Consider the following 55851-nt stretch of genomic DNA (forward strand, 5'->3'; position numbering starts at 1 on the left):
GTCGCGGTGTCGGGCACGCCGGCGGCGGGCGACACGTTCACGGTGACGCCCGCGCCGCAGGCGGGCACCGACGTGTTCGCGACGCTCGACACGGTGATTGCCGCGCTGAAGACGCCCGTCGGCAACAGTTCGACCGCGTCGACCGCGCTGACGAACACGATGGCCACCGCGTCGACGAAGCTGATGAACACGATGACGAACGTGCTGACCGTGCAGGCATCGGTCGGCGGCCGCCTGCAGGAAGTGAAGGCGATGCAGTCGGTGACGACGACGAATTCGCTTCAGACGGCGAACAGCCTGTCGAACCTGACCGATACGAACCTGCCGGCCGCGATCAGCCAGTTCCTGCAACTGCAGAATTCGCTGAGCGCCGCGCAAAAGGCGTTCGTGCAGATGCAGAATCTGTCGCTGTTCCAGTATCTGAATCCGTAAGCATCGCGGCCTGCGCTCGCGATTCGGCGGTGATGTCCAGGCGAATCGCATCGCGCTCGGCGGCGGCTGCGCCGTCCGCGGCGAGCCTTGTGCGGTGAAGCGGGCGGCGCGGGCCGCCCGTTTTGCTTTCGGGCGCGGCTTCGTTGCAGTCGAGTTTGCGGGCGCGGGCGCCATGCCGGATGCGTCGGGACGGCAAGTCGCCGAATGGCCTTGTCGCCGCGACCGTGCGGACCGCATCGGCTGCATGAGCCGCATGACCGCTTCGGACGCGACTGCGCCGGCTCGCGTATCCTCGGCGCACGTCGGCGCCGGCCGCGCGCCCGATGCATCCGCCTCTTTGCCCGCGTCCCGCCTGCTGCCTTCGACGCGGGCCGCCTTCGCCGCATCCGCGCGCGTTGCCTTTCCCGTTCCTTGCGTTTCCTGTCCGCGCGCATGCCGCGCGGCGGCCGTTTTTGCGCGCCGCTTGTCAGCGCGATTCCCGCTTCGTACACTCGCGCCTGATTTTGCCTCGACGCGCCGTCGCGCGCGCCTCAATCCAGACTACAAGGAGAATCCCGCGATGGCCGATTCCTATTTCCCGCGGTGGCGCGCGCAGCCGCGCGACGACGCGGCCCGCGTCGTCGCCCCCGACGAGCGCCTGCCGTGGCCGCAGACGTTTGCGATGGGCGTGCAGCACGTCGTCGCGATGTTCGGCTCGACCGTGCTCGCGCCGCTCCTGATGGGCTTCGATCCGAACCTCTGCATCCTGATGTCCGGGATCGGCACGTTGCTCTTCTTCGTGCTCGTCGGCGGCCGCGTGCCGAGCTATCTCGGCTCGAGCTTCGCGTTCATCGGCCTCGTGATCGCGGTGACGGGCTACGGCGGCGGCGGCGCGAACCCGAACGTGCCCGTTGCGCTCGGCGGGATCGTCGCGTGCGGCGTCGTCTATGCGCTGATCGGCGTCGTCGTGTCGGCGATCGGCACCCGCTGGATCGAGGCGCTGATGCCGCCCGTCGTCACGGGATCGATCGTCGCGGTGATCGGGCTCAACCTCGCGCCGATCGCGGTGAAGAGCGTCTCCGCGTCGACGTTCGATTCGACGCTCGCGCTCGTGACCGTGCTCTGCGTCGGCGGCGTCGCGGTGTTCGCGCGCGCAATGCTGCAGCGGCTTCTGATTCTCGTCGGCGTGCTGATCGCCTATGCGATCTACGCGGCGCTCACGAACGGCATGGGGCTCGGCAAGCCGATCGATTTCGCGAGCGTCGCGAACGCCGCGTGGTTCGGCGTGCCGACGTTCCATCGGCCGGTGTTCGATCCGCACGCGATGCTGCTGATCGCGCCCGTGGCGGTGATCCTCGTCGCCGAGAATCTCGGCCACATCAAGGCGGTGAGCGCGATGACGGGCCGCAATCTCAATCGCTACGTCGGCCGCGCGTTCGTCGGCGACGGGCTCGCGACGATCGTGTCGGGCAGCATGGGCGGCACGGGCGTGACGACGTATGCGGAGAACATCGGCGTGATGGCGGTCACGCGGATCTACTCGACGCTCGTGTTCGTCGCGGCCGCGCTGATCGCGATCGTGCTCGGCTTTTCGCCGAAGTTCGGCGCGGTGATCCAAACGATTCCGGGGCCGGTGCTGGGCGGCGTGTCGATCGTCGTGTTCGGCCTCATTGCGGTGACGGGCGCGCGGATCTGGGTCGTGAACCGCGTCGACTTCTCGGACAACCGGAATCTGATCGTCGCGGCCGTCACGCTCGTGCTCGGCGCGGGCGACTTCTCGCTGAAGTTCGGCGGCTTCGCGCTCGGCGGGATCGGCACCGCGACGTTCGGCGCGATCCTGCTCTATGCACTGCTGCGCAAGGAGAAGGAGCCGGGGCCGATGGTGTGAGCGACGGCGGCTCGGAGGCGAGGCGTGGCGGGAGTTGATCGAGGCGCGGCGGTCGGCGTGCGGGGGCGGAGTACAGAGGTCGAGGCGCGGGGCGGTCGAGGCGCGGCGGTCGGCGTGCGGCGGTCGAAGTGCGGCGGTCAAAGTGCGGCGGTCAAAGTGCGGCGGTCAAAGTGCGGCGGTCAAAGTGCGGCGGTCAAAGTGCGGCGGTCAAAGTGCGGCGGGTGGTGCGATCGCACGGCGTTCGTTGCGCGCTCGATCGGCGCGGCGCGTCGCGTAGCAACCGGTCGTCCGGTCGACCCTCTCGACCCGACGCCCGCCCGGATATTCAGCCGCCGTGAGCCTGCGCTTCGAGCCACGCACAGAACCGGCCGACGAGCGCCTCGCCCGCCGTCTCGCGCGGCGCGATCCACCAGTAGCTGCGCGTCGCGATTCGCGGGCCCGGCAGCGGCGTCACGAGCCGGCCGCTCGCGAGTTCGTCGGCGATGAGCGGCAGCGGCCCGAGCGCGACGCCGAGGCCGTCCACTGCCGCCTGCAGCGCGAGATAGAAGTGGTCGAACGACTGCTTCTTGCGGCCCTTCATCGGCGTGCCCGCCGCGGCGAACCACTCGCGCCACGCGTCGGGGCGCGTATCCGAATGCAGCAGCACGTGGCGCGCGAGATCGTCCGCGCTCGCGATCGGCGCGCGCTTCAGGAGCGCCGGACTGCACACGGGAATCATGCTTTCGTCGAGGAACCGGCCGCTCGCGCAGTTCGGCCAGCGGCCGGGGCCGCGCCGGATCGCAACGTCGAAGCCGTCGAGCGAGCCGAGCGGCGCATTCGACGTCGACAGCTTCAGCTCGACGTTCGGCGCCTCGCGCTGGAACCGCGACAGGCGCGGCAGCAGCCATTTCATTGCGAATGTCGGCAGCGCGTTGATGCGCAGCACGCGCGCGGCGCCCGTCTCGCGCAACTGCTCGGTCGCGTGCGCGATGCTGTCGAACGCCGCCTCGACGGTCGCGAGATAGCGGCGGCCTTCGTCGGTGAGCTTCACCCGCTTGCCGTGCCGGTGGAACACCGGCTTGCCGAGCCACGCCTCGAACGCGGCGATCTGCCGGCTGATGGCACCGTGGGTCACATGCAGCTCCTCGCCCGCGGCGCTGAAGCTTTCGTGTCTTGCGGCTGCCTCGAAGGCCTTCAGTGCAGGAAATGGTGGGAGATCGCGTGCCATGCTTGTGATTCTAGATCACAAAGCTGCGCCGATAAAATCGTTTGGAGCCCACGGCGAACGGGCGTAATCTCGGCTCGTGAAAATTGCGAGGACTCCCATGCAATCTTGTTCCGAACCCGCCGGCGGCGAACACGCGGTCGACGTCCGCATCGTCGATCTGTTCGTCGGTTTCCTCGGTCTCGGGCTGATGTCGTTCGGCGGCGCGCTGCCGTTTGCGCGCCGCGCGCTCGTCGAGGAGCGCCGCTGGCTGACCGCCGACGCGTTCACCGATCTGCTCGGCCTCTGCCAGTTTTTGCCGGGCGGCAACGTGATCAACCTGTCGGTCGCGGTCGGCATGAAGTTTCGCGGCGTGCCGGGCGCGATCGCGGGCCTGCTCGGCCTCGTCGCGGGGCCGACGCTCGTCGTCATCGGGCTTGGCGTGCTGTATGCGAAGACGCAGCAGAATCCGAGTGTCCATCATCTGTTCGGCGGCCTCGCGGCGGCCGCGGCGGGCCTCCTCGTCGCGATGGCGGTGAAGGTCGCGAAGCCGCTGCGACACACGCGCATGGCCGCGTGTGTCGCGGCGCTCGCGTTCGTCGCGATCGCGGTGCTGCGCGCGCCGCTGTTGCCGACGATGCTCGTGCTGACGCCGGTGAGCATCTGGCTCGCATCGCGCGCGCCGCGCGGGGCGAACACGAGCGCGCGGGGCGTGCGGCGATGAGCGACACACTTGCCGCGCTCGCGGTGATCTTCGGCCAGCTATCGCTGCTCGCGTTCGGCGGCGGCAACACGATCCTGCCCGAGATGCAGCGCCAGGTCGTCGATGTCCATCACTGGATGAGCGCGCAGGCGTTCACCGCGCTCTTCGCGCTCGCGCAGGCGGCGCCGGGGCCGAACATGATGATCGTGCCGCTCGTCGGCTGGCACGTCGCGAGCTGGCCCGGCCTGCTCGTGTCGTCGCTCGCGAAGTTCGGGCCGTCGTCGATCGTGACGATGCTCGCGCTGCACGCGTGGGAGCGCTTCAAGGACAAGCCGTGGCGGCGCTACGTGCAGCAGGGGATGATGCCCGTCACCGCGGGCCTCGTCGTCGCGAGCGCGGTGCTGATCTCCGAGGCGTCGAACCGGTCGGCGCTGCAATGGGGAATCACGGCGGCGGTCGCGGTGCTCGCGTATCGCACCCGCGTGCATCCGCTGTGGCTGCTCGCGGGCGGCGCGCTCGCCGGGCTCGTCGGCGGTCACTTCGCGTAGGCGGGCCGCGGCGGCGCGCGGCGCGCATCGCGCGGCAAGACGGGCGCGAATGCTTGCGCGTCGACGCCGGGGCCGCGTGAGCGCCGCCGCTGAGTCTGCCGCTGAGTCTGCCGCTGAGTCTGCCGCTGAGTCCGCCGCCGCTCGTGCGCGCCGAGCACGTGCCCGATTGCCGGGCGAACGTCAGTCGGCCGCGTGCGCGTTGTTCTTCACGAGACCGAGCAGCTTGCCCCGCTCGGTGTTCAGATCGGTGCCTGTCGACGACCAGTCGAGCAAGTAGCCGTGGTTGAGCGAATCGCGCACGATCGACGAGTAATCGGACTTCGCAAGCTTGCCGTCGCGCATCGCGCGGTTCACTTCGTCCTGGAGATCCGGCGTGAAGCCGGGATAGGCGGCGACGAGCGCCGCGTACTGGCGCGCATCGATTTCGTCCGATTCGCGGTTGAACGCCCACACAACGACGAGCACGATCGCGACGAACGGCACGGCGGTGTAGCGCAGGAAGAATTTGGCGGCTGTCATGGCAAGGCGGATGCAGTGAATCGTGAGACGGATCGCCGGGTGTGGGCGGCGTGTACAAGCGGGCGAGTATACTTTCACGCATTCGATCAACTGCAAACAAGGCTGCAACACCATGTCGACGCTTCCCGCCTGCCCACAATGCGCAATGGAAAACACGTATCCGGACGGCGAACATTATATTTGCGCGGACTGCGGGCACGAATGGCCGATCGCGGGCGAGGCGGGCGCCGCCGATGACGACGCGTCCGCCGTCGTGAAGGACGCGAACGGCAACGTGCTCGCCGACGGCGATGCGGTCGTGCTGATCAAGGACCTGAAAGTGAAGGGTTCGTCGATCACGCTGAAGATGGGCACGAAGGTGAAGAGCATCCGGCTCGTCGGCGGCGATCACGAAGTCGACTGCAAGATGGACGCCGGCAACTTCATGCTGAAGGCGTGCTATCTGAAGAAGGTCTGAGCGGCGCGCGACGGACGATGAATCTCGACGCCGCAAGCCGCAACCTGACGGTTGCGTCGCTGCTCACGCTGTCGGGCGGCTATCTCGACGCGTACACGTACGTCGGCCACGGCCACGTATTCGCGAACACGATGACGGGCAACGTCGCGCTGCTCGGGATCAACCTGTCGGCAGGCGACTGGGCGCAGGCGCTGCACCACGTGCCGCCGCTCGTCGGGTTCGTGATCGCGGTGTTCGTCGCGCATACGCTCGGCCTCGCCGCGCAGAAGGGCTGGATTCGGCACACCGCGTTCATCAGCCTGATCGTCGAGATCGTTTTTCTCGCGTTCGCGTCGAGCGGCTGGCCCGCGATGTCGAGTGCGTGGCTGATTCCGGGCATCTCGTTCGCCGCGACGCTGCAGACGCTGTCGTTCACGCATCTCGAGGATCTGTCGTACACGTCGGTGATGACGACGGGCAACCTGCGGCGTGCCGCGCAACTGCTGTTCGCCGGCCTGATCCCGCGCTACGACGCGCTCGCGCTGCACGACTCGGGCCTTCTCGCGGTGATCAGTTTCTGCTTTCTCGCGGGCGCGGTGCTGGGCGGCTTCGTCACGCGCACGATCGGCGACGGCGCGTTGTGGGGAGCGGTGCTGCTGCTCGTCGCGGCGTTCGCTGAAATCGTCCGGCGCGCGCGCTACGATGCGGGTGTCGCCGTGCAACGCGATTGACGCCGCCGCGCGGGATGCTCGGCGTGGCGAATCCATCGAATGCATTGAACGCATCGAATGCATCGAACAACAACGATAGCGAGGGCGCATCCATGCAGTTTTCTTCCGCGATTCCGGTGCTGCGCATCTTCTCCGAGCAGAAGGCAAGGGAGTTCTACGTCGATTTCCTGGGCTTCGCGGTCGCATGGGAGCATCGCTTCGAGCCCGGCCTGCCGCTTTACGCCGAAGTGCGGCGCGGCGATCTGATCCTGCATCTGAGCGAGCATCACGGCGACGCGACGCCGGGCTCGACCGTCTTCGTGCCGCTCGAAGGCATCGACGCGCTCTCCGCCGAGCTGAACGCCAAGCGCTATCCGTATGCGCGCCCGGGGATCGAGCGATACGACTGGGGGCGGGTGATGCAGATCGCCGATCCGTTCGGCAACCGCTTGCGCTTTTGCGAGCGCGACGCGCAGGGCGCCTGAGCACCCGAACGCCGTTGGCCGGCGCGCACCGTTGCGCCACGACTACAACGCCGCGATTCTCGCGGCGTTTATTTTTTTACAGAGCTTACATCGTCATATGATTCGTGGGCTCGCCGCACGCGGCACGTATGCGCGGCGGAGTCGGCCGCGGCCGTGGCCGGAGAAGAGATGGAGACAATTCATAAAGGAAAGCTCATGAAGCAAACCACCAAGATTGCGGGACTGGTAGGAGGGATGACGCTGGCGATCGCAAGCCAGCAGGCGACGGCGCAGAGTTCGGTGACGCTCTGGGGTGTCGCGGATGTGAGCCTGCGCTATCTGAGCAACTCGAACGCGCAGAACGACGGGCGCTTTTTCATGACGAACGGCGCGATCACCAACAGCCGCATCGGCCTGCACGGCAGCGAAGACCTGGGCGGAGGCCTGAAGGCGATCTTCAACCTCGAAAGCGGCGTCAATTTGCAGGACGGCTCGTTCTCGGACAGCAAGCGCATCTTCAATCGCGCCGCATACGTCGGCCTGTCGAGCCAGTACGGAACCGTGACGCTCGGCCGCCAGAAGACGGTGCTGTTCGATCTGCTGAGCGACACGTACGATCCGCTGACGGTCGGCAACTATCTGGAGAACGCGTGGCTGCCGGTTGCGCTCGGCGCGGGCCTGTACACGGACAACTCGGTCAAGTACCGCGGCACGTTCGGCGGCCTGACGATCGGCGCGATGTACTCGTTCGGCACCGACTCGACATCGTCGACGGGCGCGGGCGGCTTCTCCGGCCAGATCCCCGGCCACACGGGCGCGGGCAACATGTACGGCTTCTCGCTGTCGTATGTCGCCGGGCCCGTCAGCGTCGCGGCGGGCGTCCAGCAGAACAGCGACAACTCGAATCGCAAGCAGACGATCTATCACGCGAACGTCGTCTATGCGTTCAGCAAGGCGAAGATCTATGCGGGCTATCTGCATTCGAAGGACGACACGGGCTTCGTCGACTCGCTGCTCGCGCAGCAGCCGGGCCTCTTCACGAACGGCGCGCCGAAGCGCACGGGCCGGATCGACGACGGTCCGTTTGCCGGCGCGAGCTGGCAGGCGACGCCCGCGCTCACGCTCACGGGCGCGTTCTACTATGATCGGATGCGCAACGCGACGGTCGCGAACGGCCAGCTCGACAGCGGCAACCGCTACACGGTCGTCGGCCTCGTCGAGTACGCGCTGTCGAAGCGCACCGAGATCTACGGCACCGTCGACTTCAACAAGGTGAACGGCGCGGCGACGGTCGAACTGCCGGGCCGCAGCAACCAGACGGGCGTCGCGATCGGCTTGCGCAACATCTTCTGAGCGGCCCGACGTCGCGCAGATCCAGTGAAAAGGCCCGCGCGAGCGGGCCTTGTCGTTGACGTGTCCCGGCGTTTCGCGCTTCGGCATCGATGCGCGGCGTCCGCATCACGCGTATGCCCGAGGCAGCGCACGCATCGCCGCGCGCGCCGTCACGCCGTGCCGGCTCAACGCGCGGCGCTCACCGCGCTGCCCGCCTGCTGCGACACCTGTGTGAGGATCTGCTTGGCCGCCGTGAACGATTGATTCATGTAGATCTTCGTGAACGAATGGCCGAGCGGATCGGTGCCCAGATGCATGCCGAGCGAAAAATTCGACGGCAACACCGTCTGCACGAGGCCGAGGCTGCCGATCACCGTGTCCGACGACGACGTCAGATAGCTCGAGCCCGGCAGCAGATAGCGCGCCGCATTGCCGACGTTCACCGAGCTGATCTTGCCTTGCGCGCGCTCCGGTCCCGTGATCAGCAGGTTCGTCTCGAAATTTGCGTACAGCGTGCCCTGCGAGTGGCCGACGAGCACGACCTTGCGGTTCTGCTGCAGATACGTGCGGTACCGGTTCAGATGATCCGGCAGCTCGGGAATCTCGCTTTTCGTCAGGATGTCGATGTATTTCTGTTGCAGCGCCGTGTCCATGCCGCCCGCCGGAATCGTGCCGCCGTCGATCGCACGCCAGAAATCCGCCGGGCTCGCGCCTTCGACCGATTTCTGCTTGAATACCTGCCACAAGTCGTTGAACATGCCTTGCGTCGCGTTGTACGCGTTGCCGTACACGTACGCATTGCTCGTGTCCCGCGCGTTCAGCTCGTTCTTCAGCACCTGCAGGCTCGCGATCGCATCGTCGAACGTGTTGTTGATGCCGTTGACGAACACGATCGCGGAACCGGGCGCGGCAGTCGCGGCGGCCGTCGTCTGCGCGGCGCTCGGGCTCGTCGAGTAGGGCAACGCGACCAGCGCGCCGGCAATCATCAGTGTCACTGACTTTTTCATCGATGGTTCCCTCCGGTGGTGGTTGAAGCGCTACAGCGTCGGTAAGCTCAATTCGGCATGGACGTCGGATTGAAGCCGCACGATGCGGGGCCGGGATCGTCGTAGAACTGGCCGCCCGCAAGCGACTGGAAGCGGATGTACGCGAGCGTGTCGGCTTCGGTGTCGAGCATGATCGCGCGCGTGATCTTGATCCGGTCGAGCATCGTCTGCTGGTCGACGCCCGCTTTCACGAGCACGCGTGCGCTCAGCGCGCACGCGATGCCTTTCGCGATCGCGTCGCCTGCCAACTTTGCGTCGCCCGGATCATGGACGTCGTTGACGGCTTCGCTCCAGCCGTATGCGATCTGCGTGAGCGCCTCGCGCGTGACGGCCGAATCCGCGTATTCGTGCGCGATGTACTCGGTGACGCGAGGGGGAAGCGGCGGCGGCGCGGGGCGTGGCGTCGCCGATGACGCGATGGTGAATGCGTTCGCCTGCGCGGCGGGAGTGGTCGATGCCGTTTGCTCAGCCGGCGCGGCGGCGGGCGCCGCATCGGTCGACACGATCCGCGCGCAGGCCCACACGAATGCGGCGATCGCGAGCGCGGCCGCGGTTGGGTATTGCCATCGCATGCCCTCTCCTTTTTGTTGTGAAATCTTGTAGTGGTTGTGGAGCGTGATCGATTGTCCGTCACGATCCGGCGGTCCTCGATTCCGCCAACGGCTCGCAAACGTTACTCGAATTCGGCGCAGCGGGAAAGCGTCGCCCCGTCGACAGCGTGGGCTCCGCTTCGCCGTGATTCGCGCACGGCTTCAATCAGTGCGATTGTTGAGGCGTGCGATGTGATGCGTCGGTGCGCGAACCTGCATTGGGCAGCGTGCACGGTCGCGCTCGCCGACGCGAGATGCGAGATGCGAGATGCGAGATGCGAGACGGCCGCCCCCGATCATGCACGCGGAGATTGAAGGTGGCGTGACGGCGATCGCGCGTTGCGCGACGAATCGCGTCGATCGCCTACGAGGTGCTCGACGCGACCGACGCTTCCGCGAACTGCCAGGCGAACAGGCCCGGCACGAAGATCAGCAGATCGCGGATGCGCCGCGCGCCGGCGAGTCCGAGCGACGTCGCCGGATCGAGTCCGAGCGCGCCGCCGATCAGCACGAAGCCGCCTTCCTGCACGCCGAGCCCGCCCGGCACGAAGAACGCGGCGCTGCTGAGCGCCTGGATCAGCGCCTCGATCGCGAGCGCGTCGACGAGCGACACGGGCGTGCCGAGAAAATGCAGCGCGAGCCAGATCTCGAGCGACGTCGCGAGATGCTGCAGCGGCTGCCAGAAGAACAGATAGCGCACGACGGTGCCGCGCCGACGCCAGACCGCCTTCAGCGCATCGTCGATCTGCGCGGAGCGTTCGACGAGCGACGCGAGCTGGCCGCCCGCGACGCGATTGAGCGCGTGCATCGCGCGCTCGAACGGCTTCGCGTGCTGAATGAGCGCGAACAGGATCAGGAGCGGCACGAGCGCGGCGAGCCCCCACGCGAACATGCCGGCGACGCGCAGCGTGTCCGATGTCGCGCGCGTGAGCAGATAGCCGACGCCCGCGAGCGCGAACAGCGCCTGGCTGATCAGCGTCAGCTGCATGTCGGACACGAGGCTCGCGCTTGCCGCGGGCGCCGTCAGGCCGTGCGCGCGCAGCAGGCGGAACGATACGAGCTCGCCGCCGATGCGCGCGACGGGCAGCAGGCCGTTTACCGACTCGCGAATCCACACGAGCCGCAGCATCGCGCGCAGGCTCGGCTGGTCCGGCCGCGCGATCAGCGTTTGCCAGTCCTTCGCGTTCGCGAGCATCGGCAGCAGATGCGAAGCGGCCGCGACGACGAGCCCGATGCCGGCCGCGCGCATCAGGTCGAGCACCGCGTGGGGATTGTCGCGCGCGACGAGCCAGAGCGAGATCGCGAGGCCCGCGAGCGCCGCGACGCGCCCCGCGTGTTTTATCAGTCGTCGGTTGAGCGTCGCGTGAGGGGCGGTTCGTGGTCGGGTCGGTTCGTTTTGCATGACGAAGAAGAGTATTGCGGGCGCGCGGCGCCGATCAGGCGTTCGGGCTTTTTTCGGGCGCGGGGCACAGGCGGCCGTCGCGGTCGACGTCGAAGCTGAAGCCGCGCCAGATCACGCGCGACGACGAGAAGCTCGCGACGAAGATGCCGAATGCGATCAGATCCGCGAGCGGCAGCAGCAATAGATCGCGCACCGGCCGCTTCGTCGCGCGATCGACGATGCATTTCGCGGTGATGCGCACGGCGAGCGTGACGGGCACGAGCGGCCACGCCCACGCGGCGCCGTGCGACAGCACGACGCCCAGCAGCGCGAGCGCAAGCGGGTGCGTGAGCAGCGAGCCGAGATGCCCGCCCGGGTCGACCGCGCGGATCGTGCGGCTCCAGCGCAATTCGTGTGCGGCGAGTTGTGCGACGCGCGTCTCGACGCAGCCGTGCTCGACCGCGAACGGTGGCACGGCGACCCGCTCACCGCGCGCGCGCACGGCTTCGCCGATCGCGTGATCCTCGGCGAGATGGTGTGCGAACTGCGTGAGGCCGCCGATCGCGTCGAGCGTCGCGCGGCGCATCGCGATCGTCTGGCCGAAGCAGGGCCGCGCGAGCTTGAGCGCGAGGCCCGCGACGACGCCGGGCAGGAACTGATGATTGGTGACGAGCGCCTCGACGCGCGGCCAGAAGCCCGGATCGGGGCGGCCGCGATAGACGCAGGTGACGAGCCCGACGCCCGGCTCGTCGAGCTCGCCGACGATATGGCGCACGTAGTCGGGGCCGACGCTCACGTCGCTGTCCGCGAAGATCAGCACGTCGTGCGTGGCGGCGGGCAGCATGTTGACGAGATTCGCGATTTTGCGGTTCGGGCCGTACAGGCGCGCGTCGGCGACGATCGTCACGTGCGCGTCGGGAAACGCGCGGCGCAGTGCATCGACGGCATGCAGCGCGGGATCGTCGCGATCGTGCACGCCGAACAGGAACTGGATCGGACCGTCGTAGCGCTGCTCGCAAAAGCTCGAGAGGTTCGCGAACAACGCCTGCTCGGTTCCGTGCAGCGGCTTGACGATCGTCACGGGCGGGCAGTGTCGCGGCTCGTGCGGCGCGCGTGCGAAAAAGCGTTGCGTGAGCATGCCCGCGAACAGCGTGTACGCGCAGCCGAACACGGCGGCAAGCACGCACGGCGCGGCGAGCGATACGGCGAGCAGCGCGACGAAATGTCCGGCGTCGCCGAACGAGATCAGCTCGGCCGCGAGCAGCGCGGCGACGGTGCCGGCGAGCCACGCCAGCGTCTTCATCGTGCGGTCTCGCGAATGCGACGACGCGTGCGAACGGCTGCCGCGCGATCGTTCGAGCGATCGTGGCGGCGAGCGGCGAGATCGAGACAGGACAAGCTGATAGCTCCGCGTGAATGCGACTCTCGTCGGGAGGCGCCAGGCCGGGCGTTCGTGTGGGGCGGACGTCCGGCTCAGCATGCCGTATCCGGCCGCACTCCGCAATCGCTCGGTTACGTGGAGCACCGCTTGCGCGCGGCCGGAGGAGTCACAATAAGGTGCGGAACCGACTTTCTGATGGCATTCCGGTGACAAATCGGTTTAAGCAATTTGACAGCGTGCGAGTGACGGGCGAATGCGCGCCGCGGCGAACGGCACGCGCGCGCAAAGCCCGAAAGGCGTGCAAGGTGAGGGGGGCGAAACGAATCAGAAGATGATCGTCGTGCGCACGCCGACGATCGCTTCGTTGCCGATCCGCGAGCCGGGCTCGTTCGGATTCGGAATTCCGCCGCCCGGCCGGAACGCGTACTGGAAGTCGGCCTGCAGTTGCCACCACGGCGTCACCTGATATTGATACGTCGCTTCGACGAGCGTTTCCGCGCGGCGCACCGGATAGCCCGGCGTCGTGAACACGCCGGTGTCGCCGTCGATCCCGCGCGCATGCGAGCCGACTTTCGCGTAGCTGACGGCGAGCCCCGCGGTGTCGTTGTCGCGCCCCGCGAACGGTGCCTTCAGCGTGACGCCCGCGTTCAGCGCGAAGTCGACCGCGTTGCGATCGCCGGGCGCGCCCATCACGCGCGCGAACACGTTGAGCGAGCGCGGGCTGTCCGCGCTCGGGCGCCACACCATCTGGTCGGCGACCGCATAGAAGCCGTAGTTGCCGCGATGCGTCGCGGCGATGCCGTTGCTCGCCGGATCGGCGAGCGACACGCCGTTCGTGTCGTAGCGCGGATCGTCGAAGCGCTCGGAGTTGTACCAGACGCCGAGCTTGTACGTGCCGGGCAGGCCGGCGGGCTGCGGCGCCTTCGGATCGGCTGGCGGCACGTTGAGCGCGTACTGCAGTTCGCCGATGAAGAGCGCGCCGTTGTGCACGTTGAAGTTCGTGCCGTGGCGATTGAGTTGCTGCGCATCGCCGATGCCGCCCGCCGGATTGCCGTCGAACACGCCCGCCATCACCGTCCACGCGTCGGACGGCTTGTATCGCAGCCTGACGCCGAGCGACGACAGCGGATACGCGGGGCCGCCCGCCGGCATGTCGACGGCGGGCAGCACGGGCCAGCCGAACGTTGCGTTGATGAACGTGCCCGCGTACTGGCTCACCATGAATTCCTGATCGAGGCTCTGCTGGCCGATCTTCACGTCGGCGCGGCCGCCCGCGAACGACTGCTGATACCAGAGTTCCCAGAGGCGCGTCGCGCCTTCGGCCTCGATGCCGCTCGCCGTCTGCAGCAACTGCAGGTTGCGCGACGTGAGGCTCGTGCCGTGAATCTGCAGACCCGACACGTTGAACGTACCGCCGGGCAGCCCGATCGCCTTTTCGGTGTCGACGCTGAAGCCGAATTGCGTGAGGCCGTCGTACGCGCCGCCGCGGCGCGTGCCGCCCGACAGGTTGCGCAGGTATTCGCTCGTCTCCTGCAGGTTCAGCGTGATCCCGTGATCGCCGAGCTTGCTGCGCAGGCCGCCCATGTCGCCGAACAGGTTCGAGCGTTCCCAGAAGCCGGTCGGTGCGGGGGGCGCCTCGGCAGTTTGTGCGGCTGGCGCGGCGGGTGTGCTTTCCGCGGCGGTCGCCGCCGGTGCGGCGTTTTCGGCCGGCGCCGACGCGGCATTGGCCGCTTGCGCGAGCGCGGGCTGCGCGACGCCGAGCGACAGCAGCAACGGCAGGCCGGAAACGACGCCGGATTTGACGAGCATGTGATGAATGGTTTTCTTCATGACGAATCGTTGCTTGGTTGAATGCGGCCGAGGATACCGTCCGCTTGCCGCTTGAGGTTGCCCGCCGGGCACGGCGAACCGGCGAGCTCGCCGGTGCTTACGAGAACCACCAGCTGACGCGCATGGCCTGATTCAGGCCGGTGCGCTCGCCCGAGGCGGACAGCAGCGCGACGAGCGCAACGGCGCCCGCGATGGCGCCGACGATCGCGCAGTTGACCGGCCGCACGAGAAGCCCCGCGCCCGGCAGCGTGCCGTTGCTCGATGCGTCTGCCGCATGCGCGAGCGGCGAGATCGACGCGACGACGATCCGGTGGCTCGCGAGATGGGCGTAGCGCTCGAGCTTAGCCTTGAAAAATTGAACAAGCATGACTTCGCTCCCGTCTGCTCCGGCATGCGCCGGACAACGTAAGACGTCGCTTGGCGCGCCCGCAGGCGGCTTGCGACGAGAACCAAACAGAGGAAGCGTGCTGCGCACGGACGGACGGACGCCGCCGGCGATGAAGCGCGCTAACTCGACCCATGCGAGCTAGCGGCGAAGGAGACCCAGGCGGCTATCTCGCGATTGCGTTGCCGGTTTCGACCGGCGTCGGACTGCTACTACTGGGGGACGTGTCCACGAGGGACCCTCCTTCTGTGACGAATTGGGGCGGATTGTATGCGTGCCGTGCATGGGCGCGCAAGTAAAAACCGGATAAAAATACCGAATCGGTCAGCATGCGCCACATTCGGCGATGTGCGCGGCAAACGCCGTGCGACGTGACGTTCGGACTTTCGGCTCGGTTTCCGTTCATGGGCGACTGAAAGCAAAGGGCACGGTTTCATTGGGTAAAAACTTACAGCACCGCCAGCGCAAGGATTTTTTTTCGCGATGCCGACGATCGTCATTGACTTTCGGCGCGCAACATCCATAGAATCCGCCCATCTCCACAAAAGGGGCATACGCCTTGGACACTTGCAGTAGTCGACCTTCGAGCAGTTTTTTCGCCTGAACGACAAGACGTCCGCGCCTTTTTCATTGCCGCCGTCGAGCCGATCAGGCAGACGGTGCGCGTCGCAGTTCGCAGTACCACTCCCCGTGCACCCTTGATTTGCGCCGCATGAGCGCTGCGTTTTCGCACGCCCGTTCGGCATTTGCCGCGAACCCGGTTCGCGGCGCGCGTTCGCTTGGCGTCGCCGCGTGACGGCAGCGCCGAGCGCGCATGCACGCGTGCGTATTCGTCGCACGCGTGTGCGCGTCGCGACCCTATCTTCGACAAGGAGCCGACATGCCGGACAGTGACAGTTACCCCATATGCCGCACCCTGGATCTTCTCGATTTCGATCATCAAGGGAAGCGCGTAGGGCTCGATCGATAAGCGCATTGCGCGCATGAACTTCGAGCACGCGGCTTCCCGCCCATGCGCGAGAACCCGCGCCCGGAGAATCATCATGCAATTCGGTCTGCTTCTGTCGCAACTGCCGCACGTCGATGAGTCGCGCGTCCAATACGACGCGATGCTGTCGCTCGAATCCGCCGGCAAGGCGGCCTCCGCTTCGATCTGGCAGCGTCTGAAAAAACTGATTTTCTGACATCGGCAGCGCGCTTCGGCATACGCAAGCGATGCCGAAGCGCGGCGGCGCTTGCGTTTGCGCATGCCGGCGAAGCGCTTCGACGATCACCACACGCACCCGGAGAAACAACATGTCAACGCCAACCGACGTCTCGCCGCCCATCGCGCTCCAGCGCGGCGCCGTGCTGGATCAAGCGCACGTAGGCGACATCAAGGGCGCGTTCGGCACGATCGCGCATCACGACACGGCGCCGCGCAGCGGCTGGTGGGCGCGCGTGCGCACGCTGCTCGCGATCCTCGGGCCGGGCCTCATCGTGATGGTCGGCGACAACGACGCCGGCGCGTTCGGCACCTACACGCAGGCGGGTCAGAACTACGGCACGTCGCTGTTGTGGACGCTGCTGCTGCTCGTGCCCGTGCTGTTCGTGAACCAGGAGATGGTGCTGCGTCTCGGCGCCGTCACGGGCGTCGGCCACGCGCGCCTCATCTTCGAGCGCTTCGGCAAGTTCTGGGGCGCGTTCAGCGTGGTCGATCTCTTCATCCTGAACGCGCTGACAATCGTCACCGAGTTCATCGGCATCACGTTCGTGCTCGATTTCTTCGGCGTGCCGAAAGTCGCGGGCGTGTGCATTGCTGCTGCGTTGACGATGGCGGCCGTCAGCACGGGCGACTTTCGCCGGTTCGAGCGCTTTGCGGTCGTGCTCTGCATGTTGAGCCTGTTGCTCGTGCCGGTGCTCGTGTCGATCCATCCGCCCGTGCATCAGATGACGCGCGACCTGTTCGTGCCGACCTGGCCCGCGCACGCGAAGCTCTCCGACGTGATGCTGCTCGTGATCGGCATCGTCGGCACGACGGTTGCGCCATGGCAACTGTTCTTTCAGCAGAGCTACGTGATCGACAAGCGGATCACGCCACGCTTCATGAAGTACGAGAAGGCGGATCTCTGGATCGGCATCGTGTTCGTGATGATCGGCGCGATCGCGATGATCTCGTTCTGCGCGGCGCTTTACGACGGTCGTCCGGAAGCCGGCAACTTCACCGACGCGGGCGGCGTGATCGCCGGCCTCGCGAAGTACGCCGGTCACACGAGCGCGACGCTCTTCGCAATCGCGCTGCTCGACGCGTGCATCATCGGCGCGGCGGCCGTGTCGCTCGCGACCGCGTACGCGATCGGCGACGTGTTCAAGATCCGCCACTCGCTGCATCGCGGCGTGTCGGATGCGAAGGGCTTCTATCTCGTCTACTTCGGCATCGTCGCCGCGGCGGCCGCGCTCGTGCTGATGCCGGGCAGTCCGCTCGGCCTGCTGACGGAAGCGGTGCAGACGCTCGCGGGCGTGCTGCTGCCGAGCGCGACGGTGTTTCTGCTCCTGCTGTGCAACGACCGCGCTGTACTCGGCCCCTGGGTCAACTCGACAAAATTGAATCTGTTTACAGGCGCGGTGATCTGGGTGCTCGTGATGTTGTCGATTATCCTGACGGCGTCCGTGATGTATCCGGACATGAGCGGCGAGACGATGCTCGAGGTGCTTGCGGGCGGCACGCTGCTCGCAGTGGTGGGGCTCGTGGCGACGCTCGTGGTGCGCAAGCGCGCCGGCGGCGCGAATGAGACGGCCGACGCCGGCCTCGACCGCAGCCTGCGCGACATGTGGCGGATGCCGCCGCTCGACGCGCTGCCGGCGCCGCGGATCACGCTGTCGACGCGCATTTGGATGGGCGTGCTGCGCGGCTATCTCGTGCTCGCGGTCGGGCTCGTGATCGTGAAGGTCGTGCAGATGGCGTTTTTCAGGTAGCCGGCGCATGCAGCCGTTCGTGGCGCGCGGCCGGCCGTTTTCCGACGATTCGATTTCATACGGGAGCGACAGGATGAAGCGTTACGCGTGGGCTGCATCGATGATGGCCGTATTGCTGGTTGCCGCATGCACGAGGACGGACGACGACGAGGTGAGCAGCAAGACCAACGATGCGGCCGCCGCGGCGACGGCTGCGTCCGGTGTGTCGGCAAGCACCGCAGACGCGGCCGCCGCGCCCGCATCCGGTGCGAGCGAATGAACGGAAACGCGCGCGCGATGAACGTCGCGCGCTGCGGCGCGGGCAAGAAAAGTAGAGGATTCCTGCGAATGAAAGCCAGCCGAAATCCTTCCGACATAGTTTGACAGTTGCGCAGGCGCGAGTGAGCTAAGCTGCTTGCGCGCGGCGTCGCGATCGATTTCGGTCGCGCGCCGCACGTGCGTTCCTCGTTCGGTGGAACGTGCGCATTCGCCGGCGTCATCCGCGTCGGTTCTCGCGAGCGGTCGTGCCGACGTAACGGGCGCTACCGAATGTTACAAACGCGGCGCTGCATGAATGTCCATGCAATCATGCTCGCTCACGTTCAACCTAAACGGTGATTGCGATGGGAATCTTGAATACGGTAGGTGAGATTGCAGGCGCGGTGGCGGCCGTCGAGACGGCCGAGAAGGTCGATCCGGATGCCGGTCTGCTGACGAAGGCCGCGGCCGCGGTCGCCGGCTTCAAGGGCGCCGAGGCGCTCGAGAATCTCGTCGAAAAGAAGAAGGACGACAACGAAGCGGCGGAAGGCGGCGACAGCACGGCCGCGCCGGACAGCGACGCGTCGCAGGCGTAACGCGTCGGCGCGAAGGCTTCGCGCGACACGAAGCGGAAGGCATTGCCTTCCGTTTTTTTTTGCATCGGAGAATCCGCAGGTGATTGCGGTGCATGACAGTACGCGCGCGCGGCGCCGCAAGAAAGGCGAAATCTTGCTATCGTCGCCTGATCGAGGCTTCGATCAGGCGACGCAATGGAATTCGATTACGATCTCTTTGTCATCGGCGCGGGCTCGGGCGGCGTGCGCTTGGGCCGAATCGCGGCATCCTACGGCGCGCGCGTCGGCATCGCGGAAGAAGAGCAGATCGGCGGCACCTGCGTGCTGCGCGGCTGCATTCCGAAAAAGCTGCTCGTCTACGCATCGCATTACAGCCATGACGTCGAGGACGCGGCGGGCTTCGGCTGGACCTTCGACATCGGCCTGTTCTCGTGGCCGACGCTCATCGAAGCGAAGGACCGCGAGATCGGGCGCCTGAGCGGCATCTACGCCAGTCTGCTGAACCAATCCGGCGTCGAGATCCATGCGGGGCGCGCGACGCTCGTCGACGCGCACACGGTCGACGTCGCGGGGCGTCGCGTCACCGCGCGGCACATCGGCATCGCGACCGGCTCGCGGCCGGTGATGCCGCCGATTCCCGGCATCGAGCATGCGATCACGTCGCGCGAGGCGCTCAGCCTGCCCGAATTGCCCGAGCGGATCGCGATCGTCGGCGGCGGCTATATCGCGGTCGAATTCGCGGGTATCTTCAACGGGCTCGGCGTCGACGTCGACCAGTTCTATCGCGGCGAGCAGATCCTGCGCGGCTTCGACGACGACGTGCGGCGCGTGTTGCACGACGAGATGACGAAGCAGGGCATTGCGATCCATACCCGCGCGAACGTCGAGGCGATCGTGCGCGGCGCCGACGGCGCGCTGACGCTCGAGCGCGCGACGGGCGAGCATGGCCCTTACGACGCGGTGCTGTACGCGACGGGACGCGTCGCGAATTGCGACGGACTCGGGCTCGAAGCGGTCGGCGTCGCGCGCGATGCGGACGGTGCGATCGAAGTCGACGCGTATTCGACGACGACGGTGCCGTCGATCCACGCGATCGGCGACGTCACCGCGCGCCCGCAGTTGACGCCCGTCGCGACGCGCGACGGCATGCTGCTCGCGGCGAACCTGTTCGGCGGCAAGCGGATCGCGGCGGATCATCGCTACATTCCTTCCGCGGTGTTCAGCCAGCCGGAGGTCGCGACGGTCGGGCTCACCGAAGCGAATGCACGCGCCGAGTTCGGCGCTATCGATATCTACAAGACGTCGTTCAGGGCGTTGCGGCACACGCTGTCCGGCCGCGACGAAAAGACGTTCATGAAGCTCGTCGTCGCGCGCGATAGTCAGCGCGTCGTCGGCGCGCACATGGTGGGGCGCGACGCGGCGGAGATCATCCAGGGCATCGCGGTCGCGATCCGCGCGGGCGCGACGAAGGCGCAGTTCGACGAGACGGTCGGCATTCATCCGACCGCTGCCGAGGAATTCGTCACGCTGCGGCAGAAGGAGCCGGACGACGCGTGACGCGCGATCGGGCCGGCGCGTCGCGCCGGTCCGACAACGGCGACGGACGTCCGTCGAGCGATGCGCAGGGCGCAGGGCGCAGGGCGCAGGGCGCAGGGCGCAGGGCGCAGGGCGCAGGGCGCAGGGCGCAGGGCGCAGGGCGCAGGGCGCGGCTTCGACATCCGGCCCGATTTCAGGTTCGCGACTTTGGGTGACTGGCGTGGCGGTTTCGCCGCCGCGGTTAGGCCGGGCGTTGGCCATTCGGCTCCATCCCATCGCGTTTCATGTCCGCTCCGATCCATCGCCAAACACTCGCCAAGCCCGCACCCAGCCCTCGGCCTCCGCGCCAAGCCCGCCAGCCGGGCTCCCCCCGCGCCGACAGCTCCCGCCTCCCGGCCCGACCCGGCCAATCTCCGGCCCACACGAGGCGCGCGCGAGACTTGCCTCATAATCAGGCACAGCCGATACTCTCGGATTCCGCGAAATTCCCCCTTCCAACTGATTGAACGGTTTTCGTCATGACCACGATTCTTGAAAATCTCCCGGCCGGCCAGAAAGTCGGCATCGCGTTCTCCGGCGGCCTCGACACGAGCGCCGCGCTGCACTGGATGCGCATCAAGGGGGCCGTTCCTTACGCCTACACGGCCAACCTCGGCCAGCCCGACGAAGACGACTACGACGCGATCCCGAAGCGCGCGATCCAGTACGGCGCCGAAGGCGCGCGCCTGATCGACTGCCGCGCGCAGCTCGTCGCCGAAGGGATCGCTGCGCTCCAATGCGGTGCATTCCACATCTCGACGGCCGGTGTCACGTATTTCAATACGACCCCGATTGGCCGCGCCGTGACGGGCACGATGCTCGTCGCCGCGATGAAGGAAGACGGCGTCAACATCTGGGGCGATGGCAGCACGTACAAGGGCAACGACATCGAGCGCTTCTACCGCTACGGCCTGCTCGTGAATCCGGACCTGAAAATCTACAAGCCCTGGCTCGACCAGCAGTTCATCGACGAACTCGGCGGCCGCACGGAAATGTCCGAGTTCATGCGTCAGGCGGGCTTCGCGTACAAGATGTCGGCGGAGAAGGCGTATTCGACCGACTCGAACCTGCTCGGCGCGACGCACGAGGCGAAGGATCTCGAGAGCCTCGAGAGCGGCATCAAGATCGTCAATCCGATCATGGGCGTCGCGTTCTGGCGCGACGACGTGAAGATCGACAAGGAAGAAGTGACGATCCGCTTCGAAGAGGGCCGCCCGGTCGCGCTGAACGGCGTCGAATTCAAGGATGCGGTCGAGCTGCTGCTCGAAGCGAACCGGATCGGCGGCCGCCACGGCCTCGGAATGAGCGACCAGATCGAGAACCGGATCATCGAGGCGAAGAGCCGCGGCATCTATGAAGCCCCGGGGCTCGCGCTGCTGTACATCGCGTACGAGCGCCTCGTCACCGGCATCCACAACGAGGACACGATCGAGCAGTATCGCGAGAACGGCCGCCGTCTCGGCCGCCTGCTGTATCAGGGCCGCTGGTTCGATCCGCAGGCGATCATGCTGCGCGAGACCGCGCAGCACTGGGTCGCGCGCGCGGTCACGGGCGAGGTGACGGTCGAGCTGCGTCGCGGCAACGACTACTCGATCCTCGGCACGCGCTCGCCGAACCTGACGTACCAGCCGGAACGCCTGTCGATGGAGAAGGTTCAGTCGATGTTCTCGCCGCGCGACCGGATCGGCCAACTGACGATGCGCAACCTCGACATCACCGACACGCGCGAGAAACTGCGCATCTACGCGCAGGTCGGCCTGCTGGCGGCGGGCGAATCGTCGGCGCTGCCGCAACTGAAGGAAGACCAGGGCGGCAACTGACGCACGCGCCGCGCGCGGCCGGCAGCGAACCGATATGTTCGCCTCCGGCCGCGGGAAAGCGGTGCGGCCGATTCGAACGAAAACGCCCGCGCGGCGATCGCGCGGGCCGCGCGCAGCCAAGCGCGAAACGGCGGGCAGCTCGCATGCCCGCGCCGCAGGGCCGGGAATGAAGCCTCCGGCCCGTCGATACGCATCAACCATGGGACGCCGCCGCATTCGCGCGTTCGCAGAATAGATAACAAGAATGGAGGTTGATATGTTCCAGATGCTTCCGTCGATGACGTTCGGCCGACGCTTGTCGGTGTGGTGGTCCTGCATGTGGCGTCAGATGGTCGCGAACTTGCCGGTGTGGATCGTCGGCGCCGCGGTCGTCGGTTTTTGGGCGTGGCAAACCCGTTCCGTGTCCGGTCATCGGCCGCCGTCCGCTTTGCTCGTCGAGGTCGGCATCGCGGCTGTCGTCGTCTGCTTCCTGGTTTGCGTGCCGATTACCGGATACATGGTGCGCAGGGGCTTCGCGGTGCACGAGTTGAGCGCGCCCGACCGGCTGACGGTCCAGCAAGCGGCGCTGGTCGGCTTGACGACGGTGGGCTGGAGCGTGCTCGTGTCGCTGCCGATCGATGCGCTGACGTGGCCGCTGCGCCGTGACGGCCATCAGTTGCTCGGTCAGGCGATCCGGCTGGTGTGGTATTTCGCAGGCGGATTGTACGTCGTGCTGCCGCGGCAGGCGCGGCGGCTGCGGCTGCTTGCGGGCGATTCGGCGTAATGCCGCGCGCGTTGCGATCGGCGATGCGACCGGTTGCGGCGAGCGCGCATTGCGCCGCATAGCGATCGTGGCGAACGCGCGTTGCCTGGGGCAAGGCGGCGTACGGATCGCCCGTTGCGACCGCAATGACTGCCACGGCCGCGACGATCGCATCGCGCGATCTCGCGGCGCTCGCGTTCGAATCTGCGTTCGACATGCGGCTCCGCTCGCTCGCCGCTCGCCTGATCGCCGACGCTTGACCCTCCCACAGTGGGAAGATTCATTCTTTGGTCACCTCACATCTCTCGGAGAAGCAACATGAAGCTCGAAGTGAAAGACATGTCGTGCGGCGGCTGTGCGAACGCGATCACGCAGGCGATCACGGCCGTCGATCCGTCGGCGTCCGTTTCGGTCGACGTCGCGTCGAAGGTCGTCAAAGTCGGCTCGACGCTCGGCGCCGAGCGTGTGGCGGCCATCATCGAAGCCGCGGGCTTTCATCCGGCCGTTGTGACGGCGTGAGATCGCGAGGCCGGCGCCATCCCGCGTGGCACGTCACCACGTGCGGGATGGCGCGCGAAGCCCGCTGCGCGCCGCGCGGGCTTCGTCAGGTTTTCACGGTACGCAGCCGCAGCGCGTTGCCGATGACCGAAACCGAGCTCGCCGCCATCGCGGCGCTCGCGATGATCGGACTCAGCGTGATGCCGAACCACGGATACAGCACGCCCGCGGCGACCGGAATGCCAACCGCGTTGTAGACGAACGCGAAGAACAGGTTCTGGCGGATGTTCTTCATCGTCGCGACGCTGAGCGCGCGCGCCCGCGCGATGCCGCGCAAGTCTCCCTTCACGAGCACGATCCGCGCGCTGTTCATCGCGACGTCGGTGCCCGTGCCCATCGCAATGCCGACGTTCGCCTGCGCGAGCGCCGGCGCATCGTTGACGCCGTCGCCCGCCATGGCGACGACGCGTCCCTGCTGCTGCAGCGCCTGCACGTGCCGGTACTTTTCCTCGGGCAGCACGCCCGCCTTGACGCCGTCGAGCGACAGCGCCTTCGCGACCGCGTTCGCGGTGACCGGGTTGTCGCCCGTCAGCATCACGATGCTCGCGCCCGACGCCTTGAGTAGCTGCACGGCGTCCGGCGTCGTCTCCTTGATCGGGTCCGCGACGCCGACGTAGCCCGCGAGCCGCCCGTCGATCGCGACGTACATCACTGTCTGGCCGGCTTCGCGCAGGCGGTCCGCTTCCGCTTCGACGGACGCGCAGTCGACTACGAGATCCGCCATCAGGCGCGCATTGCCGAGCGCGACTGCGTGTTCGTCGATCACGCCTTTCACGCCTTTCCCGGGCACGGAATCGAACGATTCGACCGGCGTGCGCGCGGCGCCCGCCTGCTTCGCCTGTTCGATGATCGCCTGCGCGAGCGGATGTTCGCTCGCGCCTTCGAGGCTCGCCGCATAGCCGAGCAAGACGCGCTCGTCGCGCGCATCGAGCGCGACGAGCGCGTGCACGCGCGGCCTGCCCTCCGTCAGCGTGCCCGTCTTGTCGACGACGACCGTGTCGACCTTTTCCATCAGCTCCAATGCGTCGGCATCCTTGATGAGCACGCCTTCGCGCGCGCCGCGGCCGACGCCGACGATGATCGACACGGGCGTCGCGAGGCCGAGCGCGCACGGGCACGCGATGATGAGCACGCTGATCGCGATGACGAGCGCGTTCGCGAGCGCGGGCGCCGGCCCGAACGTCGCCCACGCGACGAACGCGGCCGCGGCGAGCGCGATGACGGCGAGCACGAACCAGCCGGATACCTGATCGGCGAGCGTCTGGATCGGTGCGCGCGAGCGACCCGCCTCGGCGACCATCTGCACGATCCGCGCGAGCAGCGTGTCGGTGCCGACTTTCTCCGCGCGCATCACGAACGTGCCCGTCTGGTTGACGGTCGCGCCCGTCACCTTGCTGCCTTCCGTCTTCTCGGCCGGCATCGATTCGCCGGTGATCATCGATTCGTCGACGCTCGAGTGTCCTTCGACGACAATGCCGTCGACCGGAATCTTCGAGCCGGGCTTCACGCGCAGCATGTCGCCGGCAACGACCGCTTCGAGCGGCACGGTCTCCTCGACGCCGTCCGGCTTCACGCGCACCGCCGTATGCGGCGCGAGCTGCAGCAGATCGCGGATCGCGCTCGACGTGCGCGAGCGCGCGCGCAATTCGAGCACCTGGCCGAGCAGCACGAGCGTCACGATCACCGCCGCCGCCTCGAAATAGAGCGGGATTTCGTGGCCGCTGCGCAACGCCTGCGGGAGCGCGTCGGGAAAGAGCAGCGCGAACATGCTGAACGCGTACGCGGCCGCGACGCCGAGCGCGATCAGGCTGAACATGTTGAGCCGCCGCGTCACGAACGACTTCCAGCCGCGCGTGAGAAACGGCCAGCCGCCCCACAGCACGACGGGCGTTGCGAGCGCCGCCTGCACGCATTGCGACCACGACGCGGCCATTCCGTGCGGCAGCGGCCAGCGCGAGAGGCCCGCGTCGATGCCCGTGCCGATGTCGAACGGCAACACCATCCGGCCCATCGTCATCAGCACGAGCGGCACCGAAAGCGCGAGCCCGACCCAGAAGCGTTTCGTCATCGATTCGAGCTCGGGATTCCTCTCTTCGACGGCGCCGGGCGCGAGCGGCTCGAGCGCCATGCCGCAGATCGGACAGTTGCCCGGCGCGTTCGTACGTATCCGCGGATGCATCGGGCACGTGTAGCCTGCGCCAGGCTTGGTCGCGGATTCGCTGGCTGCCTGGTTCGGCATCCCGACGAATTTCTGCGGCGACGCGCGAAACGTCGCCAGGCATTTTTCGCTGCAGAAGCGATACGTCCGGCCTTGATAGTCGTGCCTGAGTTTCGTGTCGATCGGCACGTTCATTTCGCAAACGGGATCGACGACGGTTTCGCCGGGCTTCGCCGCATCGTGCGCGTCGTGTACGCGATGCGGATCGCGCTGTTTGTTCGTGTCGTCGTGGTGATCGTGATGGACATGTGCGTCGTGCATGGCAAGCGCTCCAGTCGCGTCTGTGAGTGTTGGTTTCTCCCGCGTCGGCGAGCTCCGGCGAGGCGCGCGGCGTCATCGCGGCGCCGCACCGTGTGGCGGCTTCGGATCGTCTTTCGATGTTGCGCTTCTCCGGCCGGCTTCGCGAGCGCGGGAGACGGAAGCTCGCGAGCCGGTGTCGCTAGCGGTGCCGCTCATGGTCGTCTTCGGAATCGCGACGCGCCTCGTTTCCGGATGCGCGCCGGTGTCGATGTCCGCGACGCATGACGAGATGGGCGAGCGGACACGCGAGCAACAACGGATACGGCAGGAAGCCAAGAACGTGGTGGCGGCGGCGAGGCAGCAGCACGAGCGCAGCGATCGCGCCGACCACGCCGACCACGCCGACCACGCCGATCACGCCGATCACGCCGATCACGCCGATCACGCCGACCACGCCGACCACGCCGACCACGAGCGCGCCGACCGCAATGCTCGTTCGCGCGGACGGACGCGGGCGGCGCGGCGCGTTCATCGTCCTACTCCGCGCGGCGTGCCGTCGTCAGGCGGCACGCGCTTCATGAGCGGCCAGGCCGACCCATTGCCGTCGATGCGCGGGCTGCACGGCCGTATCCGCCGATGCCCGCGCACGGCAAGCAATCCCGAATCGCGTCGCGAGTGAGGCGGCGACCGTTGCAATCGCGAATCGATCGAACGCTTTCATTTCGGAAGCCTGAGCATCGTTCGAAGGCGACTACTCGTTCCACTGTAGTGCCGGTTGCAAGGTGCGAATTGATATACCTCAATCGAGCCCCGTTACTTGCCGGCCGCCGCGCGGTTTGAACGGGCATCGTGCAAAAATTCGAAATAGCGGCACGCGGCAGCGCGCGGTGCTTGTTGCCCGCTCGCGCTTGTCGACTATTGACGCAAATCAAGCTGATCCGGAACCGCATACGTAGCATCGATTCGACGCTTACGCGGCCGTCCGGGACCGGCCGTCCAAAACCGGCCGTCCAAACCGGCCGTCCGCGATCGGTGCGACGCCTTCCCGGCGAACAGCAACGGAGGTAGCAGATGCGATATCACTCATCGATCCCGCGCGCCGCGGCGGCGTGGACACGTCTGGTTCGGGCCGCGATGCTGGCCGTGCTGGCGTTCGCGTTGTCCGGCTGCGGCTATAACGCAATCCAGGTGCAGGACGAGCAAGTGAAGGCGAGCTGGTCGGAAGTGCTGAATCAGTATCAGCGCCGCGCGGACCTCGTGCCGAATCTCGTCAACACGGTGAAGGGCTACGCGAATCAAGAGCGCGACGTGCTCACGCGCGTCACCGAGGCGCGCGCGCAGGTCGGCTCGATTCGCGCGACGCCCGAACTGCTGTCCGATCCGCAGGCGTTCGCGAAATTCGAGGCCGCGCAAGGGCAACTGACGTCGTCGCTGTCGCGGCTCCTCGTCGTGTCTGAGAACTATCCGCAACTGAAGTCCGATGCGAACTTCCGCGATCTGCAAGCGCAGCTCGAAGGCACCGAAAACCGCATCACGGTCGCGCGCAACCGCTACATCCGCTCGGTGCAGGCCTACAACACGACGATCCGCTCGTTCCCGAGCAACCTGACCGCGATGGCGTTCGGCTACCAGGGAAAGCCGAACTTCTCGGTTGCGAACGAAGCGGAGATCTCGACGCCGCCGCGCGTCGATTTCGGGGCTGCGCCCGCGCCCGCGCCGGCCGCCGGAGCCTCGAATTGAAGTTCTTTCATGCGGCGTGCTTCGCCATCCTCACGTTCGCGTCGCTCGGCGGCGGCGTCTGCCGCGCCGAGCAGCCGGTGCCGCTGCTTGCCGCGCGCGTGACGGACGAGACGGGCACGCTGACGGACGCCCAGCGCGCGACGCTCGAACAGTCGCTGAAGGACTTCGAAACGCACAAGGGCAGCCAGATCGCCGTCCTGATCGTGCCGACGACGCAGCCCGAGACGATCGAGCAGTATTCGATTCGCGTCGTCGAGCAGTGGAAGCTCGGCCGCGCGAACGTCGACGACGGCGCGCTCCTCATCGTCGCGAAGAACGATCGCGCGCTGCGCATCGAAGTCGGCTACGGCCTCGAGGGCGTGCTGACCGACGCGACGAGTCATCGCATCATCGACGAGGTCATCGTGCCGGGCTTTCGGCGCGGCGACTTTTACGGCGGGATCTCGGCGGGCGTCGGCGGCATGATGCGCGTGATCGAAGGCGAGCCGCTGCCGCCGCCGCGCGCGCGGCGCGGCGAAGACGGCGGGCTCGGCCGCTTGCTGCCGGTGCTGTTCGTGATGACGATCGTCGCGGGCGGCGTGCTGCGCGCGGTGTTCGGCCGGCTCGCGGGCTCGGTCGTCACGGGCGGGGCGGTCGGTTTCGTCGCGTGGCTGTTGTCCGGCGCGCTACTCGTCGCGGTCGCGGCGGCCGCGATCGCGCTCTTCTTCACGCTGTTCGGCGGCGGGATGGGCGCGCGCGTCGGCGGCCCGTTCATCGGCGGCAGCGGCGGCGGCTGGGGCGGCGGACAGGACGGTTTCCGCGGCGGCGGCGGCGGGTTTGGCGGCGGCGGCGCGTCCGGGAGGTGGTGATGGATATCGGACGCATCGCGAGACATCTGCTAATGACGCGCTGGCGCGTCGGCGCCGCGTTTCCGAAGCGCACGCTCGACAAGATCGAGCAGGCGGTCAGGGCGAGCCACGGGAAGCACGTTGGTCAATTGCGCTTCGCGGTCGAGGGCGCGCTGCACGCATCGATGCTCTTCAAGGGGGTGACCGCACGTGAGCGGGCGATCGACGTGTTCTCCGAACTGCGCGTCTGGGACACCGAACACAACAACGGCGTGCTCATCTATCTGTTGCTCGCCGATCACGACGTCGAGATCGTCGCCGATCGCGGCATACATGCGCGCGTCGACAGCGACGACTGGGAAGAAATTTGCCGCGCGATGGAAGCCGAGTTCCGGCGCGGCCGCTTCGAGGCGGGCTCGATCCACGGAATCGAGCGCGTGACCGCGCTGCTCGCGCGGCACTATCCGTCACGCCGGGCGCCGGGCGACGAGCTGTCGAGCGCACCGGTCGTGTTGTAGGCAACGCGCTTTGCGCGCGGTCTTTCGAGATCGGGTGGCTTGCCGTTTCGCGCTCGCATCGAATCGGGCGAGTCGAGCCCGTTGCATCGCGCGCGTCGCGAAACCTGCCCGCGTATCGGTCATGGCGCGACGAAATTGCGCCTCATCGCCGGGCGCGATGCACTACTGTTTTTATATGTCCGTGCCTCATGCGATCCGATAGAAAGCGAGAGCCTTGGCGTGACCTGCGCCCCGCCGCCGGCCGGCTGCCGTCGATTCGTAAATTAAGGAGGCGAAAGATGCAGCGATTGGAACATGCGCTCAAGCGCGTCAAGGTCGGCACCGGCACGCCGATCGATTTCTCCGGCACGTGGAAGAACGAGCTCGGCTCGACGATGCAGATCGAGCAATCGGACGACAGCGTGACGGGCAAGTACAGGAGCGCGGTCAGCGAAAAGGGCGGCTCGACGAGCGGCGATCTGATCGGCTACGTCGACGGCGACCTGATTGCGTTCGTCGTTCACTGGGATCAGTTTCAGGCGATCACCGCGTGGGTCGGACAGTGCGAGCCCGGCACGTCGAACGACAGGATCAACACGCTGTGGCAGATGACGCAGCAGGTGGAGGCGGGCGACGAGTGGGCGTCGATCAACGCGGGGGCCGATACGTTCGTTCGGGCTTGATGAGGACGTGAAGCGCGAAGGTTCGGTGCGAGCGATCCGCGACGTTGCGCGGCGGATCGCTCGCCCGGCGGCGCGCGATTATTCCACCGTCACCGATTTCGCGAGATTGCGCGGCTTGTCGACGTCGGTGCCGCGCGCGCAAGCGGTGTGATACGCGAGCAGTTGCAGCGGCACGACGTGCAGGATCGGCGACAGCGGCCCGTAATGCTCAGGCATCCGGATCACGTGCAGCCCCTCGTCGTTGACGATGTGCGTGTCGGCGTCGGCGAACACGTACAGCTCGCCGCCGCGCGCGCGCACTTCCTGCATGTTCGACTTCAGCTTTTCGAGCAGCGTGTCGTTCGGCGCGACCGTCACGACCGGCATCGCTTCCGTCACGAGCGCGAGCGGCCCGTGCTTCAGCTCGCCCGCGGGATAGGCTTCCGCGTGGATGTACGAGATTTCCTTCAGCTTCAGCGCGCCTTCGAGCGAGATCGGATAGTGCAGCCCGCGGCCGAGGAACAGCGCATTCTCCTTGCGCGCGAATTCTTCGGACCACGCAATGATCTGCGGCTCGAGCGCGAGCACGCTGTTCAGCGCGGCGGGCAGGTGGCGCAGCTGCTTGAAGTAGTCGGCTTCGCGCGCCGCGTCGACGTGGCCGCGCAGCTTGCCGAGCGTCGCCGCGAGCACGAACAGCGCGGCGAGCTGCGTCGTGAACGCCTTCGTCGACGCGACGCCGATCTCGGTGCCCGCGTGCGTGAGGAATTGCAGCTCGGTCTGGCGGACCATCGCGCTCGTCGCGACGTTGCAGATCGCGAGCGTGTGCGCGTGGCCGAGCGCCTGCGCGTGCTTGAGCGCGGCGAGCGTGTCGGCCGTCTCGCCCGATTGCGAGATCACGACGACGAGCGAGCGCGGGTTCGGCACCGATTCGCGATAGCGGTACTCGCTCGCGATCTCGACTTGCGTCGGGATCTTCGCGATCGATTCGAGCCAGTACTTCGCGGCCAGACCCGAGTAGTAGCTCGTGCCGCAGGCGAGGATCAGCAGGCTGTCGATGTCGGCGAACACGCCGGCCCCCTTGCTGCCGAACAGCGACGGATCGAATGCATCGGCCTGCGGAATCGTGTCGGCGATCGCGCGCGGCTGCTCGAAGATCTCCTTTTGCATGAAGTGCCGGTACGGGCCGAGCTCGACCGCGCCGCCGTATGCGTTGACGACGCGCACGTCGCGCTCGGCGCGCGCGCCGCTGCGATCGACGATCCGCACGCCGTCGAGCGTCAGCTCGCAGACGTCACCTTCCTCGAGGAACGTGAAGTGATCGGTGCTGCCGGCGAGCGCGAGCGCGTCGGACGCGAGGAAGTTCTCGCCCTGGCCGAAGCCCACGACGAGCGGCGACCCCTGGCGCGCGCCGACGACGGTGTGCGGCTCGTCCTTGTGGATCACCGCGATCGCGTATGCGCCGTGGAGCTGCTTGACGGCTTCCTGGACGGCGGCGAACAGGTTGCCGCGATAGAGGCTGTGGATCAGGTGCGCGACGACTTCGGTGTCGGTCTGCGAGACGAACGCGTAGCCCTTGCCGCGCAGCGTCTCGCGCAGCGTCTCGAAGTTCTCGATGATGCCGTTGTGCACGAGCGCGAGCGCATTCGACGAGAAGATCGGGTGCGCGTTGTGCGTGACGGGCGCGCCGTGCGTCGCCCAGCGCGTGTGCGCGATGCCCGTCGCGCCATCGAGATGCGACTCGCGCACCTGCGCATCGAGATCGGCGACGCGCGCGACGCTGCGCGCGCGCTTCGGCGCACCCGGCGTAGGGGCGTTGGCGTCGAGCACCGCGACGCCGCACGAGTCGTAGCCGCGATACTCGAGACGGCGCAGTCCTTCGATCAGCACCGGAACGATGTTACGTTGCGCAACTGCGCCGACAATCCCGCACATGAAAATCCATCCTCGAAACTTGACAATGATGCGGGCGCGTCCGTGCGCGCCCGAAAAACGGTTCAGCTCTTCTTCTTGACGGGGCGCACGTAGCCGCTCTTCGCGGTCTGCGTCTTGTCGTTCAGCACGAGCATGCCTTCGGCGACGTCCTTCCAGACCGTCGTGCCCGCCGCGATCGTCACGCCGCGACCGACGCGCACCGGCGCGACGAGCTGCGTGTCCGAGCCGACGAACACGTCGTCCTCGATGATCGTGCGGAACTTGTTCGCGCCGTCGTAGTTGCAGGTGATCGTGCCCGCGCCGATGTTCACGCGCGCGCCGATGTCGGCGTCGCCGAGATAGCTCAGGTGGTTCGCCTTCGAGCCGTGGCCGAGCGTCGCGTTCTTCATCTCGACGAAGTTGCCGACGTGCGCTTCGTCGGCGAGCACAGCGCCAGGCCGCAGCCGCGCGTACGGGCCGACGACGGTGTGCGCGCCGAGCGTCGCGCCGTCGAGATGCGAGAACGCGTCGATGCGCGCGCCCGAGGCGATCGTCGCGTTGCGGATCACGCAGTTCGCGCCGATCGTTACGTTGTCGGCGAGCGTCACGTCGCCTTCGAACACGCAGTTCACGTCGATCGACACGTCGCGGCCGCACGTAAGCGTGCCGCGCACGTCGATGCGCGCCGGATCGGCGAGCGTCACGCCGCCGGCGAGCAGCGCGTCCGCGAGATTGCGCTGGTGAATGCGTTCGAGCTCGGCGAGCTGCGCCTTGCTGTTGACGCCGAGCGTCTCCCATTCGTCGTCCGGCTGCGTCGTGACGATCTCGAAGCCCGCTTCGATCGCCCGCTCGACGACGTCGGTCAGGTAATACTCGCCCTGCGCGTTGTCGTTGCCGAGCGCGCCGAGCCACATCGACAATTGCGCGGTCGGCGTGACGACGATGCCCGTGTTGATCTCGGCGATCTTCAGTTCGTCGGCCGTCGCGTCCTTCTGTTCGACGATGCGCGTCACGCAGCCCGCCTGATCGCGCACGATGCGCCCGTAGCCGGTCGGATCGTCGAGCATGACGGTCAGCACGCCGTAGCGCGCGTCGGTCGCGGCGTCGACGAGGCGCTTGAGCGTCGCCGTGCGCGTGAGCGGCACGTCGCCGTACAGCACGAGCGTCGGCTGAGACGGTTCGAGAAGCGGCAGCGCCTGGCGCACCGCGTGCCCGGTGCCGAGCTGCTGCTCCTGCACCGCGAACTGCACGTCGGGCGCGGCGACGGCCGCCTGCACCTGCTCGGCGCCATGGCCGACCACGACGACGAGCCGGGACGGCGCGAGCGCGCGGGCGGTATCGATCACGTGGGAGAGAAGGGGCCTGCCGGCCAGAGGATGAAGCACTTTCGGCAGCGCCGAACGCATGCGCTTGCCAGTGCCTGCCGCCAAAATCACGATATTCATGGCGCCAGTTTCGTAGGGAGAGTTCGAAGCTGGCCATTCTAGCATGCAGGCCCCCGCCGGCGCGGGGGCGCGGCGGGCCGGGAGGGGCGCGTAGGCCGCCGGCGGCCGCGGCGGCGGACAGGCAGTCCGGCTTGCGCGGATGTCGGGCCGGAGCGGGGCTGTGCGCAGGCGATCGCGCTGGAAATCGGGGCGCCGCGCTGCCGGCGAGGGCGGGCAATGAGCGCCCAGCGACGCGCATCGAGGTGCGGCAGGCGTCGCACACGCCACATGGATCGGGGCGGCGGCCGGCTTGCCGCAAGCGCGTGCCGCGCGGATCACGCCGGCGGTGCCGGGTTGGCCGTGTGCACTGCGTGCTCGCGCGGCGAGACCGGGCCGCGCCATGCGTCGTCAGTCGGCTTTGGTATTACGAGATTCGCGTCGCGTGCGAGCCGCCAGCCTCCTTGCGCAGGATCGTCAGCGTGCGTCCGCCGCGTCGCGCGGGCGGCGCACCGTTCGGGCCGCACTCCGTCAGATCGAGACGGTTGTGCGGATACGCCCAGTCGCCGAGCACGCAAAGCGCCTCGATGTCACCGTCGATATCGAGTTCGGCGCCCTTCGTCGCGCCGGCCGATGCCGCAAATGCGCGTTTGCCGAGCGGCTACTGGCCCGGGATCAGGAAGAGCGCGTCGTCCGCCATCAGGCTCGGCATCGTCGCGACGTCGCCGGTTCGGCTCGCCGCGAGCCGAGTGTCGACCCGCTCGCGAATCGCACGCTCGTCATCGCTCGTCTCGTTCGCTCCTTCGGCGTGACGCGTTCGATTCCATTGCGCGCGCCGCACGTCATGCACATCGCATTGCCATACACGATTCGCGGCGCGCAGCGGGAACGGATTCCGTTTGCACATGCCGCATTCGCCCGATGTTTTACAGTCCTGAAGGAATGATGTTCGGATATCTGAATAAAAGAGAGTCTCCCCTCGAATCGTTTTCATCGTCAGCGGTGTGTCACAGACGAAACGCAGACTCCGGCTCGCATCACGCGGCGGCAGCTCGGCGACATGGACCGATCGCGCCGCACGCGGCTTTTCAGGGGAAGGACAGTGAGTCAGGATCAGAACAATTCGTCGGCGCATTTCCACACGCGCCGGCGTCTCATCAGCGCGGCCGCCGCGGCGCTCGCAAGCTCGGTCGGCCTCGCGAGCTGCGGCGGCGACAGCGTCAGCGGCGGTTCGGGCGGCGCGCAGGCATTGGCCGCGGCATCGTCGGGCGCCGACACGGCGCGACGCAACGCGTCGTCGCCGCAGCCGCCGCAGTTGCCGCCGCCCGGTCAGTCGGGCATCGATCACGTCGTGCTCGTCGTGATGGAAAACCGCTCGTTCGACCATTATTTCGGCTGGCTGCCCGGTGCGAACGGCAAGCAGGCGGGCCTGCAGTTCCAGGATGCGTTCGGCGACATGCAGAACACGTTCCGGCTCGCGATCAGTCCGCTGTACGGTTTTCAAGGCTGTAATTTTGCGGACCCGGATCACAGCTATACGGGCGGCCGCATTCAGATGAACGGCGGCAAGATGGACGGTTGGCTGAAGACGCCCGACACGAACCGGACGGCGGGCGACCTGTTCCCGATCGGCTACTACCTCGGCGAGGATCTCGCGTTCTTCGGCCCGTGCGCGCAGAACTGGACGGTCTGCGACCAGTACCATTGCGGGATTCTCGCGGAGACCTATCCGAACCGCTTCTATCTGATGTGCGGCGAGACGGACCGGATCGTCAATACGTCGACGGTGTCGCAACTGCCGACAATCTTCGATCGCTTCGCGGCGAAGGGCGTGTCGTCGACGTACTACTACGGCGACGTGCCGTTCACCGCGCTGTTCGGCACGAAATATCTCGGCATCTCGAAGCTGTTCTCCGAATTCCTCGTCGACGCGGCGGCGGGCACGCTGCCCGCGTTCTCGTACGTCGATCCGCGCTTTCTCGGCGAGAACCCGGAAGGCGTGTCGGGCGACGATCATCCGAACTCGGACATCCGCAACGGCCAGGCCTTCCTGAACCAGATCTACGACGCGGTGCGCAACGGCCCCGGCTGGCAGCGCACGCTGCTCGTCGTCACGTACGACGAATGGGGCGGCTTCTTCGATCACGTCGCGCCGTTCCAGCGCCCGGTATCGACCGCCGAAGCGCTGCTCGGCAACGACGGCTATCTCGGCTTTCGCGTGCCGCTCGTGCTGATCGGGCCGACCGCGCAGCGCGGCTACGTGAGCCACTGGCAGTTCGATCCGAGCTCGATCCATCAATTCCTGATGTGGCGCTTCGGCCTCGATCCGCTCGGCGTGCGCAGCACGCTGTCGAACACGAACTCGATCGCGTACGCACTGAATTTCTCGTCGCCGGATTATTCGGCGCCGGCATTCAGCGTGCCGACCGGCCCGTTCGGCAACGTGTGCTCGAACACGGTCACGGGCGCGCTGACGAGCGCGGCCGGCATTCCGGGCATCAGCGATCTGCGCGCGGCCGCGACGACGCTCGGCTTTCCTTCACCCTGAATTCATAGGTTCGTCATCATGCAAGTTTCGTTCGATTCGCTGTGGCGCGCGCTGCGCGGGCTCTTCGCCGCGATGACGATGGTCGCGCTCGCGAGCTGCGGCGGCGCCGATTCGCCGGGCGTGGCCGGCAAGGCGGCCGCCGCCGCGCAAAACACGTCGGTTGTCGCGAAGGCGTCGGCGATGTCGCCGACGCTCGGCTCGATCCCGAAGATCGGCCACGTGTTCGTGATCGTGCTGGAAAACAAGGGCTATGCGGCGACGTTCGGCGCTGGCAGCCAGGCGCCGTATCTCGCGACGACGCTGACGAGCCAGGGCGCGCTTCTCACGCAGTACTACGGGATCGGTCACAACAGCAACGACAACTATCTGGCGATGGTGAGCGGCCAATCGCCGAATCCCCAGACGCAGGCGGACTGCCAGTACTACAGCGACTGGATCGGCACGACGATTCCAGACGCGAACGGCCAGGTGGTCGGCTCGGGCTGCGTGTATCCGCCCGCTGTCCGGACGATCGCGAACCAGCTCGAGACCGCGGGCCTGAACTGGCGCGGCTACATGGAAGACATGGGCAACGACCTCGCGCGCGACGGCGGCGCGACGTGCTCGCATCCGCCGCTCAACGGCCAGGACGGCACGCAGAAAGCGACCGCGACCGACGGCTACGCGACGCGGCACGATCCGTTCGTGTACTTCCATTCGATCGTGGACAACCCGACCGATTGCAACGCGCGCGTGGTGCGGCTCGACAACCTCGCGAACGACCTCGCGAATCCGAACACGACGCCTGCGCTGTCGTTCATCGTGCCGAATCTCTGCAACGACGGCCACGACGATCCGACGTGCGCGGACGGCACGACGGCGGGCGGACTGCCCGCGATCAATGATTTCCTGCAGAACTGGGTGCCGAAGATCACGTCGTCGGCGGCGTTCAAGCAGGACGGACTCCTGATCATCGCGTTCGACGAGGCGGACACGAGCGACGCGTCCGCATGCTGCGGCGAGCCCGCCGGGCCGAACACGCCGCTACCGGGCATCACCGGGCCGGGCGGAGGGCTGACGGGCGCGGTGCTGCTGTCGCCGTTCATCAAGGGCGGCACGATCAGCAACACGCCGTACAACCACTATGCGCTGCTGAAGAGTATCGAGGACGTGTTCGGGCTACCGTATCTCGGCTACGCGGGAACGAGCGGGCTGCAGTCGTTCGGCAGCGACGTCTATACCGCGCAGAAGCTTCAGTAAGCGAGGAAGATGCCCGGCCGCATGAGCCGGGCAGCGGCGGGGCCATATTCGACGAGAACGGCGTGCGCAGGCTTGCGCGCCGCCGTTCGTTTCGGTGCTCGGGCGAGCGCGCCGAAAAAGCGCGAGGATGCCGCCGGTCGCCGGCGGCCCGATGTCGCGCCGCGCACGAACGACGGTGCATCGTCATCATGCACGGTGCCAGACGAACGGCCGCATCGCGTGCGCGGAAAGCCGTTCGCCGTACGTCGGGCGCCGCGCTTTACAGATCGTCGAACTGCACGATCGACACGGATTTCGCACCGTCCGGCGCGCCCGCGTCGGTGCCGCACGGCTCTTCGTCGAACGCGATGTCGCCGTCGGGATCGGCGCGGCCCGTTGCGCGCAAGTCCGCGAACGGGAACAGCTTCGTGTCCATCAGGTGCGACGGCGCGACGTTCGCGAGCGCGTTGAACATGTTCTCGACGCGGCCCGGGAAGCGCTTGTCCCACTCGCGGATCAGCGCCTTCATCTCCGCGCGCTTCAGGTTCGGCTGGCTGCCGCACAGGTTGCACGGGATGATCGGGAATTCGCGCAGTTCCGCGTATTTCTCGAGATCGGTTTCCTTCACGTACGCGAGCGGGCGGATCACGACGTTCTTGCCGTCGTCCGACTGCAGCTTCGGCGGCATCCCTTTCAGCTTGCCGCCGTAGAAGAGGTTGAGGAGCAGCGTCTGAAGGATGTCGTCGCGATGGTGGCCAAGCGCGATCTTCGTCGCGCCGAGCTCGCCCGCGACGCGGTACAGAATGCCGCGGCGCAGCCGCGAGCACAGCGAGCAGGTGGTCTTGCCTTCCGGCACGAGGCGCTTGACGATGCTGTACGTGTCCTGATTCTCGATGTGGAACGGCACGCCGATAGTCGCCAGGTATTCGGGCAGCACGTGCTCCGGAAAGCCCGGCTGCTTCTGGTCGAGGTTCACGGCGACGATGTCGAAATCGATCGGCGCGCGCTCGCGCAGGCGCAGCAGGACGTCGAGCAGCGCGTAGCTGTCCTTGCCGCCCGACAGGCAGACCATCACCTTGTCGCCGTGCTCGATCATGTTGTAGTCGCCGATCGCCTGGCCGACCTGGCGCGCGAGCCGCTTGAACAGCTTGTTGTTTTCGTACGCTTCCTTCTGCTCGCGGCGCGTGAGCGTGCGGCGGCCGATCTCGGCGGCGTTCGCCTCGACGGCGGCGGCCGCGTCGGCTTCGTTCAGATGCGGGGTGTGGGGCGCATTCATGCTCGCTCCTCGTCCTTGATGCGAAATACTTCGACGCCGACGGCGTCGCAATCGGAATAGGCGTCCGGCTTTTCGGTGGAGACGCGCACCGCGCGCACCGCGTCGTGCGCGAGCAGGTTCGCCGCGATCGCGTCGCAGAGCGTTTCCTGCAGATGGATGTGGCCGCGCGCGACGCACTGCGCGACGCTTTGCTTCATCAGATCATAGTCGACGACTTCACGCAGCTTGTCCTCGACGGGCGTCGTCAGCGCGAGCGGCACGAACAGGTCGACGTTGATGACGACGCGCTGTTCGCCGCGCTTCTCGTGCTCGAAGGCGCCGATGTTCATGTACACCTCGTAGTCGCGCAGGTAGAGCCTGCGGCAATCGGCGAGCCTGGGGTGCAGGAGGGCGGCAAACATGGTCGTTCCAGTCAAAGGTAATGCATGCAAAGGGGCGCGGCCCGGCGCGGCGTCGATACGTCCGTACGTCCGCGCGCGGCCGCGCCCGTCAGTTCACCTCGTCCGCGGGCGGCGCGAGATGCTCGCCGCCGTCGACGGTCAGCGTCGCGCCGGTGACGCCCGGCGCGTCCGCGAGATAGCAGGCGGCGTCGGCGATGTCGTCCGCGCGCGGCGCGCGCCCTCGCACGAGGCCGACGACCCGCACCTTCGGCGCGAGCGCGAGCGCCTGCGCGGTCGTCGCGCGATGCAGCGCGGCTTGCGCGAGCGAGTGCGACAAGCGCTCGGGCGCCGGATGAAACAGCGTCTCGTCCAGCAGGTGAATCACGACCGCGCGCGCGCGCTCGTCGTCGCGCGCGGCGTCGGGCGTCGCGTCGGCGAGCGTGCGGGCGAGCACGAGCGGCGCGGCGACGCTGCGCGCCATCGCGCCCGCGAGCGACGCGTAGCCGACGTCGTGCGCGCTGTCCGCGACGGGCGCGGCTTGCGCGACGACACACGTCGGCCGGCCGAGCGCCGCGCCGCAGGCGGCGACGAGCCGCGCGACGTCGTCCTCGACCGACAGGTCGGCGACGAGCACCGCCGCGCGGCGGCCGAGCGCCTCGACTTCGGCTGCGAGCGCGGCGGCTGCGCGGGCTTCGTCGCCCGCGGCGGCCGCGAGCGCGACGTCCCAGCCGCGCCGCGCGAAGCCGACCGCGAGCGCGCGGCCGACGGCCGTAGTGTCGAGCGCGGGCGGCGTGGCGGCGGGCGAGCGGCCCGCGCCGGTCGTGCTGCGCGCGGCGGTAGCGGCGGATACGCCGGACGCGCCGCTCGGGCCGGCCGCGGCGAGCCCCCCGGGCTTGCTGCCGGAACGTGCGGTGTCCGAAGCGACGTTCGTTCGCTCGGCGCCCGCTCGCATGGCGTTCGCCGGCGCTGCGTCCGCCCGCGCGTCGCCGGATCGCGTGTCGTTTGCCCGGGCGGCGGCATCCGCCGCTCGCAAGGCGTCCGTCCGCAAGGCATCGGTTTGCACGGCGCCCGTGATCAGCACGACCCGTGCGGCGCTTGCCGCGGATGTGTCGCAGGTGTCGGCTAAGACGGTCATTTACAATGCCGGGATGAATCCGAAAGCTCACGAACCCGGTAGTTTACCCGTTCCCGGCCCCGACGCGCTCGCGCAGTCCGAATCGCTCGCCGCTTCGCTACGCGCCGAAATCGCCGCGGCGGGCGGCTGGATCCCGTTTTCACGCTACATGGAACGCGCGCTGTATGCGCCGGGCGCGGGCTACTACAGCGGCGGTGCGCAGAAATTCGGCCGGCGCGCCGAAGACGGCAGCGATTTCGTGACCGCGCCGGAGTTGTCGCCGCTCTTCGCGCAGACGCTCGCGCGTCCCGTCGCGCAGGCGCTCGAAGCGAGCGGCACGCGGCGCGTGATGGAATTCGGCGCGGGCACGGGCCAGCTCGCGGCGGGGCTCCTGGACGCACTCGCCGCGCTCGGCGTCGAGCTCGACGAATACGCGATCGTCGACTTGTCCGGCGAGTTGCGCGCGCGCCAGCGCGAGACGCTCGAAGCGCAAGCGCCCGGACTCGCCGCGCGCGTGTGCTGGCTAGATGCACTGCCCGAGCGTTTCGAAGGCGTCGTCGTCGGCAACGAAGTGCTCGACGCGATGCCGGTGCAACTCGTCGTCAAATACGCGGACGGCTGGCGCGAGCGCGGCGTCGCGATCGACGACGCGGGCGCGTTCGCGTTCTCCGACCGGCCGCTCGCGCGCGCCGAGGACGCGGCGCGCCTCGTCGAGATCGACGCCGACGAGTGCTACGTGACCGAGACGCACGACGCGGCGGCGGCGTTCGTTCGCACGGTCTGCACGATGCTCGCGCGCGGCGCGGCGTTCTTCATCGACTATGGCTTTCCGAGCCACGAGTACTACCACCGGCAGCGCGCGCAGGGCACGCTGATGTGTCACTACCGGCACCGCGCGCACGGCGACCCGTTCCTTTATCCGGGGTTGCAGGACATCACCTCGCACGTCGAATTCAGCGCGATCTACGAAGCGGGCGTCGGCGCGGGCGCGGATCTGCTCGGCTATACATCGCAGGCGCGCTTCCTGCTGAATGCGGGCATCACCGACGTGCTCGCCGAGATCGACCCGTCCGACGTACAACATTTCCTGCCCGCCGCGAACGCGGTCCAGAAGCTGATTTCCGAAGCGGAGATGGGCGAGCTCTTCAAGGTGATCGCGTTCTCGCGCGGCATCGACGGCACGCTCGACGCGTTCGCGCGCGGCGACCGCTCGCACACGCTGTAGCCGACGGGAGGCGATGCGATGCTGCGCTGGCTGCTCACCACGTTCATTGCCGTGATGGTGCTGACGCGCGCGTGGCCGTGGCTGTCGAAGCTCGGGGTCGGGCGCTTGCCGGGCGACGTGACACTGCGGTTCGGCTCGCGCGTCTATCCGTTTCCGTTCATGTCGACGCTCGTGATCATGGGCGTCGTGTCGGTGATCGCGCGGCTCTGGTGACGCCGACGTGCGGCGAGTCGCGGTGCGGCCGCGCTCGATGCGACATGCCGCGTCTCGCCCGGCTACGGCGAATGCGCGGCGGTGCGGCCGCGAGCCGCTGCGTTCGGCGCCGGCTGGCTATCTCCGAACCGCCGAGACGCGCGCCGACGGCTCGTCCAGGCTGTCATCGGCGCGGTCAGGCCGAATGGCTGCACCGACCGCCGCGCCGACCGCGACCGCCTCACAGCTCGAGCTCGCCGAGAATCCGATGCGCGAGCGCTTTTGCTTCGTCGAACGCTTCCGCTTCGTTCGCGCTCGTCGCGTCGACCTCGTAGACCATGTTGTCGGGCGCGCCGCCTTCGTCGCGGGACAGGATCACGTACCCCTGAAAGCGTCCGTCATCCGTCTTGCGGGTGTGCGCCTTGGCCGTATAAAGGCCCTTCGTGTAGGTGTTGCCGCCGTCCATGTTGCCTCTCCCGAGAAAGGACGCTTCATCGTAACATCCCGACGCCGCGCTTTCAGCGGCGGCAAAAGTGCACGGCTGGTTCAGGCATGGCTGGTTCGGGCACGGCCGGTCAGGTACTGGACGGATTCGACTGGGCCGGTCAGGCGCACGGCCGGATGAGCGCGGCAAGCCAAGGCACGTCAGGCCATGGTCCGGTCGGACGGAGAGGGCGGCCGCTCGGTTCGCGCATGGCTGGTCGAGGCATGGCCGGTCGAAGCACGGCCGGTTACGTACACGTCCGACCGGCCCGCGCGCGGCAGGCCCAGGTACCCGGCCTGCGGCTCGCCGTTCGCGGCGCGGCCGGCCCGGTCGCGCGCGACTGCTCACGCGCGACCGGCCAGCAAGAACGTCACGGCGCGACGAGCGCGACGACCTCGTCGAGCGTCGGCGCGTGCGCGCCCGTGTGGCGGCACGCCGCCGCGCCCGCTGCGAGCGCGAACGACAGATGCTCGCGCCAGCCGCGCTGAGGCACCGCCATTAGGCTGAACAGCAGGCCGCCGATCGTCGCGTCGCCCGCGCCGACCGTGTCCGCGACCTCGATGCGCGGCGGCTGCGCGTCGAGCGTCTCGCCGTTCGCATAGAGCGTCGCCGTGCCCGGCCCGCGCGTGACGAGGAGCGCCGCATGCGGATTGAATGCGCGCAGCCGCGCGATCGCACTCGCTTCGTCGTCGCCCGCGAACAGATGGCGCAAGTCTTCGTCGGACACCTTGATCAGGTCGGCGAGCTCGGCCATCTTCGCGAGCGTCGGCCGGTAGCCGTCCGTCATCAGATTGCGGTAGTTCGGATCGAAGCTGATCTTCACGCCCGCTTCGCGCAGTTCGCCGGCGAGCGCGACGAGCGTTGCGGCAAGCGGCTCGCGCACGAGGCTGATGCAGCCGAAATGCGCCCACTTCACGTGCTCGCGCCAGCCGTCGGGCAGCCGCTTCGGCTCGAATGCGAGATCGGCGCTGTTTTCGCCGATGAAGAAATACGCGGGCGGCTGCGTCTCGTGGACGATCGCGAGGAGCGGCGCGCGCTCGACCCGCTGCAGGAAGCGCAGATCGAGGCCGGCCGCCTCGCTCTCGCGCCACAGCTCGTCGGAGAAGCAGTCGCGGCCCACCGCGCCCGCGCACGCGCTCGGCGCGCCGAGCCGCGCGACGGCGCGCGCAACGTTCCAGCCGGCGCCGCCCGGGCGCGACGTCCAGTGCGCGCCGCCCGTGCGGACCATGTCGGTGAGGATGTCGCCCGCCGACACGAATTGCGGAAACCCTGCGCTCATCGAGCTCCTCCGTTGCGGCGGCGCGCGGCGCCGTTGCCTTTGTCCTCGCCGTTGCCGCTGTTGCGGCCGTGTCGGTTGCCGCGCTTCGCGGGCGCGGCTTCGCCGTCGCCGCCGCGCGCGCCGTGGCCGCCGTCGTCGCGCTTCTCGGCGAGCGCGTGCAGCACCTCGTAGCACGCCCCCATCGTGTGATAGTCGGTCTTGCCGGCCGGGCTCTTCTCGTCGCTGTACTTGCGGTTGTCGCAGGTGAGGATTCGGTACCACGCGCCGTAGCGATGATCGACGAAGTGCGTCCAGCTATAGCGCCAGATCTCGTCGTACCAGTCCCAGAAGCGCTCGCTGCCGGTGCGCTGCGCGAGGAGCGCGGCGGCCGCGAAGCTCTCCGCCTGCACCCAGAAGTACTTGTCGTGGTCGCACACCTTGTAGTCCGGCCCGAAGCCGTAGCAAAGGCCGCCGTGGTCGGCGTCCCAGGCGTGCGCGAACGCCGCGTCGAACAGCTCGATCGCGCGCGGCAGCAGCCAGTCGAGCGGGCGGTGGCGCTCCAGGATCAGCAAGAGCTTCGCCCATTCGGTCTGATGGCCGGGCTGGAAGCCCCATGGGCGGAAGATGTTCGAGCTGTCTTCCTTGTTGTATTCCCAATCGACCGACCAGTCCGCATGGAAGTGTTCCCACACGAGCCCCTGCGACAGCGCGGCCTGCCGCTGCACGATGTTCGTCGCGACCTTCTCCGCGCGGTCGAGGTAGGTCAGGTGGCCCGTCGCCTCGTACGCGGCGAGGAGCGCTTCCGTCGCGTGCATGTTCGCGTTCTGGCCGCGGTAGCTCGACACGGTCCAGTTCGCCGTCGCGTCGTCCGCGTAGAGGCCCGCCGCCCGGTCCCAGAAACGATGCTCCATCAGCTCGAACGTGTGCGCGATGAGCGGCTTCGCCTCTTCGACGCCCGCCATCGCCGCGTGCGCGACCGCGAGCAGCACGAACGCGAGCCCGTAGCAGTGGCGCGTGCCGTCGCGCGTCGCGCGCTTTTCGCCGTCGCGCCACTCGATCTCCCAGTCGTAGCCTTCGAGTTCGGCGTTCCAGTGCGCGTCGCGCAGGAAGCGCAGCCCGTGGCGCACGCGGTCGAGATCGCGCGGATCGCCGAAGTGGCGATACGCCATCGCGTAGTTGAAGACGAAGCGGCAGCTGCTGACGAGATGGCGCGTCGTGCGGTCATAGACGCTGCCGTCGTCGCGGAAGAAGTGGTAGAAGCCGCCCGCCGGATCGGACACGTTCGGCGCGTAGAAGCGCAGCGTGTCCTCGACGTGCGAGAGCAGGAACTGCGGGTCGCGGAAGCTCGCGACGTACGGCGCGCAAGCGTGCGGCGCGTCGGGCGCCGGACGGGGAGCGGGCGTGGCTGAGGTCGTCATGATCCGAGTACCGAGGTGAGGGCGCGCGGTGTGCGGGCGGCGCCTGCGCTGCTGGCCCGCGCGATCAGTTGCACAGGGAGGCTGAGTTCGGTCTGCGCGGGCGAATCGGCGAGCAGCAGCTCGACGCCTTGTCGGCCGAGCGCTTCCTTGTCGATCGCGAGCGTCGTGAGGGGCGGCGCCGCGTGCGCGGCGGCCGGAATGTCGTCGAAGCCGACGAACGCGATGTCGTCCGGCACGCGCATGCCGCGCTCGACGCACACGCGCATCGCGGCGAGCGCGGCCGCGTCGTTGTACGCGAACACGGCGTCGGGCAGCGGGCCGCCCGCGTCGAGCAACTGCCGCATCGCATTCGCCGCGCCGGCATCGGGGCCGAGGCTCGTGTCGATCGACAGTTCGAGCGACGGATCGAGCAGCATGCCCGCGTCGAAGAACGCGCGGCGATAGCCGAGCGCGCGCTGCGCGATGCTGTAGTGCGCGAGCGAGCCGCCGATGAACGCGACGCGCCGGCGGCCCGACGCGAACAGGTGATGCATCGCGAGCGCCGCGCCGCCCGCGTTGTCGACATTGATCGAGCGCAGCCCGGGCGCGCGGATGTCGATGAGGACGAGCGGCCGGCCCGTCGCGGCGAGCGCTTCGAGCGTTTCCGGCTCCATGAAGCCCGCGACCGCGATCGCGTCGGGCGCGTGCGGGCGCATCTGGCGGATCACGTCGTCGGTCGGGCCCGTCGTCAGCAGCGACGGCACGATCCCCCGTTCGCGGCACGCGTCCTCGACGCCGTGCAGCACGTGCGAGAAGAACGGCGTCGTCGCGAAGTTGTTGTGCTGGCGATGCAGCAGGAACGTGAGCCGCTTGATCCGCGGGCGTAGCTGCGTCGGATCGTAGTTCAGGCGGCGCGCGATCTCGACGATGCGAGCGCGGGTCGTTTCGGACAGGCCAGGCTGATTCTTGAGCGCGCGCGACACGGTGCCGATCGACACGTTGGCCGCCTGTGCGACGTCGCGAATGGTGGTGCCCATCGTGTTGAGCCGGGATGTTTAGGGTGTTCGCGATTGTATAGTAAAAATCGCCGCGCAACGCCCCAGGATTGCGCCGATCCGGCTCATAAGCGCTTATATATGAAAGGTTAATCGGATCATAATCGTTTACTAAAAATACTAAACAGATTGCCTCGCGCGCGTTTTCTCGACGCTCACGCCGCGACCCGGAAGATGGCGGCCGCCTCGCGCAGCGCGGCGGCCTCGTCGGCGAGCGCGCCCGCGGCGCTCGCCGCCTTCTGCACGAGCAGCGCGTTGTGCTGGGTCATCTCGTCCATTTGTGCGACCGCGCGATTCACCTGGTCGATGCCGGAGCGCTGCTCGTCGGACGCGTGCGAGATCTCGTCGACGAGCGTCGCGACCTGCCGCACCGATGCGAGCATGCCGACGATCGTGCCGCCCGCCGCCTTCACCGTGTCCGTGCCGAGCTCGACTTCGCCCGTCACGCCGGCGATCAGCGCCGAGATCTCCTTCGCCGCCTGCGCGCTGCGATGCGCGAGGCCGCGCACCTCCTGCGCGACGACCGCGAAGCCGCGGCCCGCCTGGCCGGCGCGCGCCGCCTCGACGGCCGCGTTCAGCGCGAGCAGGTTGGTCTGGAAAGCGATCCCCTCGATCGTCGACGAGATGCTGCGGATCTGCTGCGAGCGCACCGACAGCGCCTCCATCCGCGCGATCGCGTCGCGCGCGGCGGCGTCGCCCTGCTCGGCCTGCGTCGACGCCGCGAGCGCGAGCGCGCTCGCCTGCCGCGCGTGATCGGCGTTCGTGCGCACCGTCGCGGCGAGCTGCTCCATGCTGCTCGCCGTCTGCTGCAGGCCGGCCGCGTGTTCGTCGGTGCGGCGCGACAGGTCGTGGTTGCCGTGCGCGATGTCGGTCGTCGCGTGCGCGATCGCGTCGGCCGCGCGCTGCAGCGTGCCGATCGTCCCGGCAAGCCGCGCGCGCATCGCGTGCATTGCGTGCAGCACGCTGCCGGATGCGGCGGCGCCGGCATGCACGTCGAGCGCGAGATTGCCGGACGCGATTTCGTTCGCGACGGTCGCCGCGTAGCCCGGCTCGCCGCCGAGCTGCCGCGCGAGCGCGCGCGCCATCGCCGCGCACAGCACCGCGACGGCGGCGACGCACGCGATCACGCAGCCAGCGACCGCCCACTGCACGAGCCGCGCGTCGCCGCGTGCGCGGTCGTACGCGTGCTGCGCCGCCTCGAGCTGCCACTGGCGCAACTGCGCGGTCTCGCCTTTCACGCGCTGCGCAACGGGGTCGAGCGTCTGCGTGACGACCCATTGCGCTTCGGACAGGTTGTTCGCCTTCAGCAGATCGACGGCGGGCTTGATGCCCTTGTCGCGCAGCATCGCCCAGTCGGCGGCGAGACGCTCGGCCTGCGCGCGTTCGGTGTCGGCGCGCGGCGTCGCGCGATAGTCGGCGAGCAGGCGATCGATCGCGGCGACGTCGCGCGCCGATGCGGCCGCGACCGCTTCGGTTTTCGCGGCGGACGGATCGAGCACCGCGTCGCCGACCGCGTAGCGCGTTTGCGTGACGAGCTCGTCGATCGACGAGATTCGCTGCAGCGTCTTCGCGCGATCTCCGAAGACGTGCGCGAGCGCATCGCCGACGCGCGCGACGCCGGTGAGGCCGATGCCGCCGACGGCGGCAAGCACGAGGACGACGACCGCGACGAGGGCGCGCAGCCGGGTTTTGACGGTGAGGCGGGTGGTGTTCATCAGGGGCGATTCCGCAAGCGGCGCGTCGCGCTCGTGACGCGTCGAGCCGTGACGAGAAGCCGGCTTAACGGCGTCGGGGAACGGAGATTGAATGAATTTTTCGTGAAGCGATGCCCTGTTTTGGCGCATCGGGTTTGTGAAGCGCGTTGCGCGGAGTTCGGATTGGCGTAGGTGAAAGCGGCGGGGCTGAGTGGAGCCTGACAGGATCGGCGAGCCCGGCCGGCCGGCGGGCGCGAAGCGCTTGAAGGATCGAAGGATCGAAGGATCGGACGGGGGAGCGTCGGGCAAGTCGCGAGCGTTAGGATGAACGAACGGCGGGAGGACGAAAAAAGGCGAAAGAGCGACGAGGAGAGAAATGGGGAAACGGAAAGGCGGAAAAGCGGAAAAGCGGAAAAGCGGAAAAGCAGAAAAGCAGAAAAGCAGAAAAGCAGAAAAGCAGAAAAGCAGAAAAGCAGAAAAGCAGAAAAGCAGAAAAGCAGAAAAGCAGAAAAGCAGAAAAGCAGAAAAGCAGAAAAGCAGAAAAGCAGAAAAGGCTGCGAAGCCAAGCAAGCGCGGCGCGGCGAAGCGACTCGCTTCGCCGCGCGCGCCCCGTCGCGCTCAGCGTTTCGCCGCCCCGGCGCTCGTGCCCGTACCGATCGACCCGCCGCCATGCGCGCCCGTCTCCCGCTCGCGGCTCGTGTCGCGTGCGCCCCAGCGCTGCGCGAGCGCCGCGCAGGTCATCAGCTGGATCTGATGGAACAGCATCAGCGGCAGCACGACTGCGCCGACCGCGTGCGCGGCGAAGATTACCTTCGCCATCGGCACGCCGGCCGCGAGGCTCTTCTTCGATCCGCAGAAGATGATCGTGATCTGGTCCGCGCGATTGAAGCCGAGCCGCTTGCTGACGAGCGCCGTGACCGCGATCGCGATCGCGAGCAGCACGACGTTGACGACGATGAGGCCCGCGAGCGCGATTGGCGGAATCTGGTGCCAGAGCCCTTCGTTCACTGCTTCGCTGAACGCGACGTAGACGACGAGCAGGATCGAGCCCTGGTCGACGAAGCGCAGCACGCCGCGGTTGCGCTCGATCCAGCGGCCGATCACGGGACGCAGCAACTGGCCGGCGATGAACGGCACGAGCAGTTGCATCACGATCGCGCCGATCGTGCTCCACGGCGACGCCGTCGCGCCCGTGCCCTGCGACGTGATCATCAGGCCGACGAGCGCGGGCGTGACGAAGATGCCGAGCAGGCTCGATGCGGACGCCGAGCAGACGGCGGCGGGCACGTTGCCTTTCGCGATCGACGTGAACGCGATCGACGACTGAACGGTCGACGGCAGCGTGCAGAGGAACAGCACGCCGGCGTAGAGCGCGGGCGTGACGAGCGGCATGAGGACGGGCTTGAGCGCGAGCCCGAGAAGCGGGAAGAGCGCGAACGTGCTGAGCAGCACGACGGCGTGCAGCCGCCAGTGCGTCGCGCCCGCGATGATCGCCTCGCGCGACAGCTTCGCGCCGTGCAGGAAGAAGAGGAGGCCGACCGCGATGTTGGTCGCCCAGTTGAATACGTGCGCGGCCTCGCCGCGGCACGGCAGGAAGCTCGCGAGCACGACGGTGCCGACGAGCGCGAGCGTGAAATTGTCGGGAATAAAGCGGGAGCGCGCCATTTCGGATCTCGGACGAATGCGGTGAAAGCGCCGGCGGCCTGCGGGCGGACAGCGCAGCGATTGTCGGCTTGATATTGTCGCGGCCGGCGATTGAATAGGCAAATTCATTCGAAGAATCGATTAATGATTCGAATGCATGTCGATGCACCTTGTCCGCGCGTCGCTACCTTACGGCGCAAACGTCAAAAACGGGCGGCGCGCGACGGGTGCAAAGCGGCGCGGAATCCCCGAAAGCCTTGCAGTAACACGGTGTTACACCGATGCTTTTGGTCTAACACTTTTGCGCTCGACACGATTTCGCCTCGCCCATAAATTACCGCTGAAAGCCTTTCGCGCGATTCGGGTGCGCGCGGGGCAGAAAAGCAAGCGGTAGACCAATCATGACGACGGAACGGGCAATACGGAAGATCGGGCAATGGGCGGCGGGCGCGACGTGCGCGCTCGCAGCGGCGCTCGTCTTCGCGCAGCCGCCGCATGGCGGCGGGCCCGGCTTCGGCGGCGGTCGCGGCGGCGCACCGTACGCGGCGGGCGGCGCGGGCGGCTGGCGCGGCTCCATGCAGGCCGTGCCGCACGGTCGCGAAGCGCGGATCGGCGTGAACGGCTACGGCCAGCGCTGGGGGCTGCGTCCGACGCCGTCGTACGGCCGCTACGCGGCGCAAAGCCCGTACCGGCCGATCAGCGCCGAAGCGCGTCAGGCGCCGCACGCGCCCGGCTCGGCAAACGTGCCGATGCGCGCCGGCTCGATCCGCGCCGACGTCGCGCGCTACAACGAGGAGCGCGGCGGCCGCCCGGCGCCTTCGCCGCGTCAGGACGAAGCGCCGCATTTGCCGTCCTTCGCGCCGTTCTACCGCAACTGAGCGTCTATTCGGCCGGGTGTGTGCCGCCCGCTGACGCAAATCCGCGACACTTGCGCGAAATCCTTCCGCGCATTTCCTTGGTTACGCTATCTTTCGCGCCTCGTTGCGAGGACGACGCGCGCAAGCCGGCATTTTCTCCGCGTTCGAATCGCCGCCGCCATCGTTGCCGGCGCTCGATCGCCGCGCGCGGGAACGCCGTTCGTCAGTTTGAAACCGGCGCGCCCGTCGCCGACGCCCGACAAATCGCCGGGAAGTTAACGCTGACGCTATATCCGCAATAAGTCCCTCCTTTTTTGACCGGAAAAATGGCTCGGGAAGATGGCGACGCCCCCGAACGGCGTCGGGTCTTCCGGACGTCGCCCGCCCGTTCGCCTCACTTCCGTTAGACGACAATCTGGAGATCACAATGAAGTCATCCGTCAGCCGCGCGCTGAAAACCACTTTCGCGTGCGCCGCCGTCGCGGCGCTGGCCGCGGGCGCGTCGGGTGTTCGCGCGCAGTCGAGCGTCCAACTCTACGGGCAGGTCGACGAATGGATCGGCGCGCAGAAATTCCCGGGCGGGCAACGCGCATGGGGCGTGCAGGGCGGCGGGATGTCGACGTCGTACTGGGGCCTGCGCGGCACCGAGGATCTCGGCGGCGGCTATCAGGCGATCTTCACGCTCGAGGATTTCTTCCGCGCGCAGAACGGGCGCTACGGCCGCTTTGACGGCGACACGTTCTTCGGCCGCAACGCGTACGTCGGACTCGCGACGCCTTACGGCACGGTGCGCGCGGGTCGCCTGACGACGGAGCTCTTCATCTCGACGATCCTCTTCAATCCGTTCGTCGATTCGTACGTGTTCTCGCCGATGGTCTATCACGTGTTCCTCGGCCTCGGCACGTTCCCGACGTACACGACCGATCAGGGCGTCGCCGGCGATTCGGGCTGGAACAACGCGATCGACTACGCGAGCCCGACCTTCGGCGGCCTCAACGCGGCCGCGATGTACGCGTTCGGCAACACGGCGGGCGACAACCGCTCGAAGAAGTGGAGCGGCCAGCTGAACTATTCGAACGGCCCGTTCGCCGCGACGGCCGTCTATCAGTACGTGAACTTCAACGGCGGCCCGGGCGATCTCGGCGCGCTCGTGTCCGGCATGAAGAGCCAGGGTGTCGCGCAGGTCGGTCTGTCGTACGACTTCAAGGTCGCGAAGGTCTACGCGCAATACATGTATACGAAGAACGAGCAAAACACCGGCAACTGGCACGTGAATACCGCGCAAGGCGGCGTGTCGGTACCGCTCGGGCCGGGCAGCGCGCTCGTATCGTATGCGTATTCGCGCGATTCGGGCGGACTCGACCAGACGCATCGCACGTGGGCGCTCGGCTACGACTATCCGCTGTCGAAGCGCACCGACGTGTACGCCGCATACATGAACGATCGCTACTCGGGCATGTCGAGCGGCGACACGTTCGGCGCGGGAATTCGTGCGAAGTTCTAACGAATCGGAACCCGGGCGCGCATCGCTCGGGCAATGCACGAAAAAGTGGGCGGCGTCACACTAAATGGCGCCGTTTTGCCTTTTTTGACGTTTTCAATTCTCCAGCTTTGTTACAGTTGCTTGCGATTGCATAATTCCCTTCGATTGTGAGCATTTTGGATGGATACCCTCGTCAGCATGAATGTGTTTCGCTACGTCGTCGAAGTCGGCAGCTTCGTCGGCGCGGCTGAGCGCATGGAGATGTCGGCGGCGATGGCGAGCAAGCACGTGATGCATCTCGAGCACCAGCTCGGCGCACGTCTCTTGCATCGCACGACGCGCCGCGTCGCGCCGACGGAGGCGGGGCGCGAATATTACGAGCGGCTCGTACAGGCGCTCACCGAACTCGACGAGGCCGGGCAGGCAGTGGGCGCCGCGAGCGTCGTGCCGCAAGGGCGGCTGCGCGTGACGTCGCTGTCCGCGTTCGGGCTGCGGCACGTGATGGACGCGGTGACGTCGTACGCGGAGCGCTACCCGGACGTGACGGTCGAGATCACGCTGTCCGATCGCGTCGTCGAACTGATCGACGAGGGCTACGACGTCGCGGTGCGCGCGGCGCCCGCCGGCATGAAGTCGTCGTCGCTCGTCGCGCGGCAGATCGCGACTGCGCACATCCTGCTCGTCGCGTCGCCCGAGTATCTCGCGAAGCACGGCACGCCGGCGACGATCGCCGATCTCCAGCAGCACAACATCATTCGCCGCGAGCCGAACGAGACGCTGCTCGACGCGACGATCGCCGACGTCGCGGCCGCGTCGCGCATGCCGCTGTCGGGCAACGTGATCGTCAATCATCTGGAAGGACTGCGCGTCGCCGTGCTGGGCGGCGCGGGCGTCGCGCTTCTCGGCACCGAAGTGGTCGGCGAGGACATCGAGTCCGGCCGCCTCGTGCCGCTGTTGCTCGACGTGCTGCCGCCGCGCGAGCTGCCGATCTATGCGGTGTACGCGAGCCGTCGCCACGTGTCGGCGAAGGTGCGCTCGTTCGTCGATTTCCTCGCGGACCGCTTCGCCGGCCAGTCGCTGTGCCCGTCGATCGACGAGCGGCTGCGGCAGCTCACGATGCCGCGGATGAAGCGGCTCGGGTAACGCGAGCGCCGCACGAGCGCCGCGCATCGACGAAAAAAACGCGGACCGGCGGGTCCGCGCTCAGACTGAAGACGAACCCTCGCGTAGCGAGGGTTTTGTTGTTTACCGCTTGTTGATTCGCGCTCGACGCCGGGGCGATTCGATTGGATTCAATTTGATTCAATGCTTCGATGCGGCGCATTGCCTGCCGTCTGTGCTTCGCATGCGCATCACGCGTGCCTCGCGCCTGCGGCGCCGCGTGAATCGCGCGCCGCCCGACATGCGCGGCGACGACCAAGCACGGCGACGACGATTACGCGCGAATCCCGAGCCGCGTCTTCGCGTCGTCGTATTCGCGCTTGAGCCGCGCGACGAGCTCCGCGACGGACGGAACGTCGTCCATCAGCCCGACGCCCTGTCCCGCGCCCCAGATGTCCTTCCATGCCTTCGACTTGTCGCCGCCGAAGTTCATCTTCGACTTGTCGGCGACGGGCAGCGCGTCCGGATCGAGGCCCGCGTTCACGATGCTCTCGCGGATGTAGTTGCCGTGCACGCCGGTGAAGAGATTGGTGTAGATGATGTCGGCCGACTTCGCGTCGAGGATCGCGTGCTTGTAGCCGTCGACCGCGTGCGCTTCCTGCGTCGCGATGAAGCGCGTGCCCATGTAGGCGAGATCGGCGCCCATCGCCTGCGCGGCGAGGATCGAGCCGCCGTTCGCGATCGAGCCGGACAGCACGATCGGGCCGTCGAAGATCTTGCGGACTTCGCCGACGAGCGCGAACGGCGACGTCGTGCCCGCGTGGCCGCCCGCGCCCGCCGCGACGAGGATCAGGCCGTCCACGCCCGCTTCGAGCGCCTTCTGCGCATGCCGCAGGTTGATCACGTCGTGCAGCACGATGCCGCCATAGCTGTGCACGGCGTCGACGATCTCGCGCGCGGGCGCGCGCAGGCTCGTGATGAAGATCGGCACCTTGTGCTCGACGCACACGCGGATGTCGTGCTCGAGCCGCACGTTCGACTGATGGACGATCTGGTTCACGGCGATCGGCCCGATCACGGCGTCCGGGTTCGCGGCCCGGTGCTCGGCGAGCTGCGCCTGGATCTGCGTGAGCCATTCGTCGAGCAATTCGGCCGGGCGCGCGTTGAGCGCGGGGAACGAGCCGGCGATGCCCGCCTTGCATTGCGCGAGCACGAGTTCCGGATAGCTGACGATGAACATCGGCGACGCGATGACGGGCAGTGCGAGGTTTTGCAGGACGGCGGGCAGGGCCATGCGGTGTCTCCTGAATCGTCGCCGCACGTGCGGCAAATGCGTGAAGTTCGTCGCGTCGCGACGCCCTCGCCGGGGCCGTCGCGCGGTCGATTGTTATGTGAGTGTCGTGCCGACTGTGCGCTCGCGGCGAATTAATACGAACGATCGTGCCATTATAGGCGTGCTTCGACGAATGCGCTGCGGCCGGGCTGTCGAATGAGTGCTCTGTTTCTACGCTTTGCGCGGGCATGCCGGCGATGACGCGACGATCGCGCTCCTACAATAACGATTACAACAATCCGAGAGAACAAGACCATGTCGTTTGAGGAGTTCGCGCCGTTTCGCGTGACGGCGCAGGACGTCGACATCTTCGGCGTCAAAGGAGGCTCGGGACCGCCGCTTCTGCTGCTGCACGGCCACCCGCAGACGCACGTGATCTGGCATCGCGTCGCTGCGACGCTCGCCAGGCATTTCACTGTGATCGTCACCGATCTGCGCGGCTACGGCGCGTCGGGCAAGCCGGCGAGCGACGCGCGGCACGCGCCGTATTCGAAGCGCGCGATGGCGGCCGATCAGGTCGCGGTGATGCGTCACTTCGGCTTCCCGCGCTTCTACGTGTGCGCGCACGATCGCGGCGCGCGCGTCGCGCATCGGATGGCGCTCGATCATCCGGATGCGGTCGAGCGGATGCTGCTCCTCGACATCGCGCCGACGCTCGCGATGTACGAGCGCACCGATCGCGCGTTCGCGACCGCGTACTTCCACTGGTTCTTCCTGATCCAGCCCGAGCCGCTGCCGGAGACGCTGATCGGCGGCAACTCCGATGCGTACGTCGACGCGGTGATGGGCAATCGGCCGGCCGGCCTCGCGCCGTTCTCGCCGGAGGCGCTGCACGCGTATCGCGAAGCGCTGCGGCAGCCGGGCGCCGTGCATGCGATGTGCGAGGACTATCGCGCATCGGCGACGATCGACCTCGACCACGATCGCGCGGACCTCGAACGCGGCCGCAAGGTTGCGTGTCCGCTGCGCGTGCTGTGGGGAGAGAACGGCGTCGTCGGGCGTTGCTTCGATCCGCTCGACGAATGGCGGCGCGTCGCGCGCGACGTGAGCGGCCGCGCGCTCGCTTGCGGGCACTACATCCCGGAAGAGGCGCCCGTCGTGCTGATCGACGAGATCGTCGCGTTCTTCGAGGCGCGCGAGGTGGCGTGACGACGCGGCGCGGGCTTCGTTACCCGAAGCCCTCGTTTCTCCGATGCGAGCGCCGCGCCGCTTTCACGCGCACGGTGCTTCCATCGATTTCACACGGGGTGGCGCCGCGCTTCGCGTCCGCCCCAAGCATGCGTCAATCCTCTTCGATCACGAGCGGCGGCAGGCGCCGCGCGACCGGCGTCGACTTGACGATCGCCGTGCTCGTCTGCGCGCGCTCGGTCACTTTCGCGAGTATCCCGTCGAGCTGCTCGATCGAGCGCAGATAGAGCCGGCAGACGAAGCAATCGTCGCCCGTCACCTTGTCGCATTCGACGAACTCGGGAATCCGCCGCAGCAATGCCTCGACGAGATGCAACTGGCCGGGCAGCGGCTTCACGCGCACGATCGCCTGCAGCGTGTAGCCGAGCGCGCGGATCGAGCTCGACCGTGAAGCGTGCGATCACGCCTTGCGCTTCGAGCCGGCGCAGGCGGTCCGCGGTGCTCGGCGCGGACAATCCGACGCGCCGAGCGAGTTCGCTGACGGGTTGGCGCGCGTTGTCGGCGAGCGCGCGCAGCAGTTTGCGGTCGATCGAATCGAGTGTGCTCGCCACAGGCGGCGGCGAAAGGCGTTTTTGCATGGCAGCCTTCTTTTCAAAGGTGGATAGACGCATCTCAGTCAGTTTAGCGATGGAGATAGGCCAATCAAGTGCCTAGAATCGAAGTCAGGCTTTCCTCTCGCGAGAACTCACATGGCTTCGAATGATATGCGCCGCGGGGCGCTCGAAATGGTGGTCGCGATGCTGATGTCCGGGACGATCGGCTGGCTCGTCGTGTCGTCGCGGCAGCATCCGATGAACGTCGTGTTTTTCCGCTGCCTGTTCGGCGGCGCGACGATGCTGATCATTTGCGCGGCGCTCGGCTTTCTGCGCCGCGATCTGCTGTCGAAGCGCATCGTCGCGCTTGCCGCGCTCGGCAGCGTCGCGATCGTCGCGAACTGGGCGCTGCTGTTCGCCGCATACTCGCGCGCGTCGATCTCGATGGCGACGGCCGTCTACAACACGCAGCCGTTCATGCTGGTCGCGCTCGGCGCGATCGTGTTCCGCGAGCGGCTCACCGCGTCGGCCGCAGCGTGGCTCGTGCTCGCGTTCGCGGGGCTCGCGCTCGTCGTGCGCGTCGAGCCCGCGGTGCTCGCGGTGCCCGGCCAGTATCTCGAAGGCGTCATGCTCGCGCTCGGCGCGGCGTTCCTGTACGCGGTGTCGTCGATCGTCACGAAGCAGTTGAAGGGCACGCCGCCGCATCTGCTCGCGCTGTTCCAGACGGGCGTCGGCGTGCTCGCGCTCGCGCCGTTCGTCCATTACGACGCGCTGCCCGCGACGCCGAGCCAGTGGCTCGCGCTCGTCGTGCTCGGCGTCGTCAACACGGGGATCATGTACGTGCTGCTGTACGGTGCGATCCAGAAGCTGCCGACCGCGACGATCGGCGCGCTTTCGTTCGTCTATCCGGTCGTCGCGATCGTCGTCGATCGGATCGCGTTCGGGCAAACGCTCGCGTGGAGCCAGGTGTTCGGCGCGGCGTTGATCCTGCTCGCGGCGGCCGGCGTGAATCTCGGCTGGCGGATTGTGCCGGCGCGGCGGGGCGAGGCGCGGGGCTGAGCGTGCCGCGCGGAGTGCGTGGCGGTT

At 67.6% G+C, this 55851-nt stretch carries 52 protein-coding genes and 1 pseudogene (1 of these 53 only partly in view); 29 read left to right on the forward strand and 24 right to left on the reverse strand.

What is annotated here, in order from left to right; genetic code table 11:
• Window positions 1-432: the end of a flagellar hook-associated protein FlgL gene (flgL, locus tag WS62_RS24455; protein ID WP_066576314.1), read on the forward strand. Its footprint begins 801 nt before the window's first position; the window shows 432 of its 1233 coding nt (coding positions 802-1233); its start codon lies off the left edge, out of view; the stop codon is at window positions 430-432.
• A gap of 559 nt (window positions 433-991) precedes the next feature.
• Window positions 992-2299, forward strand: a complete 1308-nt coding sequence (locus WS62_RS24460) for a solute carrier family 23 protein (RefSeq protein WP_066576317.1) — start codon at window positions 992-994, stop codon at window positions 2297-2299.
• A 325-nt stretch (window positions 2300-2624) separates the two neighbouring features.
• Here WS62_RS24460 and WS62_RS24465 read toward each other — a convergent pair whose 3' ends face one another.
• Window positions 2625-3506, reverse strand: coding sequence for a transcriptional regulator GcvA (locus WS62_RS24465; protein ID WP_066576319.1), 882 nt, complete (start codon window positions 3504-3506; stop codon window positions 2625-2627).
• 97 nt (window positions 3507-3603) lie between these two features.
• Between WS62_RS24465 and WS62_RS24470 the strand changes: the two genes are divergently transcribed.
• Together WS62_RS24470 and WS62_RS24475 are read left to right on the forward strand one after the other, a co-directional pair.
• Window positions 3604-4206 carry a chromate transporter gene (locus WS62_RS24470; RefSeq protein WP_066576320.1) on the forward strand — a complete coding sequence of 201 codons (603 nt, stop codon included), beginning with the start codon at window positions 3604-3606 and terminating at the stop codon, window positions 4204-4206.
• On the forward strand, window positions 4203-4733 hold the full coding sequence (locus tag WS62_RS24475) for a chromate transporter (RefSeq protein WP_066495904.1): 531 nt from the start codon (window positions 4203-4205) through the stop codon (window positions 4731-4733). The genes WS62_RS24470 and WS62_RS24475 overlap by 4 nt, the downstream gene beginning before the upstream one ends.
• A 180-nt stretch (window positions 4734-4913) precedes the next feature.
• Here the strand turns inward: WS62_RS24475 and WS62_RS24480 are convergent, their stop codons facing one another.
• Entirely contained in the window at window positions 4914-5252 is a 339-nt protein-coding gene (locus WS62_RS24480) for a hypothetical protein (RefSeq protein ID WP_066576322.1), read from the reverse strand.
• Window positions 5253-5364: 112 nt separating this feature from the next.
• Between WS62_RS24480 and WS62_RS24485 the strand changes: the two genes are divergently transcribed.
• From WS62_RS24485 to WS62_RS24500, 4 genes are all read left to right on the forward strand, one after another.
• Entirely contained in the window at window positions 5365-5709 is a 345-nt protein-coding gene (locus WS62_RS24485; RefSeq protein ID WP_066576327.1) for a zinc ribbon domain-containing protein YjdM, read from the forward strand.
• Window positions 5710-5726: 17 nt separating this feature from the next.
• Window positions 5727-6419: a YoaK family protein gene (locus WS62_RS24490; protein WP_066495898.1), complete on the forward strand. Its 693-nt coding sequence runs from the start codon at window positions 5727-5729 to the stop codon at window positions 6417-6419.
• A gap of 92 nt (window positions 6420-6511) precedes the next feature.
• Window positions 6512-6883 (forward strand): glyoxalase superfamily protein, encoded by a 372-nt coding sequence (locus tag WS62_RS24495; RefSeq protein ID WP_066496177.1) that lies wholly within the window; start codon window positions 6512-6514, stop codon window positions 6881-6883.
• Window positions 6884-7078: 195 nt separating this feature from the next.
• Window positions 7079-8215 (forward strand): porin, encoded by a 1137-nt coding sequence (locus WS62_RS24500; RefSeq protein ID WP_066576328.1) that lies wholly within the window; start codon window positions 7079-7081, stop codon window positions 8213-8215.
• Between the two features lie 164 nt (window positions 8216-8379).
• On the opposite strand, the gene WS62_RS24505 is transcribed toward WS62_RS24500, so the two are convergent.
• The 6 genes from WS62_RS24505 to WS62_RS24530 all read right to left on the reverse strand — a co-directional run bounded on the left by WS62_RS24505 (window position 8380) and on the right by WS62_RS24530 (window position 14789).
• On the reverse strand, window positions 8380-9189 hold the full coding sequence (locus tag WS62_RS24505) for a hypothetical protein (RefSeq protein ID WP_066576339.1): 810 nt from the start codon (window positions 9187-9189) through the stop codon (window positions 8380-8382).
• A 59-nt stretch (window positions 9190-9248) separates the two neighbouring features.
• Complete coding sequence (locus WS62_RS24510; RefSeq protein WP_066576345.1) at window positions 9249-9812, reverse strand: hypothetical protein; 564 nt, start codon at window positions 9810-9812, stop codon at window positions 9249-9251.
• A 382-nt stretch (window positions 9813-10194) separates the two neighbouring features.
• Complete coding sequence (locus tag WS62_RS24515) at window positions 10195-11175, reverse strand: HpnL family protein (RefSeq protein WP_197422914.1); 981 nt, start codon at window positions 11173-11175, stop codon at window positions 10195-10197.
• Between the two features lie 91 nt (window positions 11176-11266).
• Window positions 11267-12514: a bacteriohopanetetrol glucosamine biosynthesis glycosyltransferase HpnI gene (gene hpnI / locus WS62_RS24520; protein ID WP_066576348.1), complete on the reverse strand. Its 1248-nt coding sequence runs from the start codon at window positions 12512-12514 to the stop codon at window positions 11267-11269.
• A gap of 402 nt (window positions 12515-12916) precedes the next feature.
• Window positions 12917-14422, reverse strand: coding sequence for a carbohydrate porin (locus WS62_RS24525; RefSeq protein WP_066576350.1), 1506 nt, complete (start codon window positions 14420-14422; stop codon window positions 12917-12919).
• Between the two features lie 97 nt (window positions 14423-14519).
• Complete coding sequence (locus WS62_RS24530; RefSeq protein ID WP_066495878.1) at window positions 14520-14789, reverse strand: hypothetical protein; 270 nt, start codon at window positions 14787-14789, stop codon at window positions 14520-14522.
• A 1061-nt stretch (window positions 14790-15850) separates the two neighbouring features.
• On the opposite strand from WS62_RS24530, the gene WS62_RS37620 reads away from it, so the two are divergent.
• A complete protein-coding gene (locus WS62_RS37620; protein WP_197422912.1) occupies window positions 15851-15991 on the forward strand; it encodes a hypothetical protein in 141 nt (46 codons plus the stop codon).
• Window positions 15992-16103: 112 nt separating this feature from the next.
• Window positions 16104-17762: an NRAMP family divalent metal transporter gene (locus tag WS62_RS24535; protein ID WP_066576352.1), complete on the forward strand. Its 1659-nt coding sequence runs from the start codon at window positions 16104-16106 to the stop codon at window positions 17760-17762.
• Window positions 17763-17843: 81 nt separating this feature from the next.
• Here WS62_RS24535 and WS62_RS36900 read toward each other — a convergent pair whose 3' ends face one another.
• A complete protein-coding gene (locus WS62_RS36900) occupies window positions 17844-18197 on the reverse strand; it encodes a hypothetical protein (RefSeq protein ID WP_156441118.1) in 354 nt (117 codons plus the stop codon).
• Window positions 18198-18364: 167 nt separating this feature from the next.
• Here WS62_RS36900 and WS62_RS24545 point away from each other — a divergent pair, with 167 nt between their 5' ends.
• From WS62_RS24545 to WS62_RS24565, 5 genes are all read left to right on the forward strand, one after another.
• Window positions 18365-18595: a hypothetical protein gene (locus WS62_RS24545; protein ID WP_066495873.1), complete on the forward strand. Its 231-nt coding sequence runs from the start codon at window positions 18365-18367 to the stop codon at window positions 18593-18595.
• Window positions 18596-18769: 174 nt separating this feature from the next.
• Window positions 18770-20131, forward strand: coding sequence for a glutathione-disulfide reductase (gene gor, locus WS62_RS24550; protein WP_066576358.1), 1362 nt, complete (start codon window positions 18770-18772; stop codon window positions 20129-20131).
• 497 nt (window positions 20132-20628) lie between these two features.
• On the forward strand, window positions 20629-21969 hold the full coding sequence (argG, locus tag WS62_RS24555; RefSeq protein ID WP_066576359.1) for an argininosuccinate synthase: 1341 nt from the start codon (window positions 20629-20631) through the stop codon (window positions 21967-21969).
• Window positions 21970-22225: 256 nt separating this feature from the next.
• Window positions 22226-22732 (forward strand): hypothetical protein, encoded by a 507-nt coding sequence (locus tag WS62_RS24560; RefSeq protein ID WP_066576360.1) that lies wholly within the window; start codon window positions 22226-22228, stop codon window positions 22730-22732.
• Between the two features lie 297 nt (window positions 22733-23029).
• Window positions 23030-23230: a heavy-metal-associated domain-containing protein gene (locus WS62_RS24565; protein ID WP_066576363.1), complete on the forward strand. Its 201-nt coding sequence runs from the start codon at window positions 23030-23032 to the stop codon at window positions 23228-23230.
• A gap of 85 nt (window positions 23231-23315) precedes the next feature.
• Here WS62_RS24565 and WS62_RS24570 read toward each other — a convergent pair whose 3' ends face one another.
• Both WS62_RS24570 and WS62_RS38415 read right to left on the reverse strand, forming a co-directional pair.
• A complete protein-coding gene (locus tag WS62_RS24570; protein ID WP_066576365.1) occupies window positions 23316-25748 on the reverse strand; it encodes a heavy metal translocating P-type ATPase in 2433 nt (810 codons plus the stop codon).
• 178 nt (window positions 25749-25926) lie between these two features.
• On the reverse strand, window positions 25927-26259 hold the full coding sequence (locus WS62_RS38415) for a DUF2933 domain-containing protein (protein ID WP_231748408.1): 333 nt from the start codon (window positions 26257-26259) through the stop codon (window positions 25927-25929).
• 539 nt (window positions 26260-26798) lie between these two features.
• Between WS62_RS38415 and WS62_RS24580 the strand changes: the two genes are divergently transcribed.
• The 4 genes from WS62_RS24580 to WS62_RS24595 all read left to right on the forward strand — a co-directional run bounded on the left by WS62_RS24580 (window position 26799) and on the right by WS62_RS24595 (window position 29474).
• The gene (locus WS62_RS24580; RefSeq protein ID WP_066495857.1) at window positions 26799-27467 is read left to right on the forward strand and encodes a LemA family protein; all 669 of its coding nucleotides are present in this window, start codon (window positions 26799-26801) and stop codon (window positions 27465-27467) included.
• Window positions 27464-28315 (forward strand): TPM domain-containing protein, encoded by an 852-nt coding sequence (locus WS62_RS24585; RefSeq protein WP_066576366.1) that lies wholly within the window; start codon window positions 27464-27466, stop codon window positions 28313-28315. The genes WS62_RS24580 and WS62_RS24585 overlap by 4 nt, the downstream gene beginning before the upstream one ends.
• A complete protein-coding gene (locus WS62_RS24590) occupies window positions 28315-28812 on the forward strand; it encodes a TPM domain-containing protein (RefSeq protein ID WP_066576367.1) in 498 nt (165 codons plus the stop codon). The genes WS62_RS24585 and WS62_RS24590 overlap by 1 nt, the downstream gene beginning before the upstream one ends.
• Before the next feature lie 278 nt (window positions 28813-29090).
• Window positions 29091-29474, forward strand: coding sequence for an avidin/streptavidin family protein (locus tag WS62_RS24595; RefSeq protein WP_066576368.1), 384 nt, complete (start codon window positions 29091-29093; stop codon window positions 29472-29474).
• A gap of 78 nt (window positions 29475-29552) precedes the next feature.
• Here the strand turns inward: WS62_RS24595 and glmS are convergent, their stop codons facing one another.
• Both glmS and glmU read right to left on the reverse strand, forming a co-directional pair.
• On the reverse strand, window positions 29553-31385 hold the full coding sequence (gene glmS / locus WS62_RS24600) for a glutamine--fructose-6-phosphate transaminase (isomerizing) (protein ID WP_066576371.1): 1833 nt from the start codon (window positions 31383-31385) through the stop codon (window positions 29553-29555).
• Between the two features lie 62 nt (window positions 31386-31447).
• Window positions 31448-32809 carry a bifunctional UDP-N-acetylglucosamine diphosphorylase/glucosamine-1-phosphate N-acetyltransferase GlmU gene (gene glmU / locus WS62_RS24605; protein WP_066576373.1) on the reverse strand — a complete coding sequence of 454 codons (1362 nt, stop codon included), beginning with the start codon at window positions 32807-32809 and terminating at the stop codon, window positions 31448-31450.
• A 379-nt stretch (window positions 32810-33188) separates the two neighbouring features.
• On the opposite strand from glmU, the gene WS62_RS39070 reads away from it, so the two are divergent.
• The 3 genes from WS62_RS39070 to WS62_RS24620 all read left to right on the forward strand — a co-directional run bounded on the left by WS62_RS39070 (window position 33189) and on the right by WS62_RS24620 (window position 36572).
• Entirely contained in the window at window positions 33189-33731 is a 543-nt protein-coding gene (locus WS62_RS39070; RefSeq protein ID WP_156441119.1) for a hypothetical protein, read from the forward strand.
• 156 nt (window positions 33732-33887) lie between these two features.
• Entirely contained in the window at window positions 33888-35333 is a 1446-nt protein-coding gene (locus WS62_RS24615; protein WP_066576375.1) for an alkaline phosphatase family protein, read from the forward strand.
• Between the two features lie 18 nt (window positions 35334-35351).
• Window positions 35352-36572, forward strand: coding sequence for an alkaline phosphatase family protein (locus WS62_RS24620; RefSeq protein ID WP_156441120.1), 1221 nt, complete (start codon window positions 35352-35354; stop codon window positions 36570-36572).
• Window positions 36573-36831: 259 nt separating this feature from the next.
• Here the strand turns inward: WS62_RS24620 and ttcA are convergent, their stop codons facing one another.
• The 3 genes from ttcA to WS62_RS24640 form a co-directional block, all read right to left on the reverse strand.
• Window positions 36832-37827, reverse strand: coding sequence for a tRNA 2-thiocytidine(32) synthetase TtcA (ttcA, locus tag WS62_RS24630; protein ID WP_066576387.1), 996 nt, complete (start codon window positions 37825-37827; stop codon window positions 36832-36834).
• On the reverse strand, window positions 37824-38228 hold the full coding sequence (locus WS62_RS24635; RefSeq protein WP_010111662.1) for a dihydroneopterin aldolase: 405 nt from the start codon (window positions 38226-38228) through the stop codon (window positions 37824-37826). Before WS62_RS24635 ends, ttcA begins: the two co-directional genes overlap by 4 nt.
• Before the next feature lie 88 nt (window positions 38229-38316).
• The gene (locus WS62_RS24640; RefSeq protein WP_231748409.1) at window positions 38317-39159 is read right to left on the reverse strand and encodes an SDR family oxidoreductase; all 843 of its coding nucleotides are present in this window, start codon (window positions 39157-39159) and stop codon (window positions 38317-38319) included.
• Window positions 39160-39355: 196 nt separating this feature from the next.
• On the opposite strand from WS62_RS24640, the gene WS62_RS24645 reads away from it, so the two are divergent.
• On the forward strand, window positions 39356-40546 hold the full coding sequence (locus WS62_RS24645; RefSeq protein ID WP_066576396.1) for a class I SAM-dependent methyltransferase: 1191 nt from the start codon (window positions 39356-39358) through the stop codon (window positions 40544-40546).
• Between the two features lie 18 nt (window positions 40547-40564).
• The gene (locus tag WS62_RS24650; protein WP_059471933.1) at window positions 40565-40759 is read left to right on the forward strand and encodes a DUF2905 domain-containing protein; all 195 of its coding nucleotides are present in this window, start codon (window positions 40565-40567) and stop codon (window positions 40757-40759) included.
• Between the two features lie 220 nt (window positions 40760-40979).
• Here the strand turns inward: WS62_RS24650 and WS62_RS24655 are convergent, their stop codons facing one another.
• From WS62_RS24655 to WS62_RS24680, 6 genes are all read right to left on the reverse strand, one after another.
• Window positions 40980-41204 carry a hypothetical protein gene (locus tag WS62_RS24655; protein ID WP_066495837.1) on the reverse strand — a complete coding sequence of 75 codons (225 nt, stop codon included), beginning with the start codon at window positions 41202-41204 and terminating at the stop codon, window positions 40980-40982.
• Between the two features lie 388 nt (window positions 41205-41592).
• Entirely contained in the window at window positions 41593-42501 is a 909-nt protein-coding gene (locus tag WS62_RS24660) for a carbohydrate kinase family protein (RefSeq protein ID WP_066576398.1), read from the reverse strand.
• A complete protein-coding gene (locus WS62_RS24665) occupies window positions 42498-43898 on the reverse strand; it encodes an AGE family epimerase/isomerase (protein ID WP_066576401.1) in 1401 nt (466 codons plus the stop codon). Before WS62_RS24665 ends, WS62_RS24660 begins: the two co-directional genes overlap by 4 nt.
• Window positions 43895-44914 (reverse strand): LacI family DNA-binding transcriptional regulator, encoded by a 1020-nt coding sequence (locus tag WS62_RS24670; RefSeq protein WP_066576403.1) that lies wholly within the window; start codon window positions 44912-44914, stop codon window positions 43895-43897. Before WS62_RS24670 ends, WS62_RS24665 begins: the two co-directional genes overlap by 4 nt.
• A gap of 173 nt (window positions 44915-45087) precedes the next feature.
• Window positions 45088-46647, reverse strand: a complete 1560-nt coding sequence (locus WS62_RS24675; RefSeq protein WP_066576404.1) for a methyl-accepting chemotaxis protein — start codon at window positions 46645-46647, stop codon at window positions 45088-45090.
• A gap of 597 nt (window positions 46648-47244) precedes the next feature.
• Complete coding sequence (locus WS62_RS24680) at window positions 47245-48291, reverse strand: bile acid:sodium symporter family protein (protein ID WP_066576407.1); 1047 nt, start codon at window positions 48289-48291, stop codon at window positions 47245-47247.
• A 380-nt stretch (window positions 48292-48671) separates the two neighbouring features.
• Between WS62_RS24680 and WS62_RS37625 the strand changes: the two genes are divergently transcribed.
• From WS62_RS37625 to WS62_RS24695, 3 genes are all read left to right on the forward strand, one after another.
• On the forward strand, window positions 48672-49148 hold the full coding sequence (locus tag WS62_RS37625; protein ID WP_066576409.1) for a peptide-binding protein: 477 nt from the start codon (window positions 48672-48674) through the stop codon (window positions 49146-49148).
• Window positions 49149-49554: 406 nt separating this feature from the next.
• A complete protein-coding gene (locus tag WS62_RS24690; protein WP_066576415.1) occupies window positions 49555-50631 on the forward strand; it encodes a porin in 1077 nt (358 codons plus the stop codon).
• Between the two features lie 159 nt (window positions 50632-50790).
• On the forward strand, window positions 50791-51753 hold the full coding sequence (locus WS62_RS24695) for a LysR family transcriptional regulator (RefSeq protein WP_066576417.1): 963 nt from the start codon (window positions 50791-50793) through the stop codon (window positions 51751-51753).
• A gap of 292 nt (window positions 51754-52045) precedes the next feature.
• On the opposite strand, the gene WS62_RS24700 is transcribed toward WS62_RS24695, so the two are convergent.
• Window positions 52046-53005, reverse strand: a complete 960-nt coding sequence (locus WS62_RS24700) for an NAD(P)H-dependent flavin oxidoreductase (protein ID WP_066576421.1) — start codon at window positions 53003-53005, stop codon at window positions 52046-52048.
• A 294-nt stretch (window positions 53006-53299) separates the two neighbouring features.
• Here WS62_RS24700 and WS62_RS24705 point away from each other — a divergent pair, with 294 nt between their 5' ends.
• On the forward strand, window positions 53300-54193 hold the full coding sequence (locus WS62_RS24705; RefSeq protein WP_066576425.1) for an alpha/beta fold hydrolase: 894 nt from the start codon (window positions 53300-53302) through the stop codon (window positions 54191-54193).
• Between the two features lie 133 nt (window positions 54194-54326).
• Here the strand turns inward: WS62_RS24705 and WS62_RS24710 are convergent.
• Window positions 54327-54810, reverse strand: a pseudogene (locus WS62_RS24710) (Lrp/AsnC family transcriptional regulator).
• Window positions 54811-54921: 111 nt separating this feature from the next.
• Here WS62_RS24710 and WS62_RS24715 point away from each other — a divergent pair.
• Window positions 54922-55824, forward strand: a complete 903-nt coding sequence (locus tag WS62_RS24715; protein WP_066576426.1) for a DMT family transporter — start codon at window positions 54922-54924, stop codon at window positions 55822-55824.
• Window positions 55825-55851 lie beyond the last annotated feature (27 nt).

This window comes from Burkholderia sp. ABCPW 14, assembly GCF_001523835.1.
GTDB classification, from domain to species: domain Bacteria; phylum Pseudomonadota; class Gammaproteobacteria; order Burkholderiales; family Burkholderiaceae; genus Burkholderia; species Burkholderia mayonis.

Excerpts from the sequence above, each read along its gene's own strand:
- WS62_RS24565 (WP_066576363.1), top strand. The coding sequence starts at position 23,030 with ATGAAGCTCGAAGTGAAAGACATGTCGTGCGGCGGCTGTGCGAACGCG.
- WS62_RS24490 (WP_066495898.1), top strand. The coding sequence starts at position 5,727 with ATGAATCTCGACGCCGCAAGCCGCAACCTGACGGTTGCGTCGCTGCTC.
- WS62_RS37620 (WP_197422912.1), top strand. The coding sequence starts at position 15,851 with ATGCAATTCGGTCTGCTTCTGTCGCAACTGCCGCACGTCGATGAGTCG.
- WS62_RS39070 (WP_156441119.1), top strand. The coding sequence starts at position 33,189 with ATGCGTCGTCAGTCGGCTTTGGTATTACGAGATTCGCGTCGCGTGCGA.
- WS62_RS24645 (WP_066576396.1), top strand. The coding sequence starts at position 39,356 with ATGAATCCGAAAGCTCACGAACCCGGTAGTTTACCCGTTCCCGGCCCC.
- WS62_RS24595 (WP_066576368.1), top strand. The coding sequence starts at position 29,091 with ATGCAGCGATTGGAACATGCGCTCAAGCGCGTCAAGGTCGGCACCGGC.
- argG (WP_066576359.1), top strand. The coding sequence starts at position 20,629 with ATGACCACGATTCTTGAAAATCTCCCGGCCGGCCAGAAAGTCGGCATC.
- gor (WP_066576358.1), top strand. The coding sequence starts at position 18,770 with ATGGAATTCGATTACGATCTCTTTGTCATCGGCGCGGGCTCGGGCGGC.
- WS62_RS24570 (WP_066576365.1), bottom strand. The coding sequence starts at position 25,748 with ATGCACGACGCACATGTCCATCACGATCACCACGACGACACGAACAAA.
- WS62_RS24465 (WP_066576319.1), bottom strand. The coding sequence starts at position 3,506 with ATGGCACGCGATCTCCCACCATTTCCTGCACTGAAGGCCTTCGAGGCA.
- WS62_RS37625 (WP_066576409.1), top strand. The coding sequence starts at position 48,672 with ATGACGACGGAACGGGCAATACGGAAGATCGGGCAATGGGCGGCGGGC.
- WS62_RS24700 (WP_066576421.1), bottom strand. The coding sequence starts at position 53,005 with ATGGCCCTGCCCGCCGTCCTGCAAAACCTCGCACTGCCCGTCATCGCG.
- WS62_RS24660 (WP_066576398.1), bottom strand. The coding sequence starts at position 42,501 with ATGAGCGCAGGGTTTCCGCAATTCGTGTCGGCGGGCGACATCCTCACC.
- WS62_RS24640 (WP_231748409.1), bottom strand. The coding sequence starts at position 39,159 with ATGCGAGCGGGCGCCGAGCGAACGAACGTCGCTTCGGACACCGCACGT.
- WS62_RS24480 (WP_066576322.1), bottom strand. The coding sequence starts at position 5,252 with ATGACAGCCGCCAAATTCTTCCTGCGCTACACCGCCGTGCCGTTCGTC.
- WS62_RS24475 (WP_066495904.1), top strand. The coding sequence starts at position 4,203 with ATGAGCGACACACTTGCCGCGCTCGCGGTGATCTTCGGCCAGCTATCG.
- ttcA (WP_066576387.1), bottom strand. The coding sequence starts at position 37,827 with ATGAATGCGCCCCACACCCCGCATCTGAACGAAGCCGACGCGGCCGCC.
- WS62_RS24690 (WP_066576415.1), top strand. The coding sequence starts at position 49,555 with ATGAAGTCATCCGTCAGCCGCGCGCTGAAAACCACTTTCGCGTGCGCC.
- WS62_RS24670 (WP_066576403.1), bottom strand. The coding sequence starts at position 44,914 with ATGGGCACCACCATTCGCGACGTCGCACAGGCGGCCAACGTGTCGATC.
- WS62_RS24665 (WP_066576401.1), bottom strand. The coding sequence starts at position 43,898 with ATGACGACCTCAGCCACGCCCGCTCCCCGTCCGGCGCCCGACGCGCCG.
- WS62_RS24495 (WP_066496177.1), top strand. The coding sequence starts at position 6,512 with ATGCAGTTTTCTTCCGCGATTCCGGTGCTGCGCATCTTCTCCGAGCAG.
- WS62_RS24535 (WP_066576352.1), top strand. The coding sequence starts at position 16,104 with ATGTCAACGCCAACCGACGTCTCGCCGCCCATCGCGCTCCAGCGCGGC.
- WS62_RS24580 (WP_066495857.1), top strand. The coding sequence starts at position 26,799 with ATGCGATATCACTCATCGATCCCGCGCGCCGCGGCGGCGTGGACACGT.
- WS62_RS38415 (WP_231748408.1), bottom strand. The coding sequence starts at position 26,259 with ATGAACGCGCCGCGCCGCCCGCGTCCGTCCGCGCGAACGAGCATTGCG.
- WS62_RS24705 (WP_066576425.1), top strand. The coding sequence starts at position 53,300 with ATGTCGTTTGAGGAGTTCGCGCCGTTTCGCGTGACGGCGCAGGACGTC.
- WS62_RS24560 (WP_066576360.1), top strand. The coding sequence starts at position 22,226 with ATGTTCCAGATGCTTCCGTCGATGACGTTCGGCCGACGCTTGTCGGTG.
- WS62_RS24500 (WP_066576328.1), top strand. The coding sequence starts at position 7,079 with ATGAAGCAAACCACCAAGATTGCGGGACTGGTAGGAGGGATGACGCTG.
- WS62_RS24675 (WP_066576404.1), bottom strand. The coding sequence starts at position 46,647 with ATGAACACCACCCGCCTCACCGTCAAAACCCGGCTGCGCGCCCTCGTC.
- WS62_RS24635 (WP_010111662.1), bottom strand. The coding sequence starts at position 38,228 with ATGTTTGCCGCCCTCCTGCACCCCAGGCTCGCCGATTGCCGCAGGCTC.
- WS62_RS24460 (WP_066576317.1), top strand. The coding sequence starts at position 992 with ATGGCCGATTCCTATTTCCCGCGGTGGCGCGCGCAGCCGCGCGACGAC.
- WS62_RS24485 (WP_066576327.1), top strand. The coding sequence starts at position 5,365 with ATGTCGACGCTTCCCGCCTGCCCACAATGCGCAATGGAAAACACGTAT.
- WS62_RS24655 (WP_066495837.1), bottom strand. The coding sequence starts at position 41,204 with ATGGACGGCGGCAACACCTACACGAAGGGCCTTTATACGGCCAAGGCG.
- hpnI (WP_066576348.1), bottom strand. The coding sequence starts at position 12,514 with ATGAAGACGCTGGCGTGGCTCGCCGGCACCGTCGCCGCGCTGCTCGCG.
- WS62_RS24695 (WP_066576417.1), top strand. The coding sequence starts at position 50,791 with ATGGATACCCTCGTCAGCATGAATGTGTTTCGCTACGTCGTCGAAGTC.
- WS62_RS24680 (WP_066576407.1), bottom strand. The coding sequence starts at position 48,291 with ATGGCGCGCTCCCGCTTTATTCCCGACAATTTCACGCTCGCGCTCGTC.
- WS62_RS24620 (WP_156441120.1), top strand. The coding sequence starts at position 35,352 with ATGCAAGTTTCGTTCGATTCGCTGTGGCGCGCGCTGCGCGGGCTCTTC.
- WS62_RS24715 (WP_066576426.1), top strand. The coding sequence starts at position 54,922 with ATGGCTTCGAATGATATGCGCCGCGGGGCGCTCGAAATGGTGGTCGCG.
- WS62_RS24650 (WP_059471933.1), top strand. The coding sequence starts at position 40,565 with ATGCTGCGCTGGCTGCTCACCACGTTCATTGCCGTGATGGTGCTGACG.
- WS62_RS24530 (WP_066495878.1), bottom strand. The coding sequence starts at position 14,789 with ATGCTTGTTCAATTTTTCAAGGCTAAGCTCGAGCGCTACGCCCATCTC.
- glmU (WP_066576373.1), bottom strand. The coding sequence starts at position 32,809 with ATGAATATCGTGATTTTGGCGGCAGGCACTGGCAAGCGCATGCGTTCG.
- WS62_RS24545 (WP_066495873.1), top strand. The coding sequence starts at position 18,365 with ATGGGAATCTTGAATACGGTAGGTGAGATTGCAGGCGCGGTGGCGGCC.
- WS62_RS24510 (WP_066576345.1), bottom strand. The coding sequence starts at position 9,812 with ATGCGATGGCAATACCCAACCGCGGCCGCGCTCGCGATCGCCGCATTC.
- WS62_RS24470 (WP_066576320.1), top strand. The coding sequence starts at position 3,604 with ATGCAATCTTGTTCCGAACCCGCCGGCGGCGAACACGCGGTCGACGTC.
- WS62_RS24590 (WP_066576367.1), top strand. The coding sequence starts at position 28,315 with ATGGATATCGGACGCATCGCGAGACATCTGCTAATGACGCGCTGGCGC.
- glmS (WP_066576371.1), bottom strand. The coding sequence starts at position 31,385 with ATGTGCGGGATTGTCGGCGCAGTTGCGCAACGTAACATCGTTCCGGTG.
- WS62_RS24525 (WP_066576350.1), bottom strand. The coding sequence starts at position 14,422 with ATGAAGAAAACCATTCATCACATGCTCGTCAAATCCGGCGTCGTTTCC.